Raw genomic sequence first — 41,226 nt, 5'->3', positions numbered from 1 at the left:
CCCCGGTTGCAGGCGATTCAAAAGGCGTCGGGCAAGGCGTCGCTGGCCGATGTGATCGTGCTGGCCGGGGTGGTGGGTGTGGAACAAGCTGCCCAGGCAGCGGGCGTGCCGGTAGAGGTGCCGTTTGCCCCGGGCCGCGTGGACGCCCGCCAAGACCAGACCGACATTGCCGCCTTTGCCGTGATGGAGCCCGTGGCCGATGGGCTGCGCAACTACCGCCGCGTGGCCAGCAGCACCAGCACCGAGGCGTTGCTGATCGACAAAGCCCAGCAACTCACCCTCACCGCGCCTGAACTGACGGTGCTGGTGGGCGGCCTGCGCGTGCTGGGCACCAACTACGACGGCAGTGCGCATGGTGTGCTTACCGACAAAGTGGGCGTGCTCAGCAACGACTTCTTCGTCAACCTGCTGGACATGGCCACCGTCTGGAAGCCCACCGACCCGACGCAGGAGCTGTTCGAGGGGCGCAATCGCAGCACCGGCGCCCTGAAGTACACGGCCACCCGCAGCGATCTGGTGTTTGGCTCCAACGCGGTACTGCGCGCCCTGGCCGAGGTCTATGCCAGCGCTGATGCGCGTGAGAAGTTGGTGCGCGACTTTGTCGCCGCCTGGAACAAGGTGATGAACCTGGATCGCTTCGATCTGGCGTGAACCGGCAGTGCCCGCGCCTTGGGCGCCGGGCATTCCCGCACCGGCCTGCCCTGCACAACGGGGTCAGGCCGGTGGCGTTTTCAGCTGCCTGCCACCAGCTTGTGTACCAGGTCGGCCGCTGTGGAGGCGCCGTATTTGCGCATCAGCCGGGCGCGGTAAATCTCTACGGTGCGGTGGCTGATGGCCAGGGCTTTGCCGATTTCTTTGGAGGTCATGCCTTCGAGCAGGCGCGCGGCCACTTCGCGCTCGCGCCCGGTCAGATCGGCCTTGACGGGGCGCTGTGCGCTCAGGTCTTCAAAGCTCCAGATGCCCGAGGCGTGCGGCGCCTCGCGGTTGAGCGCGCGGCCCGACACGTGGCACCAGAACACCTCGCCATTGAGGCGCTTCATGATGCGGCTGTCGGCGTAATAGCCCTTGGCGTTGAGGATAGGTGTCATGCGCGCGCCCAGGCGTTCGTACTCGTCGGCGCTGGGGTAGAGGATCTGGAAAGACTGGCCAATGAGCACCTCGCGCGAAGCCCCGAACATCTCGCAGACCTGGCGATTGCAGTCGATCATCGTGCGGTTGCGCGAGAGCACCAGGCCCACGGGCGCCATATCAAAAGCCAGCCGGTAATCAACATCCATAGCGCGTAGCGGTGCCGTAGTAGTGCAAATCTTTAGGGAATACTACGTAGCAGATTACGTAGTATCTTCACGATACCAAATTTCAAGGAGACTGTTGTGAACAAGGTGTTTCCCTCCGCAGCCGAGGCCCTGGCGGGCGTGGTTGCAGACGGCCAGCTGCTGGCTGTCGGTGGTTTCGGGTTGTGCGGTATCCCCGAAGCCCTGATCGATGCATTGCGCGACTCCGGGGTGAAAGACCTCACGGTGATCTCCAACAACGCGGGCGTGGACGGCTTTGGCCTGGGCAAGCTCCTGGAGACGCGCCAGATCAAGAAAATGATCTCCTCGTATGTGGGCGAGAACAAGGAGTTTGAGCGCCAGTACCTCGCGGGCGAACTGGAGCTGGAGTTCACGCCCCAGGGCACGCTGGCCGAGAAGCTGCGTGCGGGCGGTGCGGGCATTCCGGCCTTTTTCACCAAGACGGGTGTGGGCACCATCGTGGCCGAGGGCAAAGAGCTGCGCGAGTTCGATGGCGAAACCTACGTCATGGAGCGCGCGCTGGTGCCTGAGGTGTCGCTGGTCAAGGCGCACCGTGCGGACAAATCGGGCAACCTGCAGTTCCGCTTGACGGCGCGCAACTTCAACCCGGCAGCAGCCACGGCGGGCAAGGTCTGCATCGTGGAAGTGGAAGAAATCGTGGAAACCGGCGCCATCGCCCCCGACGACGTTCACCTGCCCGGTATTTACGTACACCGCATCGTGCACAACCCGACCCCCGAAAAGCGCATCGAAAAGCGCACCATCACCGCAACAGGAGCCTGAACCATGCCGTGGACCCAAGACCAAATGGCCGCCCGTGCGGCGCAAGAACTCGAAGACGGCTTCTACGTCAACCTGGGCATTGGCATCCCGACGCTGGTGGCCAACTTCACCGGCGACAAGGAAGTGTGGCTGCAGTCCGAGAACGGCATGCTGGGCATTGGCCCCTTTCCGACCGAAGACAAGGTGGATGCCGACCTGATCAACGCAGGAAAGCAGACCGTGACCACCATCCAGGGCTCGTCCATCTTCGGCTCTGACCAGAGCTTTGCCATGATCCGGGGCGGCAAAATCAACCTGTCCATTCTGGGCGCCATGCAGGTCAGCGAGAAGGGTGACCTGGCCAACTGGATGATCCCCGGCAAGATGGTCAAGGGCATGGGCGGTGCCATGGACTTGGTGGCGGGCGTCAAGCGCGTGATCGTGCTGATGGAGCATGTGGCGCGCAAAAAAGACGGCACCGAAGACATGAAAATCCTGCCCCAATGCACGCTGCCCCTGACGGGCGTGGGCGTGGTCGATCGCATCATCACCGACCTGGCCGTGATGGATGTCACGCCCCAGGGCCTGAAGGTGGTGGAGCTGGCGCCGGGCGTCACGTTCGAGGCCTTGCAGTCCAAAACCGGTGTCACGCTGCTGGCCTGAGCGCCACTGACCGCCACTGACCGTGTGGTGGCGCACCACACCCCTCCCAAGGACGCCGTGCAAGCGTCCTTTTTTGCGTGCTGTACGCGCTTGCCCTGCGGGCATGCCGGTGCTGCACCGCCCAGGTGCCATGCCGGGTGGGGCTGCACTGGGTTTTAGGGCGTGATGTTTCTCTTTGCACGGCATGACCGATACCTTCCCCGTCAGTATGGACAGTTTGGCTTTTCCAGAGCGTTTGCCTGAAAGCCCGCATTACCTGCGCGCTGTCACTGAACTGGCCCAGCGCCGTGCCGTGGTGGCCCAGGAGGCGATTTATGCCGAGGGCGGCATCAAACTGGTGGAAAAAGGTACCCGGATTGATGGCCGTCTGTACGACCGGCTGGTGCAGCACAAGCTGCGCGAACCCATTGACAGCCACCTGGCGGCAGAAGACACGATAGACCATGCGGTTTTGGTGGCCGCAGCCCGTGAGGTGGCCCGCGACTCGCCCCTGGGGCAGCTGCTGGGGCCTGCCCTGGGCACAGGCTTTGATCGCATGTGGGTGTCGCTGGCGCAGGTGCCCTTGCCCAGCACCATGGCCTTCAAGCTCACGGTGATGCGCGAACAGCGCCCCAAACTGTTCCAGCACAGCCTGGAGATGGTGATTGTGGCGATGTTTCTGGGCCTGCGCAGCGCCCTGAATGACAACGACTGCATCGCGCTCACTGCGGCGGCACTGCTGCACGATGTGGGGGTTTTGCACATGCCTCCCGCCTGGCGCGACCCGCAGCACAAATTCACCGGGGCCGACCGCAAGCAGCTGGTGGCCCATCCCATCACATCCATGCTGATGCTCCGCGCTGCGCAGGTTTATCCCCGTGAGGTAGAACTGGCCGTACTGGAACACCACGAGCGCATGGATGGCACCGGCTACCCGCGCGGGTTGCAGGGGGCCGATATTTCACCGCTGGGGCGCATCTTGCTGCTGGCCGAAGTGGTGACCGCCTTCTACGCCAAATACACCGAAGACCTGCCCGCGCAGCAACTGTCGCTGGCGCTGCGCCTGAACCACCGCAGGTTTCCGGCTGCATTGGTGGCCCATGTACTGCCGTTGCTGGGGCAGGCTGCGCCGCAAGATGCCGTGCTGCAACCCCTGGCCGCTGACGCGCCGCGCGCCATCGAAACCCTGGCGCGGGCTTTTGCCCATTGGGAAACGGCCAAAGTGGTGGCGCTGAGTCCAGACCCCGACCTCGATGGCCAGGGCATCATCACTTTTGTGGATGAGCGGCTGATGGCGCTGAAAAAAATCCTGGTCGAGGCCGGTGCCCACCCCGATCAGCAGCGCGAGATGCTGCCCCTGCTCCAGGACGATGCCGCCAGCCTGGCCGAGGTGGCCTTTGTCTGCCGCGAGGCCATGTGGCAGTTGCAGAACATCGCCAACTCCTGCCTGCGCCGCTGGCCCCTGACCACCGAGCGGCGCAACCCCATCGACGCTGCCGTGGCGCAGTGGTGCGATTGGGTGCTGGGCAAGTTGTAGCCGCTGCGCCAGCGCTACCCCAGCTTTCCGTTCACACCACGCCCTCAAACACCATCACCTCGACCACCTCGCCGCTTTGCACGCTGGCCTGGTCGTGGTGCAGCACGATCAGACCGTTGGCCTGCACCATCGAGCTGAGTACGCCCGAGCCCTGGTTGCCGGTGGTGCGCACTTGCAGCGTGCCGCCTTCGCCCACGCTGACCAGCCCACGCTGGTATTCGGTGCGCCCAGGTTTCTTGCGGATGGCCTGTGTGCTGACCGCGCGCAGCAGCGGTGGGGTGGGGTGGGTGCAGCCCATCATGCGCAGCAGGGCCGGGCGCACCAGGGCCAGAAACGTCACCATCACCGCCACCGGGTTGCCGGGCAGGCCAAACAGGATCGCCCCGTTGGGGGCTGATTCAGTATGATTTTGATAGCTGCTAGCGCCCACTGTGCGGGCGTTATAGCCTGATTTGGCTGTTATTTTGTTGCTGTCGATGCGGCCCACGGCCATGGGGCGGCCCGGGCGCATGGCGATGCGCCAGAAGGCCACGTCGCCCAGCGCTTTCATCATGGTGCGGGTGTGGTCAGCCTCGCCAACGCTGACGCCGCCGCTGGTGATGATGGCGTCGGCCTGCTGGGCGGCCTGGCAAAAAGCGGCCTCCAGCAGCGCGGGCTCGTCGCGCACCACACCCAGGTCAATCACCTCTGCGCCCAGGCGCGTGAGCAGGCCCAGCACGGTGTAGCGGTTGCTGTCGTACACGGCGCCTTCGCGCGGTGATTCGCCCAGGCTCAGGATTTCATCGCCGGTCGAGAAGTAGGCCACGCGCAGGCGCCGCTGCACCGCCACCGTGGGCAGGCCCAGGCTGGCCAGCAGCCCCAGCGCAGCGGGGGTGATGAGTGCGCCCCGGGCCAGCGCCACGCGGCCTTGCATCAGGTCTTCGCCGCGCAGACGGCGGTTGTCGCCGGGGCGCAGCACGTCGGCGGGGATGTGGATGTATTCGCTGGCGGTAGCGGTAGCGGTAGCCGTTGCGCTGGTGGTGGGGCTGGCACTGGTGGTGCCACCTGCGCGTTCGCCATCGCTGTGGGCGGCAGGCGCGCTGGCTGCTTGGGTGAATTCCTGCGGCACCACGGTGTCCAGCCCGGCGGGCATGACGGCGCCGGTCATGATCTTCACGCATTCACCGGCGGCCACGCGGCCTGTCCAGGCGGCGCCGGCCAGGGCTTTGCCTACTACGCGCAGCGTCAGCGGCGCGCCGGGCACCAGGGCGCTGCCGTCGAAGGCGTAGCCGTCCATGGCCGAGTTGTCGTGCGCGGGCACGTCCAGGGGCGACACCACATCGCCCGCCAGCACCCGGCCCAGGGCGTCACGCAGGGGCAGGGTTTCTGTGCCGGTGATGGGCTGCACCAGTTGCTGCAAAAACGCGCTGGCGCTGGCCACCGTGAGCGATTGCGGGTCGTAGCCTTGCAGGGCGGCGGCGATGTCGGCCAGGGTGGGCGCGGTGGGTGCGGCGCAGGGGGCGGTGGTCATTTCGGTCAGGGCGGTGGTGGGGGCGACGGTGGCAGCAGAGGCCGGGGCAGGGTCGGCGCTCATGCGGCTTGCTCCAGGCGGTGCAGTTCGGCGAGGGTGTTGGCGTTGCTGAAGGCGCGTGGGTCGTCACCGGGGGCGTCGAAGGGCACCAGCACGCAGCGGTGCTGGGCCGTCCAAGCGTCGATCTTCCGGCCACCGGCCTGGGTGAACTGCACCAGGCTCTCCAGCAAGTCCACGCGCAGCAGGGTGAACACGGGCTGTGCGCGCACGGCAGTGCCGCCGTGGCTGTCGTCCTCGGGGGCCGCTGCCATGGCGATGTCGGCCTGCTCGCACGCGGCGGCCTGGGCCAGGCGCGCGGCCAAGTCCAGCGGAAACAGCGGGGTGTCGCAGGGCACGGTGAGCAGCCAAGGGGTTTCGCAGCGCTCCAGCCCCGTCAAAAATCCTGCCAGCGGCCCGGCGCAGTCGGCCAGCACATCGGGCCAGACGGGGGCGCCAAATGCTTCGTAGGCGGCCAGGTTGCGGTTGGCGTTGACCATGGCGGCGCCCACCTGCATTTGCAGGCGCATCAGCGTGTGCAGCGCCAGCGGCAGGCCATGAAAATTTTGCAGGCCCTTGTCGACGCCGCCCATGCGCGCGCCACGCCCACCCGCCAGCACCAGGCCGGTGATGTCCTGGGTGTCAATCGTTGTCATGTTTATCCTCCGATGTAGCTCATCTCTATGCGCCGTGCGCCGCTGCCCACTTCGCCAGACAGGCTGGCGCGCAGCGCTGAGTAGCGGTCGGCGCGGCCTTGCCAGATGGCGGCAATGGCGCTGGCCAGGGCTTCGTCGCTGGCACCGCCGCGCAGCAGGGCGCGCAGGTCGTAGCCCTGGCCCGCGAACAGGCACAGGTACATCCGGCCCTCGGTGGAGAGGCGCGCGCGGTTGCACTCGTGGCAGAACGCCTGCGTCACGCTGCTGATGAGGCCGATCTCGCCCAGCGTGGCATCGTGCTGGCCGCTGGCGTTGGCCCAGCCCCAGCGCTGGGCGGTTTCGCCAGGGGCGCTGGGCTCCAGCGGCACCAGGGGGAGCTGTTCTTGCAGGCGTGCGATGACCTGCGCCGAGGGCAGCACCTCGTCCATCCGCCAGCCGTTGGTGGCGCCCACGTCCATGTATTCAATAAAGCGCAGCGCAATGCCGGTGCCACGAAAGTGCTGGGCCATGGGCACAATTTCGTGGTCGTTGGTGCCGCGCTTGACCACCATGTTGACCTTGAGCCCGTGCAATCCTGCCTCTTGCGCCGCCGCAATGCCCGCCAACACATCGGCCACCGGAAAGTCCACATCGTTCATGTGCCGGAATACGGCATCGTCCAGCGCGTCCAGGCTGACGGTGACGCGGGTCAGGCCCGCCTCTTTCAGGGCATGGGCCTTGCGCGCTAGCAGGGCGCCGTTGGTGGTCAGCGTCAGCTCCGGGGGTGTGCCATCGACGGTGCGCAGCTGGGCCAGCTGCGCAATCAGCGCCTCGATGTTTTTGCGCAGCAGCGGCTCGCCGCCGGTGAGGCGGATTTTGCGCACCCCGTGGGCCAGAAACTGCTGCGCCAGCCGGGTGATTTCTTCAAAACTCAGCAGTGCGCTGTGTGGCAGGTAGGGATAGTCCTTGCCAAACACGTCCTTGGGCATGCAGTAGCTGCAGCGGAAGTTGCAGCGGTCGGTCACGCTGATGCGCAGGTCGCGCAAGGGCCGCCCGCGCGTGTCGGTCAGCAGGCCGCTGGGCGGCTGCACTGGCGCGCTGGGCAGGGATGCCGCGTGGCGCTGGTCGGTCAGGGGGATAACGCGGGGTTCAGCCATGGCTGCGGTTTGTCTGCATGGCCGGCATTCTCATTCAAGCCAGCGCACGTTTTGCAAGACTTCGGCAAAGAAGCTGCGCAGGCTCAGGGTGCTCATGCTGTAGGGGTCGAACTCAGCGGCGCCCGAGTATTTCAGGAACAGTTGGCGGTTGGTGTCCAGCGAGGGCAGCAGCCCCATGGCCCAGCCGGTGAACTGGCGGTGCGTGATCTCGGACAAATCCAGGATGGCCGTGTCGCGGTGGCGCGTGTCTTTGAGGATGCGGTGGTACAGCGCATTGACCACCGTGCGGTCGCCTTCGAGCTGTTGCAGGAAGATGCCATTGTTCAGGCACAGCGCCCCGGTCACGCCCAGGCGGGCGTTGTTGCGCTGCGAGGCGCCCAGAATGTCCTTGATATCGGCGGGCCCCAGGGCGTGGGAGCAGCGGCTGGCGTAAGTCAGTTGTATCAGCATGTCGGGCGTCGATAAAAAAACGGCAGTGTGTCATGTTCCCGGCAGCGCAGTCAGGCTGGCCCCCAGTAGCCCCCACAGCACGGCGTACACACGGCGGCAGGCGTTGACTTGAGTCATAACGCAGCAGGGGCTGGGGTTTGAGAATGGCCGCTCACACTTTGCCATGACCACGGAGCCTGCACCCATGCTTTCCATTTCTCCCCTGGGGGCGCACCACGCCCGGCGCCGCACACTGCTGCAACTTTCTGCGGCTGCACTGCTGTGCCACAGCAGTGGGGCGGCGTGGGCCCAGTCAACCCCCGTCACCAGTTTGCAAATGCACCGGGCAGCCCGGTTTCGTGCCCTGTCGCAGCGCATCGCCAAAGCCTATTGCCAGGCTTTTCTGAACGTGCAGCCTGAAGACGCTGCGATGGCCATGGTCTCGTCCCGGCAACTGTTGCGTGCGGGGCTGCAAGAACTGGGCAAACAACCCTGGCCCGATGCGCTGGCCCGCCCACTGGCCCAGGTGCGCCAGTTCAGCGAGGGCCTGGATACCGCGCTGCCCATGCCGCCCACCCGGCAGTCTGTGGCAGATGCTGCCGTGCAGGCCGACAAAATGCTCCAGTCCGCTGACGCCGTGGCCGATGGCTTGCAGAAAATCGCCCCCTTCAGCACCGACAAACTGGTCAGTACCGCAGGCCAGCAGCGCATGCTGTCGCAGCGGCTGGCCAAAAATTACTTTCTGGCCGCTGCTGGATTGGAGAGCAAAGACCTGCGTGAACAGCGCACTGCCGACGCGGCTGAATTCAAGCGTGGCCTGGCCAGCCTGGCCGCCTCCACGGTGAGCAACACCACCATCCGCAGCGAAATGACCGCTGGTGAAATGCAGTGGATGTTTTTGGAGGCTGCCCTGGCCCGCGAACCTGATTTGCGCGGCCTGCGTGCCGTGGCCAGCACCAGCGAGCGCCTGCTCGGCATCATGGACAACCTGGCGCTGCAATACGAAGTCGCCCTCAAAGACCTGCGCAGCTGAGCCCGCAGCCGGGGCAGTAGCCCCTGGCCGGCGCGGACAAGGGGGCGCGCCGTAAAATGGCCGCTTCCCCCCACACCCCATTTTCATGAACGCCCCTGTTGACGTTTCCTTTTTCGCGCGCGCCGCCAAACCCTTGAGCAGCTACCGCCCCTACTGGGCCAAGCGCTTTGGCACGGCGCCGTTCCTGCCGATGAGCCGTGCCGAAATGGAGCAGCTCGGTTGGGACAGCTGCGACATCGTGCTGGTCACGGGCGACGCCTATGTCGATCACCCCAGCTTTGGCATGGCCGTGATTGGCCGGGTGCTCGAAGCCCAGGGCTTTCGCGTGGGCATCATCGCCCAGCCCGACTGGCACAGCGCCGATGCCTTCAAGGCGCTGGGCAAGCCCAATTTGTTCTGGGGTGTGACGGCGGGGAACATGGACTCCATGATCAACCGCTACACGGCGGACCGCAAAATCCGCAGTGACGACGCCTACACCCCCGGCGATATCGGCGGCAAGCGCCCCGACCGCGCCGCCATCGTCTACAGCCAGCGCTGCCGCGAAGCCTACAAAGACGTGCCCATCGTGCTCGGCGGCATCGAAGGCAGCCTGCGCCGCATCGCCCACTACGACTACTGGAGCGACAAGGTGCGCCGCAGCATCGTCGTCGATGCCAAGTGCGATCTGCTGCTGTACGGCAACGCCGAACGCGCGCTGGTGGAGGTGGCCCACCGCATCGCCGCGCGCGAACCCGTCGAGAGCATCACCGACGTGCGCGGCACCGCCTTTGTGCGCCGCGCCTCCGAGGACGGCTGGTTCGAGATCGATTCCACCAGCGTCGATGAGCCGGGCCGCGTCGAGGCGCACATCAACCCCTACCTGACCACCAGCGAGCAAGCCAGCGCCCAGGGCAGTCGCTGCGAGCCAGACGGTGCGCCCGCCAGCGCCCCTGAAAATACTCCTGATTTGATAGCTGATAGCGCATATCCAGCGGGCGTTACAGGCCAAAAACACCTTAAATCTTCTGAGGCCGTGGCCCAGCCCATGGCCTTTGTCGCCAACCCGGCGCTCAAGGCCCGCCTCAAGGCGCCGCCGCGTGACAAGAGCGTGATCCGCCTGCCCAGCTACGAGCAGGTCAAGTCGGATGCCGTGCTCTACGCCCACGCCAACCGCGTGCTGCACCTGGAGACCAACCCCGGCAACGCCCGTGCGCTGGTGCAGGCCCACGGCGAGGGTGCAACCGCCCGCGATGTCTGGATCAACCCGCCGCCCATCCCTTTGAGCACCGCCGAGATGGACTATGTGTTTGACCTGCCCTACGCCCGCAGCCCGCACCCCGCGTATGCCGACGAGCACGGCAGCCATGATGGCGCCACCAAAATCCCGGCCTGGGAGATGATCCGCTTTTCCGTGAACATCATGCGCGGCTGCTTTGGCGGCTGCACCTTCTGCTCGATTACCGAGCACGAGGGCCGCATCATCCAGAGCCGATCGGAAGACTCGATCATTCACGAGATTGAAGACATCCGCGACAAGGTCAAGGGCTTTACCGGCACCATCTCCGACCTGGGCGGGCCCACGGCCAACATGTACCGCCTGGGCTGCAAGACGCCCGAAATCGAGGCCGCCTGCCGCAAACCCAGCTGCGTGTTCCCCAGCATCTGCCAGAACCTGACCACCAACCACGACCCGCTGATCAAAATTTACCGCCGGGGCCGCGCGCTCAAGGGCATCAAAAAAATTCTGATTGGCTCGGGGCTGCGCTACGACCTGGCCGTCAAATCGCCCGAATACGTCAAAGAGCTGGTGCAGCACCACGTCGGCGGCTACCTGAAGATCGCCCCCGAGCACACCGAGAGCGGCCCGCTGGACAAAATGATGAAGCCCGGCATTGGCAGCTACGACCGCTTCAAGCAGATGTTCGAGAAGTTCAGCGAAGAGGTGGGCAAGAAGCAGTTTTTGATTCCGTACTTCATCGCCGCCCACCCCGGCACCAGCGATGAAGACATGATGAATCTGGCCATCTGGTTGAAGAAGAACGGTTTTCGGGCCGACCAGGTGCAGACCTTCTACCCCAGTCCCATGGCCACGGCCACGGCCATGTACCACAGCAACAAGAACCCGTTGCGCAAGGTCACGCGCCAGAGCGAGGTGGTGGACATCGTGCGCGGCGACAAGCGCCGTCGCCTGCACAAGGCGTTTTTGCGCTACCACGACCCGAACAACTGGCCGCTCTTGCGCGATGCGCTCAAAGCCATGGGCCGCGCTGACCTGATCGGCAACGGCAAGCACCACCTGATTCCGACCTTCCAGCCGCTCACGGACGGCAGCTACCAGAGTGCGCGGCGTACCAATTCCACGCCAGGCGCCAAAACCCGGCCCGGCACGCCGCAGCCGGGCCGTGTCCTGACGCAGCACACCGGCCTGCCGCCGCGCGCTACAGGGGCTGGCAAACCCCGCAGCGCGGGCGGTGCCCGTGGCCCTGCTGGCCCGGCAGGCGCTGGTTACCAGGCAAAAAAAGGGATTTCCAAATAGACCTTGCCTGCGCGCGCACCGCAGCGAGTCCATACACGCCTGGCAAACAAAAAGCCCCGCTCCTGTGGGGGAGGGGGCTTTTCTTGCGCCTCAACTGCGCGCAGGCGACATCGCAGTGATTCAGACCTTGTCCAGCGCCTGGGCCAGGTCGGCTTGCAGGTCGTTGATGTGCTCAATGCCCACCGACAGGCGCACCATGTTTTCGCTCACGCCGGCCTTGGCGAGTTCCTCGGGGTTGAGCTGGCGGTGCGTGGTCGATGCCGGGTGCGTGGCCAGCGATTTGGCATCGCCAATGTTGACCAGGCGTGTGAACAGCGCCAGCGCGTCCAGGAAGCGCGCACCGGCAGCGCGCGGGTCGGCGTCGCTGGTTTTCAGGCCGAAGCTCAAAATGCCCGACGCCTTGCCGCCCAGCTGGCGCTGCACCAGCGCGTGGTCGGGGTGGTCGGGCAAACCGGCGTAGCGCACCCATTCGACCTTGGGGTGCTTTTGCAGGTAGTGGGCCAGCGCCAGCGTGTTGTCGCAGATGCGGTCCATGCGCAGGGGCAGGGTTTCGATGCCTTGCAGCGTGACCCAGGCGTTGAAGGGCGACAGCGCCGCGCCCATGTTGCGCAGCGGCACCACGCGGGCGCGCCCAATGAAGGCGGCGGCGCCCAACGCCTCGGTATAGACCACGCCGTGGTAGCTCACATCGGGCTCGTTGAGGCGCTTGAAGCGCTCTTTGTGCTCGGCCCACGGGAATTTGCCGCTATCGACAATGGCGCCACCCACGCTGGTGCCGTGGCCGCCCAAGTACTTGGTCAGCGAATGCACCACGATGTCGGCGCCGTGCTCGATGGGGCGCAGCAGGTAGGGGCTGGGCACGGTGTTATCGACAATCAGCGGCACGCCATGCGCGTGGGCCACGTCGGCCAGGGCACGGATGTCGGTCACGTTGCCCAGCGGGTTGCCAATCGATTCGATAAAGATGGCTTTGGTGCGCGCATCAATGTGCTGGGCAAAGCTGGCCGGGTCGCGCGGATCGGCAAAGCGTACTTCGATGCCTTGCTGCGGGAAGGTGTGGGCAAACAGGTTGTAGGTGCCGCCATACAGCGTGCTGGCGCTGACGATGTTGTCACCGGCCTCGGCAATGGTCTGGATGGCTGCCGTAATGGCCGCCATGCCCGAGGCCACGGCCAGCGCGGCCACGCCGCCCTCCAGGGCCGCCACGCGCTTTTCCAGCACGTCGGTGGTCGGGTTCATGATGCGCGTGTAGATGTTGCCCGCCACCTTCAGGTCGAACAGGTCGGCGCCGTGCTGGGCGCTGTCAAACGCGTAGGCCACCGTCTGGTACAGCGGCACGGCGGCAGACTTGGTGGTGGGGTCGGGTGTGTAGCCGCCATGGACGGCCAGGGTTTCGATGTGCATGGATGGGTGTCCCTTGGTGTGTAAGTGTGGCAAGGCCCCGCACGGGTGCAGGGCCTGGGTGCATTGTGCATGGCACACCGGGCGGGCCTTGCAAATCGTTTGTCATGTGCTTATGTGCTGCTGCGCACGCGGGCGCTCAGCGGCGGTGCGGCGGGGGCGGCTCGTCCATGGCGATGGCGGCAGGCTGGCGGTTGCGGCGCCAGGCTTTTTCCAGTTCCACTGCCACATACACCACCAGCGCCGCGCCCAGGCAGATGGCCAGCTCGCCCAGGCTCAGGGGCGCGGTCTTGAAGATGGGGTTGAGCCAGGGCACGTAAATGGTGGCCATTTGCAGCAAGAAGGTCAGCAGCACGGCGTAGAGCAGCGGCTGGTTGCTGCGCAGGCCCAGGCGCCACAGCGGCTCGCTCTCGGAGCGAATGGCCACCACATGGGCCATTTGCGCCAGCGTCAGCACCGTGAACACCATGGTCTGCCAGTGGGCGTTGTCACTGGCAATGGCCCAGGCCTGCACGCCCAGGCACAGCCCGGAAATCAGCAGCCCCATGAACAAAATGTGCTGCCACATGCCGTGGGCGAACAGGCTCTCGCCGGGCGCGCGCGGCGGGCGTTGCATGATGCCGCGCTCGGCGGGTTCGGCGGCCAGCGCCAGGCCGGGCAGGCCGTCGGTTACCAGATTGACCCACAGGATGTGGATGGGCAACAGCGGAATGGGCAGCAGCAACAGCGGCGCCAGGAAGATCGTCCAGATCTCGCCCGAGTTGCCGGTCATGGAGTAGCGCACAAACTTGCGGATGTTGTCGTAAATGCGCCGCCCCTCTTTGACGGCGGCCACGATGGTGGCGAAGTTGTCGTCCAGCAAGACCAGGCTGGACGCCTCGCGTGCCACGTCGGTGCCGCCCTGGCCCATAGCCACGCCGATGTCGGCGCGCTTCAAGGCCGGGGCATCGTTCACGCCGTCGCCGGTCATGGCAACGAAGTGGCCCTGCGCTTGCAGCGCCTCGACGATGCGGATTTTTTGCGCCGGATCGACGCGTGCGTACACCCGCACCCGCTCTACCTGCTGGGCCAGCGTGGCGGTGTCCAGCGCGGTCAGGTCGGTGCCGGTGAGCACAGGGGCGTCCAGGCTATCGACAATGCCCAGCCGGTGGGCAATGGCGCGCGCGGTGGCCGGGTGGTCGCCGGTGATCATCACCGGCACGATGCCGGCGCTGATGCAGTCGCGCACGGCGGCCAGGGCCTCGGGGCGGGGTGGGTCGATGAGGGCGATCAGGCCCAGCAGTTCAAGCTCGCTCTCGACGGCGTCGATGGCGTTGGTGTCGGGCAGGCGCGTGTGCTGGCGCCGGGCCAGGGCCAGCACACGCAGGCCTTGCGCGGCCAGCTGGTCGGCGCTGGCCAGCACGGCGGGCCTGTCCAGCGGCGCGCTGCCGCCTGCCGTCCACTGCGCGGTGCAGCGGGGCAGCACCGATTCGGGCGCGCCCTTGGTGTAGGCGACAAAGCCATCGCCTTGCGGGTGGAAGGTGGTCATGCGCTTACGGTCGGAGTCAAAAGGCTGCTCTTGCACGCGCGGGTGGGCGGCATCGAGCTGCGTTTTGTCCAGACCACCGGCGTGGGCGGCCAGCACCAGGGCCGTTTCGGTGGGGTCGCCCAGCCAGGCGCCGGGCACATCGCCGTCGCCGTTTTGGTGGCGTGCGTCGTTGCACAGGGAGGCTGCGCGCAGGGTCTCACAGTGGATGGCGCTGGGCAGCGCATCGCCCGGTGTCCAGCGCTGGCCGTGCGCCAGCAGCAGTTCGGCGTGCATGCGGTTTTGCGTCAGCGTGCCGGTTTTGTCGGAGCAGATGTGGGTGACGGAGCCCAGCGTTTCTACCGACGGCAGGCGCCGCACCAGCGCGTTGATGGCCACCATGCGCCGCGCGCCCAGCGCCAGCAGCACCGTGACTACGGCGGGCATGGCCTCGGGGATGGCGGCCACGGCCAGGCTGATGGCGGTGAGCGCCATCAAGAGCGGCGCCTCGCCGCGCAGCACGCCCACCACAAACACGATGGCGCAAATGGCCAGCACGGCCAGCGCCAGCCGCTTGCCAAAGGCCGCCAGGCGCCGTTGCAGCGGGGTGGTGCGGTCGCCCGTATCGAGCAGCGTGGCCACCTTGCCCAGCTCGGTGCGCATGCCGGTGGCCACCACCAGGCCGCGTGCGCGCCCGTGCGTGGCCGTGGTGCCTTTGAAGGCCATGTTCAGGCGGTCGCCCAGTGCGCTGTGGCCAGCGCCCGCCAGGGTGCCCGATTGCTTGGTCACCGTGACCGATTCACCCGTGAGCGCCGATTCATCCACCTGCAGCTGCGCAATCTCGATCAGGCGCAGGTCGGCGGGTATCTGGTTGCCCGCCTCCAGCAGCACGATGTCGCCGGGCACCAGTGTGCTGGCGGGCACCACCTGGGCCTCGCCTGCGCGCAGCACGGTGGCGTGTGCCGCCGCCAGCTGGCGCAGCGCGGCCATGGCCTGGTCGGCGCGCCAGGCCTGCATAAAGCCAATCACGGCATTGAGCACCACGATGACGAGGATGACGAGGGTGTCCGTCAGCTCGCCCACCAGCCCCGCCACCACGGCTGCGCCCAGCAGCACCAGCACCATGAAGTCCTTGAACTGGTCGGCCAGCAGGCCCGGCCAGCTGCGGCCCTGGGTGCTGGTCAGCTCGTTGGCGCCGTGCTGCGCGGCGCGGCGCTGGGCTTCGTCGGCGCTCAGGCCGTGGTCGGGGTTGACGGCGTGCTGCTGCGCCAGGGCATCGGCATCTTGCAAGTGCCAGTCGCTGCGGTGGGGTGGGGGCGCTGGAGTGGGCTGCATAGATGCTGACGTTTTAAGTATAAAAAGTGCCTCTGAGGCCCGTGCAGTGGGCGCAACCAGCTATCAAATTGATAACGTCAGGGACGCTGCGGCGTGCTGGGGCGCGTGCGGTAAAACTGCATGGGCTGGGCCTGCATGTCTTTGTGGTGCTGGTTCAGCACCGAGCGCTTGATCTTGCCCACCACGTGCATTTCGCAGGGTTTGCAGTCAAAACGCAAGGTGAGTTTTTCTTTGCCGTTGATGAGGTGCAGCGGCTCGGCCTTGATGGTGCCTTTGACGCCGATCACGCCCTTGGCCTGTTTGGGGCACAGGCTCAAAGAATAGCGCACGCAGTGCTTGGTGATCATCAGGCTGACTTCGCCTTCTTCTTCCTGGCTTTCGTAGGCGGCGGCAATCACCTGCACGCCGTGGCGGGCGTAAAAGTCGCGCGCCTTGTGGTTGAAGACGTTGGCCAGGTAGGTCAGGGTGTCGTCGGGGTAGGGCGTGGGCGGCTGCACGGGCTGGGCGCGCGGCAGGCGCTGCAAGCCTGCGGCGCGCGCGGCCTCCAGCGCGGCCACGGCGTCGCGGCGCAGGGTGTTGAGCGCCGAGGCGGGCACAAACCACGGCTGCGACCATTGCACGCTGGTGTCTATGGCGTCAAAAATCGTGGCGCCCAGGCGGCCCAGTTGCTCGCGCAGCGCGGCCTCGGCCCGGGCAGCATCGCTGGCCGCTTGCAGCGGCTGCTGCAGCTGGGCCTGCGCGCTGAAGCCGTCCTCGTCGGTCAGGGTCAGTTGCAGGCCCTGGGCGCCGGGCAGCTCGGACAATTGCAGCCAGACGCCGATGCGCCGTTCGCTGGACTTTTTGTCCAGCGTGCGCACCCAGTCCATGTCGCGGTTGCGGTTGATCTCCACGCCTTTGCGCAGGTCTTTGAACCCGGCCATCGGGTCTTTGGGGAACACGCGCCACTGGCCCACGCTGCGCGCGGATGCGGGCTCGGCCCGGTTGATTTGCAGGCCCACCAGCTCTTTTTGCAGGTTGTAGTAGCACAGGCCGTCGCCGTTGTGCAGCACGGTGGCGCTGTCGCTCACTTCCAGTTCGACAAAATCGGCGCCCACCTGCGTGACCCAGCCAATGGCCTGGCCGGGGTTTTTGGGCGTGTCAAAGGCGCCGATATCGTCTTTGCGGCCATTGACGAAGTAATCGGTGAACTCGCGGTTGAAGTTTTGCAGCGGGTCGGGCGTGAAGGTAAAGCGCGTCTGGCCGCTCGACGCCCGCGCCAGCGGGCTGCCCGAGAACTCGCCTTGTTCGATGATCTCGTCCAGCAGCGTGCGGTAGTGGGCCGTGATGTTCTTCACATAGGCCATGTCCTTGTAGCGCCCTTCAATCTTGAAGCTGCGCACGCCCGCCGCAATCAGGGCGCGCAGGTTGTCGCTCTGGTTGTTGTCTTTCATGCTCAGCACATGCTTGTCGTGCGCCACAAAGCGGCCCGTGTCGTCCATGACCTGGTAGGGCAGGCGGCAGGCCTGGCTGCAGTCGCCCCGGTTGGCACTGCGGCCCGTGTGGGCATGGCTGATGAAGCACTGGCCGCTGTAGGCCACGCACAGCGCGCCGTGGATGAAAAACTCGATGTTGCAGCGCGCGGGGTCGGTGGCGGCGCGGATGGCGGCAATCTGCTCCACCGTCAGCTCGCGCGCCAGCACGATTTGGCTCAGGCCCGCGTCTTGCAGAAAGCGGGCTTTTTCTGGCGTGCGGATATCGGTCTGCGTGCTGGCGTGCAGCTGGATGGGCGGCAAATCGAGTTCGAGCAGGCCCATGTCCTGGATGATGAGGGCGTCGGCCCCGGCGTTATAGACCTGCCAGGCCATTTGCCGGGCGCCTTCGAGTTCATCGTCGCGCAGGATGGTGTTGAGGGTGACGAAGATGCGGCTGCGAAAGCGGTGGGCGTGGGCAATCAGGCGCTCCAGGTCGCGCAGATCGTTGCCGGCGCTGGTGCGTGCGCCAAAGGCGGGGCCACCGATATAGACGGCGTCGGCGCCGTGGTTGACCGCTTCAATGCCGATGTCGGCATCGCGCGCAGGAGAGAGGAGTTCGAGTTGGTGGGGCAGCAAAGACATGGGGGCAATTATCCGTTGCGGTGCAGCAATTCCCCTGGTGTGCGGTGGCCATCGAAGTTATTTGGCCAATAGGGGTGGTGGGCGCGATAGCATCGGGCCAATGAGTCCAGTGCAGTCAATGACAAAAAAAAAGGTCGAAGGCGCCATCGCTTTTGCTGACCGAGAAAAGACTTTCAGGATGCCTTTGTTTCGCCCTGGCACGGTCGTCATGCGGGGCAAAAGCCGCTACACCGTCAGCTACGTGATGGTGCGCCGGGGGGAGTTGTGGGTGTACCTTGCGGGTAAAGATGTACCCGTGCGCTCGGACAGTTTGCAGGTGGAGCCCACGATTTTCTCTACCGTGCGCCAACCAGAGCCCCGGTTGTTGTAGCGCACCCCGGCGCTGGAGGCGCTACAGCGGCAGGGCGTTGCGGATCAGGCCCACGGCTACGCCCTCGATGGCAAAAGTCTCGTCGTGGGCCACCACGATGGGCGGGTAGTCGGGGTTTTCGGCCAGCAGTTGCACGCCTTGCGCCGTGCGCCGGAACCGCTTGACGGTGACTTCATCGTTCAGCCGCGCCACCACAATCTGGCCATTGCGTGCCTCGGGGGTGGCTTGCACTGCCAGCAGGTCGCCATCCATGATGCCCGCATCGCGCATCGACACGCCGCGCACCTTGAGCAAATAGTCGGGCTTGTGCTGGAACAGGCTGCTCTCCACACAATAGGTTTGTGTGACGTGCTCCTGCGCCAGAATGGGCGACCCGGCTGCCACCCGGCCAATCAGCGGCAGCACCAGTTGCGAGGTGCCCGCCAGCGGCAGGTTCAGGGCCGTGCCCTGGGCGGCGTGCAGGGCGCGCACCGCACTGCCGCACAGGCGAATGCCGCGCGAGGTGCCACTGACCAGCTCGATCACGCCTTTGCGGGCCAGCGCTTGCAGGTGTTCTTCGGCGGCGTTGGCCGATTTGAAGCCCATTTCAGCGGCAATTTCAGCGCGCGTGGGCGGCGCGCCCGTGTGGCGGATGGCGCTCTGGATCAAATCCAGAACTTGCTGTTGTCGGGCAGTGAGCTTGGCAGGCGTGGGCATGGCGGGTGGGTGCAAATGCGCAAAGGTGGGTAGGGGCAGACAGAGGCTGTATGTTAGTCCAGTGGCTGTGCTTTTACACAGTTTGAAAGGGGGGCGAAATGGATTCAGGAACCGTGGTCATTCTGGGCACTGGCGGCACGATTGCGGGCACCGCAGGCAGCGCCCACGACCATATCGGTTACAGCGCCGCGCAGGTGGGCGTGCAGGCGCTGGTGCAGGGCGTGGCCAGCCTGGCCGATGCGGGTGTGCCGCTGGTAGGCGAGCAGGTAGCGCAAATCGACAGCAAAGACATGGACTTTGCCGTCTGGCAGGCCCTGGCCCTGCGCTGCCAGCAGCTGCTGGACGATGCGCAGGTGCGCGCCATTGTCATCACGCACGGCACCGATACGCTGGAAGAAACCGCCTGGCTGCTGCACTGCGTGCTGGACGCCGCCCGCAAGCCCGTGGTGCTGACCTGTGCCATGCGCCCGGCCACGGCCCTGGTGCCCGACGGGCCGCAAAACCTGCTCGATGCGATGGCTGTGGCCACCACGCCCGGCGCCTGCGGTGTGCTGGTGGTGTGTGCGGGCGAAGTGCATGGTGCGCGCCAGGTGCAAAAAATCCACCCGTACCGGCTGCACGCCTTCAGCTCGGGCGAGAGTGGCCCGCTGGGCTGGGTGGAAGCTGGCCACCTGCGCTGGGCAGATAATTTCATGCCAAATCAGCCTCCAGGCCATGCCAGTAAAGCGCAAGCAGCTCTTGAAAAGATAGCGTCTGGCGCCCCGTGGCCGCGCGTGGAAGTGCTGCTGAGCTACGCCGGGGCCAGCGGCACCACGGTGGATGCGCTCGCTCAAAGTGGTGTGCAGGGGCTGGTGATCGCCGCCACGGGCAACGGCACGCTGCACCACACCCTGCACGCGGCCCTGCTGCGCGCCCAGGCCGCTGGCGTGGTGGTGTGGGTTGCCACCCGCTGCCCCTTGGGCCAGGTGCTGGAGCAGCCGGGCAGTGCCTTTGCCAGCGCGCAGGGCCTGAGCCCGGTCAAGGCCCGCATCAGCCTGATGCTGGCGTTGATGGGCGCCGCCCCCGTGTCGGTGTAGACCGTTTTTACCCTGCGTTGCCATAGCCGCATGGGCGGGTGTCGTTGGCACACTTGGCGCGCGCGAAAACGCTCCAGGCCATTGCCCGGCGCTTGCTGCGTGGCAGCGCAGCGTGTCAAAGCGGCGTGCCCCATGCAAAACGCCCCGCCAGCGGCTGCTGCGGGGCGTTGTTTTCAGGGCCTGGCCCTGGTGCGGTGCCGGGGTATCAGCCTGCCAGCGCGGCCATGGCGCGGGCCGTGATTTCTTCCACCGTGCCGGTGCCGCTGATGGCGCGGTACTTGGGTGCGTTGACCGCATCTTGCGCCGCCCAGTTGGCGTAGTAATCGACCAGCGGACGGGTTTGCGCGCTGTACACGTCCAGGCGTTTTTTGACGGTTTCTTCCTTGTCGTCCTCGCGCTGCACCAGGTCTTCGCCGGTCACGTCGTCTTTGCCAGCCACTTTGGGCGGGTTGAAGGTGACGTGGTAAGTGCGGCCGCTGGCGGGGTGTGAGCGGCGACCGCTCATGCGCTCGATGATGGCGTCGAAGGGCACGTCGATTTCGAGCACGTAGTCGAGCTTGACACCGGCGGCCTTCATGGCGTCGGCCTGCGGAATGGTGCGTGGGAAGCCGTCAAACAAGAAGCCCTGGGCACAGTCGGGCTGGGCGATGCGCTCTTTGACCAGGTTGATGATCAGGTCGTCGCTGACCAGACCGCCAGCGTCCATCACGGCCTTGGCTTGCAGGCCCAGTGGCGTGCCCGCTTTGACGGCGGCGCGCAGCATGTCGCCCGTGGAGATTTGCGGGATGCCGTACTTCTGGCAGATGAAGGTGGCTTGCGTGCCCTTTCCAGCGCCGGGGGCGCCGAGGAGAATCAGTTTCATGGGAGTCCTCTAAGTGATGAAATCGGCAGGCACCACTGGCCGGGTTGGCAACCCTGGGCGCGGCGCTCTAGTGAGTTTTCAAGGATAGCACGCGATTTTTTGCCACAGCTTACACAGGTGACAGTTGGTAAAAATGGGCGTTCAGGCCAGCAAAGCGCGCACGCGCTCCAGGTCTTCGGGGGTGTCCACGCCGGGGCCGGGCGCGCTGGCGCTTTGGTACACGGCGATGCGGTGGCCGTGCCACAGGGCGCGCAGTTGCTCCAGCGCCTCGATGGCTTCGGTGGGCGCTTGCGCCAGGGTGGGGAACTGGCGCAAAAAACCAGCGCGGTAGCTGTAAATGCCGATGTGGCGCAGTGGTGCAAAGCCTGCCAGCGCCGCCACGCCGGGCTGGGCCTGGGCGGCAGCGCCATCCCACCAGCTGCTGCCAGCGTGGTCGCGGGCGCATGGAATGGGGGCGCGGCTGAAGTAGCTGGCCAAGCCGCGTGCATCGCACACCACCTTGACCACGTTGGGGTTGGTGTAGTCGGTCAGGCTAGCGATGGGGTGGGCGGCGGTGCCCATGCTGGCTTCGGGGTGGGCATGGAGCAGCGCGGCCACGGCGGCGATGAGCGCGGGGTCGATCAGCGGCTCATCGCCCTGCACGTTGACCACGATGTCGTCGCCATCGAGCCCGAGCAGCGTGCAGGCTTCGGCCAGGCGGTCACTGCCGCTGGGGTGGGTGTCGCGCGTGTTCATGGCTTCGATGCCGTGCTGGCGGCAGGCGTGCAGGATGCGCGCGTCGTCGGCAGCCACGATGGTGCGCAGGGCACCGCTTTGCGCTGCGCGCCGGGCCACGTGCACCACCATGGGCACACCGGCAATGTCGGCCAGGGGCTTGTTGGGCAGGCGGCTGGAGGCCATGCGGGCCGGAATCAGCACGGTGAAGGGTGTGGGCGCTGGTGTAGTGAATGGGGCGGCTGCGGGGGCGGCCCAAGGCGCTGGCGCGGGTTCGCTGGTGGCCACGGAGGTGCTGGCGCTGATGGGCGCAGGGACGGGCGTGGCGCTGGGCATGGCGCTCACTGCTCCAGCTCGTCGTCGGTCAGGGTGCGGGCTTCGTCTTCGAGCAGCACCGGAATGCCGTCGCGCACCGGGTAGGCCAGGCGGGCGCTGCGCGAGATCAGTTCCTGGTGTTCGCGGTCGTAGGTGAGCGGGCCCTTGGTGACGGGGCAGACCAGCAGTTCAAGCAGTTTGGGATCCATGGTGGGGCGGTGGTGAAGGGTTTTCAGGGGGGCGATGATAGGCGGCGCGGGAGCCGGGCGTCCAGCGCGGCGAAGAAACCGGCGGCTATGCGCACTTGCAGTGGCACGGCCAGCGCGTCGGGGTGGTGGCGCCAGAGCTTGGCGGCATCTTTTTCAGTGCAAATCAGGGTGTAGCCCTTATCGGATGGGCGCTTCCAGCTATCAAAATCGAAGTGATCGGGCAGGGCCTGGGTGGCGGCCAGCGTGAGGTGGCGGGCGCGCAGCATGGCAAAAAAGTCATCGGGCCGGGCAATGGCGGCCACGGCCAGCAGGGGCTGCTGGCGCAGGTCGTGCAGCGCCACCCGCGTGCCATCCTGGCGCACGGCGTGGTCGGCCAGCTGGCGCTGCAAGGCAAAGGCGGGGGCGCTGCTGTGGGGCGGGGCGGCGCCGTGGTCTGGGCGGGGCGCAGCGTTGGGCGCCAGGCCTGGCGCAGTGGCGTTGGGCGCGGTGCCGGATGCGGCAGCGCCATCGGGCGTGGCGGGCGCGTTGGTGCTGTACACCACCAGATCGACCGGGCGCGGCCACGGCTCGCGCAAAGGCCCGGCGGGCAGCAAAAAACCGTTGCCAATGCCCTGGTCGTTGAAGACGCAAATATCGATGTCGCGTGCCAGCGGCCAGTGCTGCAAGCCGTCGTCGCAGACCAGCACATCGGTGTCGGGGTGCTGGGCCAGCAGGGCGCGCGCGGCATCCATGCGCCGGGCGGCCACCACCACGGGCACGGCGCAGCTGCGGGCGATCAGGGCGGGCTCGTCGCCCACTTCGCTGGCCGGGCTGTCGGGCAGCACGGCGCGGCAGTCGTGCGTGCTGCGGCCATAGCCGCGCGAGATCACACCCGGGCGCCAGCCCTGCGCCTGCAAATGCCGCACCACGGCCATCACCACGGGGGTTTTGCCCGCGCCCCCGGCAATCACGTTGCCGACCACGATGGTGGGCACGCCCGCGTGCTGCGCGCGCCGCAGGCCGCTGCGGTACAGCCAGCGGCGCAAGGCGCTCAGCGCGCCATACAGCTGTGACAGTGGCCACAGCGCCCAGGCCAGCGGCCCGCGCTGGCGCCAGGCGCGCTGCACGGCGGCGTGCGCCCGTGCCTGAAAAGAAGGGGAAGAGGGCGGCTGCGGTGCGGCAGCCATGCCAGGGCTTACGGTGCGCCAGCGCCCGCGCGGGCGGACGACTGGGTGGCAAAGGTGATCTGCGTCAGGCCCACGCGGCGCGCGGCCTCCATCACGGTGATGACCGACTGGTGCGGCGCACTGGCATCGGCGCTGATGATGATGACCTGGCCTGCTGCGCCCGACTGGGCGGCTTTGGCCAGTGCCTGGGCCATGGGCTCGACGCCTTTGCCATCGACGGTGGCTTTGTTGACGGCATAGCGGCCATCGGCGCCCACGGCCACGATGATTTCCAAGGGGCGGTCGCGCTGCTGCTCGGTGTCGGCCACGGGCAGCGTCAGTTGCATTTCGGTGAACTTGCTGTAGGTGGTGGTCAGCATCAGGAAGATGAGGATCACCAGCAACACGTCGATGAACGGGATCAGGTTGATCTCGGGCTCATCTTTTTTGCGCGGGCTGAAGTTCATGGGCGCCTCGGCATCATTTGCGCAGTTGCAGCAGGTGGCGGGCAAAGCGGTCGGCTGACAGCTCCAGCGTGAGCAGGTAGGCATCGACGCGGCTGCGGAAATAGCGCCAGAAAATCAGCGCCGGAATGGCCACGATCAGACCAAACGCGGTGTTGTACAGCGCAATCGAGATGCCGTGCGCCAGCTGCGCCGGGTTGCCCCCGCCCATGGCCTGACCGATGCCGCCGCCGCCCGCCTGCGAGCCGAAAATCTCGATCATGCCGATGACGGTGCCCAGCAGGCCCAGCAGCGGCGCCGCCGAGGCAATGGTGGCCAGGGCGCTGAGGTATTTTTCCAGGCGGTGCGCCACGCTGCGGCCAGCGCCTTCCATGGAGGCGCGCAGGTCGGCCTCGCTGCACTTGGGGTTTTGCTGCAATGCGCGCAGGCCGCTGGCCAGCACCTCGCCCAGGGCGGAGTTTTGCGCCAGCTGGCCCACTACATCGGGGCCAGGCACGGTGCTGGAGGAGACAGTGATGGCTTCATCGAGTAATTTGGCTGGGGCGACGCGTGCAGTCCGGAGGGCTGCAAAGCGCTCCAGAATCAGCGCCAGCGCCAGAACGGAGCAGGCAATCAAGGGCCAGATGGGCCAGCCTGCGGCTTGTATGATCGACAACAATTCTCTCTCCGCTCGGGTAAGGAAAGCGGCGATTATGGCCCAGCTTGCTGGGGCTTTTGCGTTGCAGCAAAGCCGCCAGCGGGCGCTGGCGCACCGTGCGGGCACCGGCTATGCCGCTCTGGCTGCCCCAGGCGGGCGCGGCCCGCGACCCGCGTTCTTCGGGCGCATTGGCGCCGCCTGGCCAGCGCCGGCTGACTGCCTGTTTCATCCACAAAATCTGTGGATAACTTTGTGGAAAACCCCGTGTACAAAGCCTGCCAACCAGCGCCAATGCGTGCAAATGACAGATTGATGAAAATTTAATCACAAAAATTCTTATATAAATCAATGACTTGCACGTATTTGCTGGGTTTGGCGGGGGTGTTTTGTGGCGTTTTCCATAGGCTGGGGCGCGCCGTGGCACTGTGGAGTAATGCACCGCACCATGGCTGAGCCCGATTCCATCACCCCGAACGTCCCGACCGACAGTGCCCCCCGCATTTGGGCCGTGGGCGCCTTGTGTCTGGCCGTGGCCGATGTTTTGCAGGCGCGCTTCAACCCGGTAGCCGTGCGCGGCGAAATCACCGGGTTTTCGCGCGCGGCCAGCGGGCATTGCTACTTCACGCTGAAAGACGCGCAGGGCCAGATCCGCTGCGCCATGTTCAAGCGCGCCGCCAGTGCGCTGGCCTTTGCCCCGCGCGATGGCGAGCTGGTGGAGCTGCGCGGTCGCCTGGGCGTGTATGAGCAGCGCGGCGATTTGCAGCTCATCGTGGACAGCATGCAGCGCGCCGGGCAGGGCGCCTGGTTTGAGCAGTTTCTGCGGCTCAAGGCGCAATTGCAGGCCGAGGGCCTGTTTGACGCCGAGCGCAAGCGCCCCCTGCCGCTGATGCCGCGCGGCATCGGGCTGGTGACTTCGCCGGGTGCGGCGGCACTGCACGATGTGGTGGTGGCGCTGCGCCGGCGCGTGCCGCACATCCCGGTGGTGCTGGTGCCCGCGCTGGTGCAGGGTGCGGGTGCGCCCGCATTGCTGTGCGAGGCGCTATCAAAACTGTATCTGCTAGCGCAGGCTGGGCAAGGGCCAGAGGCCGATTTGACCAAAAATCCGCCCATCGACGTCATCATGCTGGTGCGCGGTGGCGGCTCCATGGAAGACCTGTGGGCCTTCAACGACGAGCAGTTGGCCCGCACCATTGTGCAAAGCCCGGTGCCACTGGTGTGCGGCGTGGGCCACGAAACGGATTTCACCATCGCTGATTTTTGTGCCGACCTGCGCGCGCCCACGCCCACCGCCGCTGCCGAGCTGGTGGCACAGCCGCGCGAGGTCTGGCTGGGGGCGCTGGGCCTGTTGGCCGGGCGTTTGCAGAACGGCGTACAGCGCCAGCTGGAGCAGCGTGCCCAGCGGTTGGACCAGGCCAGCGCACGTCTGGGGCGGCCCTCGGGCCTGGTGGCGGCGCAGCACCAGCGCCTGGCGCAACTGGCCCAGCGCATGCGCCAGGCCGTGCTATTGAAATTGCAGCTGCTCGCGCACACCCAGAAAGCCCTGGAGGCCGATTTGCCTCTCAAAATCCAGCGCAGCCTGGCCCAGCGCCAACAGCGCCTGGAGCGCGCGGCGCTGCGCCTGCAACTGCTCGATCCGCGCCTGGTGCTGCAACGCGGCTACGCCCTGCTCACCGATACCGAGGGCGCCGTCGTCAGCAGCGTGCGCCAGGCCCCGCCGGGCGCTGCCCTGCGCGCCACGCTGGCCGATGGGGTGGTCGATGTCAGCGTGGTGCAGCCGCGCCTGCTGTAGTGCTGTGCCAAGGCCCAGCGGTCGCTGCTTGCCGTGCAGCGCGGGGGTTCGCCAGCCCCAGGCAGCACAGGTTGATTGATCTTTCTACAATGCCAGCTCTTGCGTGCCCGGTGGCCTTGTCGCCGGGCAATCCTGATATTTCAACCCCAAGGAACCACGATGGAACATACCCTGCCCGCGCTGCCCTACGCCATTGACGCTCTGGCCCCCCACTACAGCCAGGAAACCCTGGAGTACCACCACGGCAAGCACCACAACGCCTACGTGGTCAACCTGAACAACCTGCAAAAGGGCACCGAATTCGAGGCCATGACCCTCGAAGAGATCATCAAAAAGTCCAGCGGCGGCATCTACAACAACGCTGCGCAAATCTGGAACCACACCTTCTTCTGGAACTGCATGGCCCCCCAAGGCGGCGGCGAGCCCACCGGCGCGCTGGCTGAGGCCATCAACGCCAAGTTCGGCTCCTACGCTGCGTTCAAGGAAGCGTTTGTCAAGAGCGCCGTGGGCAACTTCGGCTCGGGTTGGACATGGCTGGTGAAGAAGGCCGACGGCAGCGTCGATATCGTCAACACCGGCGCCGCTGGCACGCCCCTGACCACCGCCGACAAGGCCCTGCTGACGGTGGACGTGTGGGAACACGCCTACTACATCGACTACCGCAACATGCGTCCCAAGTTTGTCGAGACGTTCCTGGACAAGCTGGTGAACTGGAAGTTTGCTGAAGCCAACTTCGCCTGATAGCAGGCGCTGTAGCGCTGCCATCTCCCCAAAACGGCCTTCGGGCCGTTTTTTTGTCAGCGGATGGGGCCTCTGCCGTGATGCGGTGCGGCGCTCACCAGAAGCTTGCCGCCAGCGCAGCTTCAATATTGCGCAAATTGACCACCTTGTGGGTGGTAGCGACCAACCCTCTGCGCCATCCACGGTTGCCCCTGTTCCGGGAAGTATTCCGACCTGAAGAAGTTGGGGCGTCTGACGCTTTCTTGCAACCTGGTCCGATATTCCGATCGCGACATTTGTCACATGCTGGCGGTGATCCATCTTGATCCGGAACCCCTCTTGCAGGAGTACCCCATGGAAACAACCATTCCGCCCGCCATTCCTTGTTCGAACCAAGGGATTGAAGCGCTCTGCGCGGTGTCCTGCCTGGCCGTGGTAGGCGCCCTGGCGCACCCCAGCGGCTTGATGCCCGGCGGTGCGATATGAACGCCTTGTCCCACTTGGCTGCATCGCTCGTTGATCGGCTGGCGGTGCCCATCGCGCTGGAATGGCCCGGCGGGCGGGTTGGCCCGGCCAACGCCCCGGTGCAACTCAAACTGCGCGAATGGCACCAGCTCGCTGCATTGCTCATGGGCCGCATCGGCAGTGTGGGCAACGCCTACGTCCGGGGTGAGCTCGACATTGAAGGGCGCTTGCGCGATGTGATGGACGTTGCCGCCGAACTGGCGCACAGCCCACTGCAGACTGCGCCTCCGACGCCCTGGACCCGCGTGCTCCGGCGGGCTCGCTCACGCCGCCTGCACCAGCGGCACCGCGATGCCGAACAGGTGCGTTTTCATTACGACCTGAGCGACGACTTCTTCGCGCTGTGGCTGGACTGTCGGCGGGTGTATTCGTGCGCCTACTACCAGAATCCAGCCATGACGCTGGCCCAGGCCCAGGAGGCGAAGCTCGAACACATCTGCCGCAAGCTGCAGCTCCAGCCTGGGCAGCGCTTCCTCGACATCGGCGCAGGCTGGGGCGGCTTGCTGCTGTGGGCTGCCGAACACTACGGTGTGCAGGCTCTGGGCATCACGCTCTCGCGCGACCAGCACGCCCATGTGCAGCGTCTGATCGAACAAAAGGGCCTGCAAGGCCGGGTGGAGATCCGGTTGCTGGACTACCGTGACCTGCCGCCCACCGAGCGTTTTCACCGCATTGCCTCCATCGGGATGTGCGAACACGTCGGCATGGCCAATCTGGACGGTTACTTCGTACAGCTTTGGCAGTTGCTGGAGCCTGGCGGTCTGCTGCTCAACCACAGCATCACGGCGGGCAGCATGCACAGCAACCCGATGGGGGCGGGTTTGAGCGAGTTCATTGAAACGCACATCTTCCCGGGTGGGGAGCTGGTGCATGTGTCGGAGCAGGCGCGCAGCCTCAGCGCCTGTGGTTTGGAGTTGCTCGATGCCGAGAACCTGCGGCCTCACTACGCGCGCACGTTGTGGGACTGGTCCCTTGCGCTGGAAAGCCAGCTGGGCCGGGCACGCGAACTGGCTGGTGAAACCGCTGTGCGGGCCTACCGCCTGTACCTGGCGGGCAGCGCCACGGCTTTCGAGCGCGGCTGGCTGTCGCTCTATCAGTTGCTGGCCTCACGGCCAGACGGCAATCTCGGCACTGGCGAGCTGCGCGGCGCGCAGTGTGGCTACCCTTTCAACCGTACCCATATGTACAGGGAGCCCCCTTTGCCCATGTTCTGCGGTGCGGGCCAGGCCACCAGCGTGTAAAGGGTGGGTTTTGATTGGCGGTGGTTGGTGGCCCGGTGGGCCGCAAACGCCTGATCCCTGCTGGCTTGGTGCGGATGTTGCAGCGCCACACGCTTTCAGCCTCAGCGCTTGAATGGTGCGCCGCTGAGCTTGAAGCCTGCCTTGATGCCTTTGTGCGCAAACCAGCCTTGGTTCATCTCCAACACGTAGCGCACCGGCTTGGTCGAGCAGTGCGAGTCCAGCGTCTGGGGCTGCATGTCAGCCAGGTTGACGATGGTGCCATCGTCGGCCACAAACGCGGTGCTCAGGGGCAGCAGTGTGTTCTTCATCCAGAAGCACTGCGTGGCGGGCTGCTCAAAGACGAACAGCATGCCCTCGTGCAGGGGCATGTTTTGCCGGTGCATGAGCCCGGTCTGGCGCTCTTGCGGTGCCTGGGCCACTTGGGCATCAATGCGGTGCATGCCTGCGTTGAGTTCCACGCGGGGCAGGTTCAGTTGCGGGCCGTCTTGCGCGCTGGCGGTGGCCAGGGTGAAGGGCAGCACGCTGGCCAGCACGGCGGTGCGGACATGGGAACGCCAGGAGCGCGGCGCGGCAGTGCGGGAGGCTGCGGTTGACAAATACATGGTGCAGGCTTTCAGGCAAAAAGTGCTGGCAGGAAGGGGTAACAGCGCCACCAGCACAGTGGCTGGTACGCAGGCGTGCCATTGTGAATCAGGCATGCCAGCGGCGTCTGGGTGGGCGTGGGCACGGCTTGGGTGAGTTGGGTGCAAAAAAATTTCGCCAGAAATATGACAAATTTCATATCGTAAGATTGGGGCGCCCGAAAACCGGTTTGCGTGCTGGCCCCTGAAGCAAAATCAGCCCGCATTCCGCGCCCCCTGACTGCCGGCCTGTGACGCAGACGGTAGCGTTTACATACTTATTCCTGGAGATAAGCGATGAGTACCCAGCAACCCACCATCATTTACACCCTGACCGACGAGGCGCCTCGTCTGGCCACGGCATCCTTTTTGCCCATCGTGCGCACGTTTACCGCACCCGCAGGCATCAACGTGGTCGAGAGCGATATTTCGGTCGCTGCCCGGGTGCTGGGGGAGTTTCCTGAATACCTGGCAGACGATCAGAAGGTGTCCAACAACCTGGCTGAACTCGGTCGCCTGACGCTGCTGCCCGACACCAACATCATCAAGCTGCCCAACATCAGCGCCTCGGTGGGCCAGCTGATTGCCTGTATCAAAGAGCTGCAAAGCAAGGGCTACGCGGTGCCCGACTACCCCGAAGATCCCAAGACCGACGAAGAAAAAGCCATCCGTGCGCGCTACGCCAAGTGCATCGGCAGCGCTGTGAACCCCGTGCTGCGCGAAGGCAACTCTGACCGCCGCGCACCCAAGGCCGTCAAGGAATACGCCCGCAAGAACCCGCACAGCATGGCCGAGTGGAGCCAGGCCTCGCGCTCGCACGTCTCGCACATGCACGCCGGCGACTTCTACCACGGCGAAAAGTCGATCACCCTGGACCGCGCCCGTGACGTGAAGATGGAGCTGATTACCAAGAGCGGCAAGACCATCATCTTGAAGCCCAAGGTGTCGCTGCTGGACCGCGAAATCATCGACAGCATGTTCATGAGCAAGAAGGCGCTGGTCGAGTTCTACGAAAAAGAAATCGAAGACGCGCACAAGACGGGCGTGATGTTCTCGCTGCACGTCAAGGCTACGATGATGAAGGTGTCGCACCCCATCGTGTTCGGCCACTGCGTGAAGATTTTCTACAAGGATGCGTTTGCCAAGCACGGCAAGCTGTTTGAAGAGTTGGGCGTGAACGTGAACAACGGCATGGCCAACCTGTACGAAAAAGTGGCCACCTTGCCCACAGCCCAGCGCGAAGAAGTGCTGAAAGACCTGCACGCTTGCCACGCCACCCGCCCTGAACTGGCCATGGTGGACTCGGCCAAGGGCATCACCAACTTCCATTCGCCCAACGACATCATTGTGGACGCCTCCATGCCCGCCATGATCCGCAACGGCGGCAAGATGTGGGGCGCCGATGGCCGCCTGAAGGACGTGAAGGCCGTGATGCCCGAATCGACCTTTGCCCGTATCTACCAGGAGATGATCAACTTCTGCAAATGGCACGGCGCCTTCGATCCCAAGACCATGGGCACCGTGCCCAACGTCGGCCTGATGGCCCAGCAGGCCGAAGAGTACGGCTCGCACGACAAGACGTTTGAAATCTCGGAAGACGGCGTGGCCAACATCACCGACCTGGCCACCGGCGAAGTGCTGCTCAGCCAGAACGTGGAAGCGGGCGACATCTGGCGCATGTGCCAAGTCAAAGACGCCGCCATCCGCGACTGGGTGAAGCTGGCCGTGACGCGGGCGCGCAACTCGGGTATGCCGGTGGTGTTCTGGCTGGATGCCTACCGTCCGCACGAAGCGCAGCTCATCACCAAGGTCAAGATGTACCTGCACGAGCACGACACCACCGGTCTGGACATCCAGATCATGAGCCAGGTGCGCGCCATGCGCTACACGCTGGAGCGCGTGATCCGTGGTCAGGACACCATCAGTGCCACCGGCAACATCCTGCGCGACTACCTCACCGACCTGTTCCCCATCATGGAGTTGGGCACCTCGGCCAAGATGCTCTCTATCGTGCCCCTGATGGCTGGTGGCGGTATGTACGAGACCGGCGCGGGCGGCTCTGCGCCCAAGCACGTGCAGCAGCTGGTGGAAGAAAACCACCTGCGTTGGGACTCGCTGGGTGAGTTTTTGGCGCTGGCCGTGTCGCTGGAAGACCTGGGCATCAAGAAGAGCAATCCCAAAGCCAAGGTGCTGGCCAAGACCCTGGACGCTGCCACAGGCAAGCTGCTGGACAACAACAAAAACCCATCGCCCAAAACCGGCCAATTGGACAACCGTGGCAGCCAGTTCTACCTGGCCATGTACTGGGCCCAGGAACTGGCAGCGCAGACCGACGACGCCGAGTTGGCACAGCAGTTTGCCCCGCTGGCCCAGCAGCTGGCTGACAATGAGGCCAAGATCGTCGAAGAGCTGAACGCCGTGCAGGGGCACCCCGCTGACATTGGCGGCTACTATCAGCCTGACTTGGCCAAACTGGACGCGGTGATGCGCCCCAGCCCCACGCTGAACGCTGTCCTGAAGACCGTGCAAGCCTGAGCCTGAGACGGCTGTGAGATGAAGCACTTGGCCCCGCGTGTCGGGGCCAAGTGCTTGTCTGTTTGTTTTATTGGAGTCCCCATACATGACCACCTACCAGCACATCCAGGTGCCTGCTGAAGGCCAGAAAATCACCGTCAACGCGGATATGTCCCTCAATGTGCCGGACCAGCCCATCATTCCGTTCATTGAGGGCGATGGCACGGGTGCCGACATTACGCCTGTGATGATCAAGGTGGTCGATGCCGCCGTGGCCAAAGCCTATGGTGGCCAGAAAAAAATCCAGTGGATGGAGGTGTATGCCGGTGAGAAGTCCACCCGGGTGTACGGCCCCGATGTCTGGCTGCCCGAAGAAACCCTGAGCGCCGTGCGCGACTACGTGGTGTCCATCAAGGGCCCGCTGACCACGCCCGTGGGCGGCGGCATCCGCTCGCTCAACGTGGCACTGCGCCAGCAACTGGACTTGTACGTCTGCCTGCGCCCCATCCAGTATTTTGACGGTGTGCCTTCGCCCGTCAAAGAGCCGCACAAGACCAATATGGTCATCTTCCGTGAAAACTCGGAAGATATTTATGCAGGCATTGAGTTTGAAGCCGGATCTGACAAGGCCAAAAAGCTCATCGCGTTTTTGCAGAACGAGATGGGCAGCCAGAAAATCCGGTTCCCCGACACCTCGGGCATCGGCGTCAAGCCCGTCTCGCGCGAAGGCACAGAGCGCCTGGTGCGCAAGGCCATCCAGTACGCCATCGACAACGACAAGCCCAGCGTGACCATCGTGCACAAGGGCAACATCATGAAGTTCACCGAAGGCAGTTTTCGGGATTGGGCCTACGCCCTGGCCGCCAGGGAGTTTGGCGCTGAACTGATCGACGGCGGCCCGTGGATGAAGTTCAAGAGCCCCAGAACGGGCAAAGACATCACCATCAAAGACAGCATTGCCGATGCCTTCTTGCAGCAGATTTTGCTGCGCCCGGCGGAATATTCGGTCATTGCCACGCTGAACCTGAACGGCGACTACATCTCTGATGCCCTGGCTGCGCAGGTGGGCGGCATTGGCATTGCGCCGGGCGCCAACCTGTCTGACACGATTGCGATGTTCGAGGCCACCCACGGCACCGCACCTCGGTACGCGGGCAAAGACTACGTCAACCCCGGCTCTGAAATTTTGTCCGCCGAGATGATGCTGCGCCACATGGGCTGGACGGCGGCGGCTGACCTCATCATCAGCGCCATGAAAAAGTCGATTGCCAGCAAAAAGGTGACCTACGACTTTGCCCGCCTGATGGATGGTGCCATGCAGGTGAGCTGCTCGGGTTTTGGCAAAGTAATGATCGATAACATGTGAGCCCCTTCAACCCGCGTGGAGCTTCACCACCAGCGGCACGATGAGCAGTGCCACGATGTTGATGATCTTGATGAGCGGGTTGATGGCCGGGCCAGCGGTGTCTTTGTAGGGGTCGCCCACCGTGTCGCCGGTGACGGCGGCCTTGTGCGCCTCTGAGCCCTTGCCGCCGTGGTGGCCGTCTTCGATGTATTTCTTGGCGTTGTCCCAGGCGCCGCCGCCAGTGCACATCGAAATGGCCACGAACAAGCCGGTGACGATGGTGCCCATCAGCAGCCCGCCCAGCGCCTTGGGGCCCAGCAGCAGGCCGACGGCAATCGGCACCACCACGGGCAGCAGGCTGGGGACGACCATTTCCTTGATGGCGGCGCTGGTCAGCATGTCCACCGCACGGCCATATTCAGGCTTGGCCGTGCCTTCCATGATGCCGGGGATGTCGCGAAACTGGCGCCGTACCTCGACCACCACGGCGCCAGCCGCGCGGCCTACCGCTTCCATGGCCATGGCGCCAAACAGGTACGGAATCAGCCCGCCGATGAACAGGCCGACGATGACCATCGGGTCACTCAGGTTGAAGCTGATGGCCTGGCCGTAGCTCTCGAGCTTGTGCGTGTAGTCGGCAAACAGCACCAGCGACGCCAAACCCGCCGAGCCGATGGCGTAGCCCTTGGTGACGGCCTTGGTGGTGTTGCCGACGGCGTCCAGCGGGTCGGTGACGGCGCGCACCTCGGGGGGCATGTCGGCCATTTCGGCAATGCCGCCGGCGTTGTCGGTAATCGGGCCGTAGGCGTCCAGCGCCACCACGATGCCGGCCATGGAGAGCATGGCGGTGGCGGCGACGGCAATGCCATACAGGCCCGCCAACTGGTACGACACCAGGATGGCGATGCAGACAAAAATCACCGGCCAGGCGGTGGAGCGCATCGACACGCCCAGGCCCGCAATGATGTTGGTGCCGTGGCCGGTGGTCGATGCCTGCGCGATGTGCTGCACCGGGGCGTATTGCGTGCCGGTATAGAACTCGGTGATCCAGACCAGCGCGGCCGTCAGCACCAGGCCAGTGGCGCAGGCGCCAAACAGCCGCAGCTGGCTGGCGCTGGCGGCAATGGCGTTGTCGGGTATGAGCCAGTGGGTGACGAACCAGAAGGCGATCAGCGAGAGCACGCCGGCCACGGCCAGGCCTCGGTACAGCGCGGGCATGACGTTTTTCATGCCGGGCGAGGCCTTGACGAAAAAGCAGCCGATGATCGACGCGACGATGGACACGGCGCCCAGCGCCAGCGGGTAGAGCACGGCGCTGACCGGGGCGCTGGCCACCATCAGCGCGCCCAGCACCATGGTGGCGATCAGGGTGACGGCGTAGGTCTCGAACAGGTCGGCCGCCATGCCGGCGCAGTCGCCCACGTTGTCGCCCACGTTGTCGGCGATCACGGCAGGGTTGCGCGGGTCGTCCTCGGGGATGCCGGCCTCGACCTTGCCCACCAGGTCGGCGCCCACGTCGGCGCCCTTGGTGAAGATGCCCCCGCCCAGCCGGGCAAAGATGGAAATCAGCGACGAGCCGAAGGCAAAACCGATCAACGGGTTGAGCAGGCCGGCCAACGTGCCGTCGGCCACCGGGTGGCTGCCCACCAGGTACCAGTAAAACCCGGTCACGCCCAGCAGGCCCAGGCCCACGACCAGCATGCCCGTGATGGCGCCGCCGCGAAACGCCACGTCCAGGGCCGGGCCGATGCCTTGCGTGGCCGCCTGCGCGGTGCGCACGTTGGCGCGCACCGATACGTTCATGCCAATAAAGCCGCAGGCGCCCGAGAGCACGGCGCCAACGATGAAGCCAGCGGCGGTTTTAACGTCCAGAAAGACGCCGATGAGGAGGGCCAGCACCACGCCGACGATGGCAATGGTTTTGTATTGCCGCGCCAGGTAGGCCGCAGCGCCCGCCTGGATGGCAGCGGCGATCTCTTGCATCCGGGCGTTGCCCGGGTCTTTGGCAAGGATCCAGCCACGGGCCCAGATGCCGTAGGCCACCGCGATCAGCCCACACACCAGGGCCAGGAGAAGGGGGGAAGTCAGCGCTGTCGTGGCGGCCATGCTTTGCTCCGGTGGTATCGCGGGAACCGCGAGACGGGAGCCACAACGCACGGGTTATGCCTCCGCTGCGTTGCTTCCTCGCCCACCATGCCGGGGGGCGATTGGCCAACCGGGCCAATTTACCGCTGAAATCGGGCTTTGCAAGCGGGCTGAAAGGGGGGAGCCGGTAAAATCAGGGTTAATCCCGACGGGGATTCTTGGCCTTTATCAACCACACGACCGACAACCATGTCCCTCAACAACGTCACTCCCGGCAAAAACATTCCCGAGTCTTTCAACGTGGTCATTGAAATCCCCATGGATTCTGACCCGATCAAGTACGAAGTGGACAAGGAATCGGGCGCTATTTTCGTGGACCGTTTCATGACCACGGCCATGTACTACCCCTCCAACTACGGCTACGTGCCCCAGACCCTCAGCGGCGACGGCGACCCGGTGGACGTGCTGGTCATCACCCCCTACCCACTGCTGCCCGGCGTGGTGGTGCCTTGCCGTGCGCTGGGTATCCTGAAGATGGAAGACGAAGCCGGTATCGACGGCAAAGTGCTGGCCGTGCCCACCAACAAGGTGCTGGCCATGTACTCGGCCTGGAAAGACATCGGCGATGTGAACCCCATGCGCCTCAAAGCCATCAGCCATTTCTTCGAGCATTACAAAGACCTGGAAGAAGGCAAGTGGGTCAAGGTGCTGGGCTGGGAAGGCATTGAGGCCGCCCACAAAGAAATCACCGACGGTCTGGCCAACTACCAGCAGTCCCAAGCCTGATCCTGGGCGGCGCAGCCTGCCCGCCACATCCCCCAAAAAAGCCTGCCGGCCTGTGCCCGCAGGCTTTTTTTCATGGGTGCAGGCCGGTAATGGCGGGGCAGGTTATGGCTGTTTCAACGGGCTGCGCGATTGCAAATGCTCCAGGTACTGCGCAACGCCGGTGCTTTCGCGCTCCAGAAAGCGATCCACCGCGTCGGCGAAGGCCGGGTGTGCCAGCCAGTGTGCGCTGTGGGCGGGTACGGGCAGCAGGGCGCGGGCCATTTTGTGTTCGCCCTGGGCGCCGCCTTCAAAACGCTGTATGCCGTGCGCGATGCACCACTGCAAGGGCTGGTAGTAGCAGGCCTCAAAGTGCAGGCAGTCCACGCGCTCCAGGGCGCCCCAATAGCGGCCATAAGCGATGGGGGCAGGTGATTTGAGGTCATTTTGGCCTCCAGCGCTTGCTGGGTGTGCGCTAACAGCTATCAAACTGCTAGCAATGGCACGACCCGCCCGCTCGGCAATGAACAGCACCCAAGTCTCTGCCATGTCGCTGTGCATGTGCGCAAAGAACGCGCGTGACAGGTAGGGCAGATTGCCGTGTTCCAGGTAGGTGCGCTCGTAGCAGCGGTAAAAGAAATCCCAGTCGGCGGGCGTGATGTCGGCACCGCGCAGCCAGCGGAAGGTCACGCCCGCTTCGGTCACACGGCGGCGCTCCTGGCGGATTTTTTGCGCTTTTCCTGGGTCAGGCTGGCCAGGAAATGCTCAAAGTCGGTGTAGTCGGCGTTGCGCCAGTGAAACTGCACCGTGTGGCGTTGCAGCAGTCCCTCGGCAGTGCAGGCGATCAGATCGCCATCGCTGGCAAACAGCACGTGCAGCGATGACAGGCCCTGGCCTGCGCACCAGTCGCGCAGGGCCGCCACCAGAGCGCGGCGCAGGGTGGCATCGCGTGCCAACAGCCGCGCACCGGGCACGGGGGTGAAAGGCACGGCCACCACGGCCTTGGGGTAATACGCCAGACCGTGCGCGTGGTAGGCGTTGGCCCAGGCGTGGTCGAACACGTATTCGCCATACGAATGGTCTTTGATATACACCGGGCACGCTGCCACCAGCACACCCGCCTGCCAGAGGGTGAAAAACTGCGGCGCCCAGCCCGTGGCCGCAGTGGCGCTGGCGCTGGTGTGCAGGGCCGCCAGGTATTCATGGCGCATGAAGGGCGTGGCGTGTGGCTGTGCGGCCAGCAGCTGGTTCCAGGCGCTGGCGTCAATGTCCAGCACGGTGTTGAACACGCGGGTGATAATTGCGCCTTCAGCCACGGCCGCTCCTGTAGCGGCAGTCTGCCACCTGACCAGGCCCGGTGGACAAGGCACTATCCATTTCGGCCACGGCGACCGTTTTCCATTCCATGACGCTCTCCATTTGCACTGCGCAGCTTAATTTTGTCGTGGGCGATATGCCCGGCAATGCCCAAAAAATCATTGACGCTGCCCGCCAGGCCCATGCGGCTGGCGCACAGCTGTTGCTGACGCCCGAGCTGGCCATCTGCGGTTACGCCGCTGAAGACCTGTTCTTGCGCCCGGCCTTTCTGGCCGCTTGCGATGATGCCGTGAAAACCGTGGCCCGCGAGACCGCAGGGTTGAACGGCCTGGCCATCGTGCTGGGCCACCCCCAACGCGTTACCGGCCATGCCAGCGCCCGTCCGTCTTGCCACAACGCGGCCAGCGTACTGCGCCATGGCCTGGTCGAGCACACCTACGCCAAGTGGGAGCTGCCCAATTACAGCGTTTTTGACGAACGCCGCCATTTCACACCGCTGCGCCAGCCCTGCGTTTTCGAGGTGGCGGGTGTGCGTGTGGGCTTGCTGATTTGCGAAGACGCCTGGCTGGAGGCGCCCGCGCGCGCTGCGGCACAGGCCGGGGCCGAGCTGCTGGCGGTCATCAACGCCTCGCCCTTCCACGCGGGCAAAGCCACCGAGCGTGAGCAGACCATGCGCGAGCGCGTGCTGCAAACCGGGCTGCCACTGGTCTATGCCCATATGGTGGGTGGCCAGGACGAGTTGGTGTTCGATGGACGCTCTTTTGCCCTGAACGCCGATGGCGGCGTGGCAGGCCGTGCCCCCGGATTTATAGAAAAACTGGTGTTTACGCAGGCGCAGCGCGCGCAAGCAGCTATCAAAATAGAAGCGGATGTGGCGCCCCAAGCCACGCTGCACGCCGAGCTGTGGGACGCGCTGGTGCTGGCTGTGCGCGACTATGTCGGCAAAAACCGCTTTCCGGGCGTGCTGCTGGGCTTGTCGGGCGGCATGGACTCGGCGCTGGTGCTGGCCATTGCGGTCGATGCGCTGGGGCCGCAGCGTGTGCGCACGGTGATGATGCCGTCGCCCTACACAGCGGACATCAGCGGCATGGATGCCAGCGAGATGGCGCAGCGCCTGGGTGTGCACTACGAAGAAATCGCCATTGCGCCGCAGCTTGAAGCCTTCAAAGCGGCGCTGGCCGCTGACTTTGCCGGACGCGCTGAAGACACCACCGAAGAAAACCTGCAAGCGCGCATCCGGGGCACGCTGCTCATGGCCTTGTCGAACAAGTTCGGCGCCGTGGTGCTGACCACCGGCAACAAAAGCGAGTTGGCCACGGGCTACTGCACCTTGTACGGCGACATGGCCGGTGGTTTTGCCGTCATCAAAGACGTGCCCAAGACCATGGTGTATGCGCTGGCACGCTGGCGCAACCTCAACGACCCCTACGGCACCGGCCACAACCCCATCCCCGAGCGCATCATCACCCGGCCCCCCAGCGCCGAGTTGCGTCCCGACCAGAAAGACCAAGACAGTCTGCCGCCTTATGAAGTGCTCGACGCCATCGTGGAGCGTTATATGGAAAATGACGAGCCCATAGCGGCCATCATTGCTGCCGGATTTGCGTCCGCCGATGTCGAGCGTGTCACGCGCCTGATTCAGGTGAACGAATACAAACGCCGCCAGGCGCCGCTGGGGCCCCGGGTGACGCAGCGCAGTTTTGGCAAAGACTGGCGCTACCCCGTTACCAACCGCTTTCGCGCCTGAGCGCACGCAGCCCGTGGCGCTGCACCGAATTACATGTTCCCAGGAGTTCTCACTATGAAAATGATCACCGCCGTCATCAAGCCCTTCAAACTGGAAGAAGTCCGTGAGGCATTGGCCGATTGCGGCGTCACGGGCCTGACGGTCACGGAAGTCAAAGGCTTTGGCCGGCAAAAAGGCCACACCGAACTGTACCGGGGTGCCGAGTACGTGGTGGACTTTTTGCCCAAGGTAAAAATTGAAGTGGTGGTCAAGAGCGAGGACCTGGACCGCTGCGTGGACGCCATCGTGAATGTGGCCCGCACCGGCAAAATCGGCGACGGCAAGATTTTCATTACCCAGGTGGAGCGCGTGGTGCGCATCCGTACCGGCGACCTCGACGAATCGGCGATTTAAGCCCTCAAATCACCGCTTGCAGCGCTGTCTCTGGTGCATCGGTGCGTATGCCTTGCACCAGAGAGCGCAGCAGGGCATCGGTTTCCTGGCCGGTTTGTACCAGTCCCATTTGCCATTCACCGATGAAGCCGCTGGCAACGCTGTGCTGCAAAAAGGCCAGCATGGCGTCGTAATAGCCCGCCACGTTCAGCAGCCCGATAGGCTTGTCGTGGTAGCCCAATTGGCGCCAGGTCCAGACTTCAAACAGTTCTTCAAAGGTGCCTATCCCGCCGGGCAGGGCCAAAAAGGCATTGCTGCGCTCGGCCATCAAGGCTTTGCGTTCGTGCATGGTGCGCACGATGTGCAACTCGTCGCAGGCGTGGCGCGCATGTTCTTTGTCCACCAGCGATTGCGGGATCACGCCCACCACGCGGCCACCAGCGGCCTGGGTGGCATCGGCCACGGTGCCCATCAGCCCGCTGCGCCCGCCGCCATACACCAGTTGCCCACCGTTGGCACCTATCCAGGTGCCGACAGCGCGCGCCGTCTGGGCAAACAGTGCGTTCTCGCCAGGGCGCGAGCCGCAATAAACACAAATCGAAAAAGCCGGTTCAGCCATGGAGAAACCTCTGGTAAATCGCGCTGGCCCAAATGCCCACGCACAGCAACAAACTGAGTAAAACGGCGGCGCTTCCCATGTCCTTGGCCCGTTTGGACAGTGCGTGCCATTCGGGCCCGATGCGGTCAATGGCCGCTTCAATGCCACTGTTGAGCAGCTCTACCACCATCAGCAGCACGACCGAGCCTGCCAGCAGGGCCACTTCAGTCCAGCCACGACCCAGCCACACCGACAAGGGCAACAGCACCAGCGCTGCGCTGGCCTCTTGGCGAAAGGCCGCTTCACCCCAGCCAGCGCGCAGCCCGTCCAGCGAATAGCGCGTGGCATGCCACAGGCGGTGCAGGCCGGTGCGGTTTTTCTGGGCGTTGGTGGGTTCGTGTGGAGCGGGAGGGGGGTGCGACATGGGCGGAGTTTTGCGCCAGCTGCCTGGAGGTGCTGGAGGCCGTGAAGGTGTTTTCAGACGGGTTTGTTTCTTCGGGCCGCATCGAAATGCACCAGCCGGGTGCCTGCCAGTGCATCGTGCAAAAACTGGCGCTGCGGATGAAAGCGGCTCAGAATGGCCCAAACCGCTACCCAGCCCAATACGATGACCGTGATTTCCGGGCCTGAAAGCGCAAAGGGCGCAACGCCCAGCAAGGGTGGCAGAAACCACAGCCAGCTCAAGACGTAGCGCCACAGTGCGCGCCCTTGGCTCAGGGGTTGGCCTTGTGCATCAACTGCGCGGATGTGCCAGGTTTTCATGGCCAGTGTTTGCCCTTTGGCCCAAAACCAGGTGAAGTAAATGCCAAACACCACAAACAAAAAGCCTTGCAGTGCGTGCCGGTTGTCCAGCGCGTGGCGCGTTTGGCTGAGGGTGCTGAACAAATAGCCCGCAATGAACACCACGCCAAACATCAGCAGCCCCTCGTAGAGCCAGCATGCCATGCGCCGTGGCAGGGGCGGAGCTTGCAGCAAGGTGGATTCAGGGGCTGTCGGCCCAGCCTGGGGGTGCTGCCGGGATGGGCGCGATGGCGAGGCGTGCATTCAGAAAGTCAGTGGAAATTAGGCGAATCGGGCTCGGAGGGAGGCGGTAGCTCCGCAGGGGCAGAACCCGATGGTAATGGGGGCAGTGGCAGTGGCGTAGCGATAGGGACAGAAATCGGTACGGTTTCAACCACGATGGGTTCTGCCGTGTGTGTGCGTGTGTCCGTGGCTG

General features: G+C 65.0%; 37 protein-coding genes and 1 pseudogene. 17 read left to right on the top strand and 21 right to left on the bottom strand.

Features of this window, described 5'->3' with window-relative positions; genetic code table 11:
• A partial coding sequence (locus PHX69_RS02930) for a peroxidase family protein (protein WP_353852399.1) occupies positions 1-651 on the top strand: 651 nt, incomplete at its 5' end.
• An 80-nt stretch (positions 652-731) separates the two neighbouring features.
• On the opposite strand, the gene PHX69_RS02925 is transcribed toward PHX69_RS02930, so the two are convergent.
• Positions 732-1,277, bottom strand: a complete 546-nt coding sequence (locus tag PHX69_RS02925; protein ID WP_288042300.1) for a PAS and helix-turn-helix domain-containing protein — start codon at positions 1,275-1,277, stop codon at positions 732-734.
• A gap of 96 nt (positions 1,278-1,373) precedes the next feature.
• Here PHX69_RS02925 and PHX69_RS02920 point away from each other — a divergent pair, with 96 nt between their 5' ends.
• The 3 genes from PHX69_RS02920 to PHX69_RS02910 all read left to right on the top strand — a co-directional run bounded on the left by PHX69_RS02920 (position 1,374) and on the right by PHX69_RS02910 (position 4,236).
• Positions 1,374-2,078, top strand: coding sequence for a CoA transferase subunit A (locus PHX69_RS02920; RefSeq protein WP_119012227.1), 705 nt, complete (start codon positions 1,374-1,376; stop codon positions 2,076-2,078).
• A 3-nt stretch (positions 2,079-2,081) separates the two neighbouring features.
• Positions 2,082-2,720, top strand: coding sequence for a 3-oxoacid CoA-transferase subunit B (locus PHX69_RS02915; RefSeq protein ID WP_288042299.1), 639 nt, complete (start codon positions 2,082-2,084; stop codon positions 2,718-2,720).
• A 184-nt stretch (positions 2,721-2,904) separates the two neighbouring features.
• Positions 2,905-4,236 carry an HD-GYP domain-containing protein gene (locus PHX69_RS02910; protein WP_288042298.1) on the top strand — a complete coding sequence of 444 codons (1,332 nt, stop codon included), beginning with the start codon at positions 2,905-2,907 and terminating at the stop codon, positions 4,234-4,236.
• Between the two features lie 31 nt (positions 4,237-4,267).
• Here the strand turns inward: PHX69_RS02910 and moeA are convergent, their stop codons facing one another.
• From moeA to PHX69_RS02890, 4 genes are read right to left on the bottom strand one after another with little or no spacing between them, the layout of a single operon-like run.
• Positions 4,268-5,746: a molybdopterin molybdotransferase MoeA gene (moeA, locus tag PHX69_RS02905; RefSeq protein WP_288042301.1), complete on the bottom strand. Its 1,479-nt coding sequence runs from the start codon at positions 5,744-5,746 to the stop codon at positions 4,268-4,270.
• 59 nt (positions 5,747-5,805) lie between these two features.
• A complete protein-coding gene (gene mobA / locus PHX69_RS02900) occupies positions 5,806-6,438 on the bottom strand; it encodes a molybdenum cofactor guanylyltransferase MobA (RefSeq protein ID WP_288042297.1) in 633 nt (210 codons plus the stop codon).
• 2 nt (positions 6,439-6,440) lie between these two features.
• Positions 6,441-7,574 (bottom strand): GTP 3',8-cyclase MoaA, encoded by a 1,134-nt coding sequence (gene moaA, locus PHX69_RS02895; protein ID WP_288042296.1) that lies wholly within the window; start codon positions 7,572-7,574, stop codon positions 6,441-6,443.
• Between the two features lie 30 nt (positions 7,575-7,604).
• The gene (locus PHX69_RS02890; RefSeq protein WP_119012231.1) at positions 7,605-8,024 is read right to left on the bottom strand and encodes a BLUF domain-containing protein; all 420 of its coding nucleotides are present in this window, start codon (positions 8,022-8,024) and stop codon (positions 7,605-7,607) included.
• 184 nt (positions 8,025-8,208) lie between these two features.
• Here PHX69_RS02890 and PHX69_RS02885 point away from each other — a divergent pair, with 184 nt between their 5' ends.
• A complete protein-coding gene (locus PHX69_RS02885; protein ID WP_288042295.1) occupies positions 8,209-9,036 on the top strand; it encodes a type IV pili methyl-accepting chemotaxis transducer N-terminal domain-containing protein in 828 nt (275 codons plus the stop codon).
• Between the two features lie 85 nt (positions 9,037-9,121).
• Positions 9,122-11,554 carry a YgiQ family radical SAM protein gene (locus PHX69_RS02880; RefSeq protein ID WP_288042294.1) on the top strand — a complete coding sequence of 811 codons (2,433 nt, stop codon included), beginning with the start codon at positions 9,122-9,124 and terminating at the stop codon, positions 11,552-11,554.
• Between the two features lie 120 nt (positions 11,555-11,674).
• Here PHX69_RS02880 and PHX69_RS02875 read toward each other — a convergent pair whose 3' ends face one another.
• From PHX69_RS02875 to PHX69_RS02865, 3 genes are all read right to left on the bottom strand, one after another.
• Positions 11,675-12,958: an O-acetylhomoserine aminocarboxypropyltransferase/cysteine synthase family protein gene (locus tag PHX69_RS02875; protein WP_119012233.1), complete on the bottom strand. Its 1,284-nt coding sequence runs from the start codon at positions 12,956-12,958 to the stop codon at positions 11,675-11,677.
• Positions 12,959-13,094: 136 nt separating this feature from the next.
• Positions 13,095-15,794: a cation-translocating P-type ATPase gene (locus PHX69_RS02870; RefSeq protein WP_288042293.1), complete on the bottom strand. Its 2,700-nt coding sequence runs from the start codon at positions 15,792-15,794 to the stop codon at positions 13,095-13,097.
• A 77-nt stretch (positions 15,795-15,871) separates the two neighbouring features.
• A complete protein-coding gene (locus PHX69_RS02865; protein ID WP_119012235.1) occupies positions 15,872-17,887 on the bottom strand; it encodes a peptidase U32 family protein in 2,016 nt (671 codons plus the stop codon).
• A 178-nt stretch (positions 17,888-18,065) separates the two neighbouring features.
• Here PHX69_RS02865 and PHX69_RS02860 point away from each other — a divergent pair, with 178 nt between their 5' ends.
• Entirely contained in the window at positions 18,066-18,257 is a 192-nt protein-coding gene (locus tag PHX69_RS02860) for a hypothetical protein (protein WP_241524876.1), read from the top strand.
• A gap of 21 nt (positions 18,258-18,278) precedes the next feature.
• Here PHX69_RS02860 and lexA read toward each other — a convergent pair whose 3' ends face one another.
• Positions 18,279-18,953 (bottom strand): transcriptional repressor LexA, encoded by a 675-nt coding sequence (gene lexA / locus PHX69_RS02855; protein WP_288042292.1) that lies wholly within the window; start codon positions 18,951-18,953, stop codon positions 18,279-18,281.
• A 98-nt stretch (positions 18,954-19,051) separates the two neighbouring features.
• Between lexA and PHX69_RS02850 the strand changes: the two genes are divergently transcribed.
• Positions 19,052-20,029 carry an asparaginase gene (locus PHX69_RS02850; protein ID WP_288042291.1) on the top strand — a complete coding sequence of 326 codons (978 nt, stop codon included), beginning with the start codon at positions 19,052-19,054 and terminating at the stop codon, positions 20,027-20,029.
• 205 nt (positions 20,030-20,234) lie between these two features.
• Here the strand turns inward: PHX69_RS02850 and adk are convergent, their stop codons facing one another.
• The 6 genes from adk to PHX69_RS02820 form a co-directional block, all read right to left on the bottom strand.
• Entirely contained in the window at positions 20,235-20,891 is a 657-nt protein-coding gene (gene adk, locus PHX69_RS02845; RefSeq protein WP_119012238.1) for an adenylate kinase, read from the bottom strand.
• 141 nt (positions 20,892-21,032) lie between these two features.
• On the bottom strand, positions 21,033-21,941 hold the full coding sequence (gene kdsB, locus PHX69_RS02840) for a 3-deoxy-manno-octulosonate cytidylyltransferase (RefSeq protein WP_502958462.1): 909 nt from the start codon (positions 21,939-21,941) through the stop codon (positions 21,033-21,035).
• A 5-nt stretch (positions 21,942-21,946) separates the two neighbouring features.
• Positions 21,947-22,129 carry a Trm112 family protein gene (locus tag PHX69_RS02835; RefSeq protein ID WP_119012240.1) on the bottom strand — a complete coding sequence of 61 codons (183 nt, stop codon included), beginning with the start codon at positions 22,127-22,129 and terminating at the stop codon, positions 21,947-21,949.
• Positions 22,130-22,152: 23 nt separating this feature from the next.
• Complete coding sequence (lpxK, locus tag PHX69_RS02830; protein ID WP_288042289.1) at positions 22,153-23,295, bottom strand: tetraacyldisaccharide 4'-kinase; 1,143 nt, start codon at positions 23,293-23,295, stop codon at positions 22,153-22,155.
• Positions 23,296-23,303: 8 nt separating this feature from the next.
• The gene (locus PHX69_RS02825) at positions 23,304-23,741 is read right to left on the bottom strand and encodes an ExbD/TolR family protein (RefSeq protein WP_119012242.1); all 438 of its coding nucleotides are present in this window, start codon (positions 23,739-23,741) and stop codon (positions 23,304-23,306) included.
• A 13-nt stretch (positions 23,742-23,754) separates the two neighbouring features.
• Entirely contained in the window at positions 23,755-24,396 is a 642-nt protein-coding gene (locus PHX69_RS02820; protein ID WP_119012243.1) for a MotA/TolQ/ExbB proton channel family protein, read from the bottom strand.
• A 424-nt stretch (positions 24,397-24,820) separates the two neighbouring features.
• Here PHX69_RS02820 and xseA point away from each other — a divergent pair, with 424 nt between their 5' ends.
• From xseA to PHX69_RS02800, 4 genes are all read left to right on the top strand, one after another.
• Positions 24,821-26,164: an exodeoxyribonuclease VII large subunit gene (xseA, locus tag PHX69_RS02815; RefSeq protein ID WP_288042288.1), complete on the top strand. Its 1,344-nt coding sequence runs from the start codon at positions 24,821-24,823 to the stop codon at positions 26,162-26,164.
• 159 nt (positions 26,165-26,323) lie between these two features.
• Positions 26,324-26,905: a Fe-Mn family superoxide dismutase gene (locus tag PHX69_RS02810; RefSeq protein WP_288042287.1), complete on the top strand. Its 582-nt coding sequence runs from the start codon at positions 26,324-26,326 to the stop codon at positions 26,903-26,905.
• Positions 26,906-27,238: 333 nt separating this feature from the next.
• Positions 27,239-27,370, top strand: coding sequence for a hypothetical protein (locus PHX69_RS02805; RefSeq protein WP_288042286.1), 132 nt, complete (start codon positions 27,239-27,241; stop codon positions 27,368-27,370).
• Positions 27,367-28,650, top strand: a complete 1,284-nt coding sequence (locus PHX69_RS02800) for a class I SAM-dependent methyltransferase (protein WP_288042285.1) — start codon at positions 27,367-27,369, stop codon at positions 28,648-28,650. The genes PHX69_RS02805 and PHX69_RS02800 overlap by 4 nt, the downstream gene beginning before the upstream one ends.
• A gap of 101 nt (positions 28,651-28,751) precedes the next feature.
• Here PHX69_RS02800 and PHX69_RS02795 read toward each other — a convergent pair whose 3' ends face one another.
• Complete coding sequence (locus PHX69_RS02795) at positions 28,752-29,252, bottom strand: DUF192 domain-containing protein (RefSeq protein ID WP_288042284.1); 501 nt, start codon at positions 29,250-29,252, stop codon at positions 28,752-28,754.
• Positions 29,253-29,567: 315 nt separating this feature from the next.
• Here PHX69_RS02795 and PHX69_RS02790 point away from each other — a divergent pair, with 315 nt between their 5' ends.
• Positions 29,568-31,805, top strand: coding sequence for an NADP-dependent isocitrate dehydrogenase (locus PHX69_RS02790; protein WP_119012249.1), 2,238 nt, complete (start codon positions 29,568-29,570; stop codon positions 31,803-31,805).
• 85 nt (positions 31,806-31,890) lie between these two features.
• Positions 31,891-33,150, top strand: a complete 1,260-nt coding sequence (gene icd, locus PHX69_RS02785; RefSeq protein ID WP_119012250.1) for an NADP-dependent isocitrate dehydrogenase — start codon at positions 31,891-31,893, stop codon at positions 33,148-33,150.
• 6 nt (positions 33,151-33,156) lie between these two features.
• Here the strand turns inward: icd and PHX69_RS02780 are convergent, their stop codons facing one another.
• Positions 33,157-35,235 (bottom strand): sodium-translocating pyrophosphatase, encoded by a 2,079-nt coding sequence (locus tag PHX69_RS02780; RefSeq protein ID WP_288042282.1) that lies wholly within the window; start codon positions 35,233-35,235, stop codon positions 33,157-33,159.
• A 228-nt stretch (positions 35,236-35,463) separates the two neighbouring features.
• On the opposite strand from PHX69_RS02780, the gene ppa reads away from it, so the two are divergent.
• Positions 35,464-36,000, top strand: coding sequence for an inorganic diphosphatase (gene ppa, locus PHX69_RS02775; protein WP_119012252.1), 537 nt, complete (start codon positions 35,464-35,466; stop codon positions 35,998-36,000).
• Between the two features lie 102 nt (positions 36,001-36,102).
• Here ppa and PHX69_RS02770 read toward each other — a convergent pair.
• Positions 36,103-37,292: pseudogene (locus PHX69_RS02770) on the bottom strand (GNAT family N-acetyltransferase).
• An 89-nt stretch (positions 37,293-37,381) separates the two neighbouring features.
• Between PHX69_RS02770 and PHX69_RS02765 the strand changes: the two are divergent.
• Entirely contained in the window at positions 37,382-39,040 is a 1,659-nt protein-coding gene (locus PHX69_RS02765; RefSeq protein ID WP_288042281.1) for an NAD+ synthase, read from the top strand.
• Positions 39,041-39,094: 54 nt separating this feature from the next.
• The gene (locus PHX69_RS02760) at positions 39,095-39,433 is read left to right on the top strand and encodes a P-II family nitrogen regulator (RefSeq protein WP_119012255.1); all 339 of its coding nucleotides are present in this window, start codon (positions 39,095-39,097) and stop codon (positions 39,431-39,433) included.
• A gap of 4 nt (positions 39,434-39,437) precedes the next feature.
• Here the strand turns inward: PHX69_RS02760 and PHX69_RS02755 are convergent, their stop codons facing one another.
• Genes PHX69_RS02755 through PHX69_RS02745 form a run of 3 tightly spaced genes read right to left on the bottom strand, consistent with a single transcriptional unit; the run spans position 39,438 to position 41,054 of the window.
• On the bottom strand, positions 39,438-40,031 hold the full coding sequence (locus tag PHX69_RS02755; protein ID WP_288042280.1) for an LOG family protein: 594 nt from the start codon (positions 40,029-40,031) through the stop codon (positions 39,438-39,440).
• A complete protein-coding gene (locus PHX69_RS02750) occupies positions 40,024-40,434 on the bottom strand; it encodes a diacylglycerol kinase (RefSeq protein WP_119012257.1) in 411 nt (136 codons plus the stop codon). Before PHX69_RS02750 ends, PHX69_RS02755 begins: the two co-directional genes overlap by 8 nt.
• Before the next feature lie 53 nt (positions 40,435-40,487).
• Positions 40,488-41,054, bottom strand: a complete 567-nt coding sequence (locus tag PHX69_RS02745) for an RDD family protein (RefSeq protein ID WP_119012258.1) — start codon at positions 41,052-41,054, stop codon at positions 40,488-40,490.
• Between the last annotated feature and the right edge of the window lie 172 nt (positions 41,055-41,226).

Origin of the sequence: Simplicispira sp. (assembly GCF_028687295.1) — a bacterium.
Taxonomy (GTDB): domain Bacteria; phylum Pseudomonadota; class Gammaproteobacteria; order Burkholderiales; family Burkholderiaceae_C; genus Simplicispira; species Simplicispira metamorpha.
The sequence above is the reverse complement of the archived record's forward strand: the minus strand, read 5'-3'. Positions and strand labels throughout refer to the sequence as shown.

Coding starts and splice junctions, on each gene's coding strand:
- PHX69_RS02805 (WP_288042286.1), top strand. CDS start 27,239: ATGGAAACAACCATTCCGCCCGCCATTCCTTGTTCGAACCAAGGGATT.
- xseA (WP_288042288.1), top strand. CDS start 24,821: ATGGCTGAGCCCGATTCCATCACCCCGAACGTCCCGACCGACAGTGCC.
- PHX69_RS02750 (WP_119012257.1), bottom strand. CDS start 40,434: ATGTCGCACCCCCCTCCCGCTCCACACGAACCCACCAACGCCCAGAAA.
- PHX69_RS02910 (WP_288042298.1), top strand. CDS start 2,905: ATGACCGATACCTTCCCCGTCAGTATGGACAGTTTGGCTTTTCCAGAG.
- ppa (WP_119012252.1), top strand. CDS start 35,464: ATGTCCCTCAACAACGTCACTCCCGGCAAAAACATTCCCGAGTCTTTC.
- kdsB (WP_502958462.1), bottom strand. CDS start 21,941: ATGCCCAGCGCCACGCCCGTCCCTGCGCCCATCAGCGCCAGCACCTCC.
- moeA (WP_288042301.1), bottom strand. CDS start 5,746: ATGACCACCGCCCCCTGCGCCGCACCCACCGCGCCCACCCTGGCCGAC.
- adk (WP_119012238.1), bottom strand. CDS start 20,891: ATGAAACTGATTCTCCTCGGCGCCCCCGGCGCTGGAAAGGGCACGCAA.
- lexA (WP_288042292.1), bottom strand. CDS start 18,953: ATGCCCACGCCTGCCAAGCTCACTGCCCGACAACAGCAAGTTCTGGAT.
- PHX69_RS02880 (WP_288042294.1), top strand. CDS start 9,122: ATGAACGCCCCTGTTGACGTTTCCTTTTTCGCGCGCGCCGCCAAACCC.
- PHX69_RS02835 (WP_119012240.1), bottom strand. CDS start 22,129: ATGGATCCCAAACTGCTTGAACTGCTGGTCTGCCCCGTCACCAAGGGC.
- PHX69_RS02760 (WP_119012255.1), top strand. CDS start 39,095: ATGAAAATGATCACCGCCGTCATCAAGCCCTTCAAACTGGAAGAAGTC.
- PHX69_RS02850 (WP_288042291.1), top strand. CDS start 19,052: ATGGATTCAGGAACCGTGGTCATTCTGGGCACTGGCGGCACGATTGCG.
- PHX69_RS02860 (WP_241524876.1), top strand. CDS start 18,066: ATGCCTTTGTTTCGCCCTGGCACGGTCGTCATGCGGGGCAAAAGCCGC.
- PHX69_RS02790 (WP_119012249.1), top strand. CDS start 29,568: ATGAGTACCCAGCAACCCACCATCATTTACACCCTGACCGACGAGGCG.
- PHX69_RS02795 (WP_288042284.1), bottom strand. CDS start 29,252: ATGTATTTGTCAACCGCAGCCTCCCGCACTGCCGCGCCGCGCTCCTGG.
- PHX69_RS02810 (WP_288042287.1), top strand. CDS start 26,324: ATGGAACATACCCTGCCCGCGCTGCCCTACGCCATTGACGCTCTGGCC.
- PHX69_RS02780 (WP_288042282.1), bottom strand. CDS start 35,235: ATGGCCGCCACGACAGCGCTGACTTCCCCCCTTCTCCTGGCCCTGGTG.
- PHX69_RS02875 (WP_119012233.1), bottom strand. CDS start 12,958: ATGCACATCGAAACCCTGGCCGTCCATGGCGGCTACACACCCGACCCC.
- PHX69_RS02765 (WP_288042281.1), top strand. CDS start 37,382: ATGACGCTCTCCATTTGCACTGCGCAGCTTAATTTTGTCGTGGGCGAT.
- PHX69_RS02870 (WP_288042293.1), bottom strand. CDS start 15,794: ATGCAGCCCACTCCAGCGCCCCCACCCCACCGCAGCGACTGGCACTTG.
- moaA (WP_288042296.1), bottom strand. CDS start 7,574: ATGGCTGAACCCCGCGTTATCCCCCTGACCGACCAGCGCCACGCGGCA.
- lpxK (WP_288042289.1), bottom strand. CDS start 23,295: ATGGCTGCCGCACCGCAGCCGCCCTCTTCCCCTTCTTTTCAGGCACGG.
- PHX69_RS02890 (WP_119012231.1), bottom strand. CDS start 8,024: ATGCTGATACAACTGACTTACGCCAGCCGCTGCTCCCACGCCCTGGGG.
- PHX69_RS02915 (WP_288042299.1), top strand. CDS start 2,082: ATGCCGTGGACCCAAGACCAAATGGCCGCCCGTGCGGCGCAAGAACTC.
- PHX69_RS02865 (WP_119012235.1), bottom strand. CDS start 17,887: ATGTCTTTGCTGCCCCACCAACTCGAACTCCTCTCTCCTGCGCGCGAT.
- mobA (WP_288042297.1), bottom strand. CDS start 6,438: ATGACAACGATTGACACCCAGGACATCACCGGCCTGGTGCTGGCGGGT.
- icd (WP_119012250.1), top strand. CDS start 31,891: ATGACCACCTACCAGCACATCCAGGTGCCTGCTGAAGGCCAGAAAATC.
- PHX69_RS02755 (WP_288042280.1), bottom strand. CDS start 40,031: ATGGCTGAACCGGCTTTTTCGATTTGTGTTTATTGCGGCTCGCGCCCT.
- PHX69_RS02745 (WP_119012258.1), bottom strand. CDS start 41,054: ATGCACGCCTCGCCATCGCGCCCATCCCGGCAGCACCCCCAGGCTGGG.
- PHX69_RS02885 (WP_288042295.1), top strand. CDS start 8,209: ATGCTTTCCATTTCTCCCCTGGGGGCGCACCACGCCCGGCGCCGCACA.
- PHX69_RS02925 (WP_288042300.1), bottom strand. CDS start 1,277: ATGGATGTTGATTACCGGCTGGCTTTTGATATGGCGCCCGTGGGCCTG.
- PHX69_RS02825 (WP_119012242.1), bottom strand. CDS start 23,741: ATGAACTTCAGCCCGCGCAAAAAAGATGAGCCCGAGATCAACCTGATC.
- PHX69_RS02800 (WP_288042285.1), top strand. CDS start 27,367: ATGAACGCCTTGTCCCACTTGGCTGCATCGCTCGTTGATCGGCTGGCG.